Source organism: Flavobacterium algoris, assembly GCF_048158525.1.
Lineage (GTDB): Bacteria > Bacteroidota > Bacteroidia > Flavobacteriales > Flavobacteriaceae > Flavobacterium > Flavobacterium algoris.
Genome location: NZ_JBLNKT010000010.1, coordinates 57,672 through 109,434 on the forward strand (window position 1 = coordinate 57,672; position 51,763 = coordinate 109,434).

A 51,763-nucleotide genomic window follows, 5' to 3' on the forward strand; every position below is an offset into this window, starting at 1 on the left:
CTTCAATGTTGTGCTTTGTGTCGTTAATTTCCCGGCTCCTTCTTTGAGTGAACCATTCCAGACTGCAGTTGCATTTCTTTTCATATTTATAGTTTTTAGTTTACTCAAATTTAGTTCTTTTATCAAAAAATGATTTCAGAATTTTCGTTTATTAACGAAAATTTAAAATTCAATCAGAATCAATTGCTATTCTCAAATAAAATTGAAAATAAAGCACCTTTATTTACACCTTCGCTTTCTGCCAAGAGTTTTCCCTGGTATTTTTCGACAATTTTTTTACACAAATACAATCCTATTCCGGTTGAAGGCTCGTTAGCAGTTCCTAATCTGCTTCTATTGGTAAACTTTTTAAAAAGTTCTTCTTTATATTTTGGATCAAAACCTATTCCCGAATCAGAAACAACAAAAGCTAATCGCTCTTTATTCAAATGAACACTAACCTTTATTTCACTTTCAGGAAGAGAGAATTTTATAGAATTATCAATTAAATTAACTAAAACCCGAATCAATAAATCTTCATCTATTTTCACTGAAGCTTCCTCAACTTCAATAGTCGTAATCAGTTTTATTTTTTTATTTACCAGTTTTTGTGCGACTTGTTCCCCTACATGAGAAAAAACAACGCTCATCTGAAGGTTTTTAGTATCCATTACTTTTTTTGAAATCTCATCTTCATCTTTAATTAGTTTTATAAAAGTTTCAATGAAAATAAATTGCTGTTCCGTAGATTGACAAATCAAATCAGCATATTCAGGAATGAAATCTGATGGATATTCTTCTAGTATAAGTTTCGCCAATGACTGGGAGTTCCCCGCAAAACTTCTCAAATCATGTGAAAGTAAATACACTAAATCTTGCTTATCATTGATGTATTTTTCATTTTCTGCAATTGATTCCTGAATATTTGCCATTAACAAACCCGCTTCATCTTTAAAGATTGTTGGCAACTCAGATACTACTCTGGTGCTTCTGTAAGCATCCAATGCTTTTGAAGCTAATTCAATGGGGTTTATCAATTTTTTCAATACCCACAAGGTAATTCCTGTAGCCAGTAAAGTCATGATTAATGTAAAAATAACAATCGAATGAGGTGAAGCCGACTGTTTTCCATATAAAACAAAAAACAGTAATCCAATCAATGGAATGTGAATCCCTAGGAACGTAACAAAAAGAAATTTGTATGCATAACTGTTTTTAAGAAAACTGATTTTTGATAATTTTCGATACAATTCCATATAATAATCTGTTTATTGGAAATGTAAAGATATACTTAATAATGACAGTATAAAATTCGTACAATTAATTTTAAGTTAATAATGAAAATTTTAAATTCGAATAAACACCTGTCTTTAAAATCTCTGCTCTCTGACAACTATTTTTCGGAATGATTATACCAACTAAAATCCTTAATTTTGCGGACTTCAAGATGCTACTCAATAAAAATCTACAAGCACTAACAAATAAAAGAGCTTTTTTTGATGGCTTTTTTAATACCTATAAATAAATACTTCCCCAATGTTTAATAAAGCGAATTTTAAAGAATGGTTTGACCGATACAAATATGCAGAATTAGCAGCCACGAGTTCTGCGTTGCTTAGTTCCCAATTCAGCAGAATCCTTAGTGGTTTGACTACAGCATATTTAATTACGTTTGCGGAATATTTAGCATTTTATGGAATCATAATTGCAAGGTCTTATAAAAAACTGGAAAAAAAAAACCAAGAACTGGGGAAAAAAACCACTTTAAAAGAAACGCTTTTATTGGCAAAAAATTTAGTATTGGAATTTGGTTATCCTGCTATTTTGGATTTCTTCTTTATTCGTCCGTTTTGTATGTATTGGATGCCAATACTAACCGGAAATTATTTTCTAGGAATCATACTTGGAAAAATCACTGCCGATTTATGTTTCTACTTACCCACAATAATTAACTACGAATTAATTAAGCAAAAACAATAATTGTATTTCATGTCACGGACTTAAACTTGTTTGCTTTTGTGAATTGTTTTACGACTAAATTTAAAAAATACGACAATGGTTATTACAACCATAAATACAATAAAAATGGAGTGTCGGAGCAGTTCTACTTCTTTTAAAAGGTATTCCAGACTACTGTGAAATAACATCCCAACAGCAATATAGACTATTATAAAAATAATGGTCCCAATGCCGTTGATTACAAAAAAAGTTTGCCATTTCACCCGAAACATTCCCGCAAAAATAGGACTAAAAAACCGCACTTTAGGAATAAAACTTAAGAGTAATAGGGTTCGAAAATGATGCTCTATTAGCCCTTTTAAGTATTTCTCCTCCAGCTTTTCACTGATATTATTTTTAAAACGATTAATTAATTTATTTCCGGAATAGGCAAGCCAATAAAAAACAGTATCAATAATAGTAACTCCTAGAAATGCTGCTAAACCTGCAAAATAGGGATTAATCAAATGATGTTCTGCAATGTAGCCAATGGATAGCAAGATTACTTCTTCAGGAATGGGAGTTAATTGGTCCAAGAAAAGAAACCAAATAAAAATTCCTAAATAACTTATAGGACTCTGTGAAATGATAGCATTGAACATAGCATCATTTTTAGTTACTCAAATTTACTAAATAATACGCTTTTAATCAAGTAGTTAAAACCAAATCACATACCTAACATAATATAGATTAAAAAAAATAGGATTTACAATCCATTGTATGCAATAAAACTATAATTCCCCTGCCCCTGATTACTTTATTTAATTTTTATTTTTAGATATATTCATTGAACTTTGTTTGCAGCGAAAAACCCGCGATTGTGAAAGTTTTTGAACACCTTCTAATAAAGAGCGACCAGCGGAAGCTCCTTCATCGACTTAATGTTGCTGCTTGTGGAATTGCGGGTTTGTAACGGAAAGCAGGATTAGGCTCAAATAAAAAACACTTGAAATTAAAAATATTTCCCAATTTGAATTTATAAAACCATTCAAACGCTTATTTTTGCGCTATGGCAAAGAAAAATACAGACAAAGTTGTCTTTCATCAAATAAAAGTCCTTGATGCTGGTGCAAAAGGCGTTTCGGTAGCAAAGGCTCCGGATGGTAAAGTAGTTTTTATCCCGAATGTGGTTCCGGGTGATGTGGTTGATGTGCAAACTTTCAAAAAGCGCAAAGCCTATTACGAAGGAAAAGCAGTTCATTTTCATGAATATTCTGAGCATCGTGTAGAACCTATTTGTGAGCACTTTGGTGTTTGTGGCGGTTGTAAATGGCAGAATATGAAATACAGCCAACAGTTGTATTACAAGCAAAATGAAGTAAAAAATCACTTGCAACGCATCGGAAAAATAGAACTTCCGGAATTTGAACCGATACTTGGTTCGGAAAAACAGTTTTTTTATAGAAACAAAATGGAATTTTCGTTTTCTAACAGCCGTTGGTTGACCGAAAAAGAAATTGACAGCACCGAAGATTTAGGAAACCGAAATGCACTTGGTTTTCACATTCCTAAAATGTGGGATAAAATCCTGGACATCAACAAATGTCATTTGCAGGAAGATCCATCGAATGCGATTAGAAATGAAGTGAGAACTTTTGCTAACGAGCATGGTTTGACTTTCTTTAATCCAAGAGCACACGAAGGATTACTTAGAACTTTGATGTTGCGTACAGCTTCGACTGGTGAAATCATGGTTTTGATTCAGTTTTTTGAAAATGACAGAGCCAGCAGAGAATTGCTTCTTAATCATCTTTACGAGAAATTCCCGCAAATTACTTCGCTTCAATACGTGGTGAATAACAAAGCTAACGATACTTTATACGACACCGATATTAAATTATACAAAGGAAGAGATTACATTTTGGAAGAAATGGAAGGGTTGAAATTTAGTATTAATGCGAAATCTTTTTACCAAACCAATTCCGACCAAGCGTATGAATTGTATAAAATAACACGAGATTTTGCTGGTCTTACCGGTAATGAAATCGTTTATGATTTATATACCGGTACGGGAACTATTGCACAGTTTGTTTCTAAAAAAGCAAAAAAAGTAATCGGTGTGGAAAGTGTTCCTGAAGCCATTAAAGACGCAAAATTGAATGCAGAACGCAATGAAATTACGAATTGTGAGTTCTTTGTAGGAGATATGAAAGTCGTTTTTAACGATAGTTTCATTGCTCAACACGGTCATCCGGATGTGATTATAACGGATCCACCAAGAGACGGAATGCACAAAGATGTAATTGAACAAATTATGAAAATTGCTCCTGAAAAAGTGGTTTATGTAAGTTGTAATTCGGCAACTCAGGCGCGTGATTTGGCTTTGATGGATGAGAAATACAAAGTAACTCGAGTACGCCCCGTAGATATGTTTCCACAAACGCATCATGTTGAAAATGTTGTACTTTTGGAAAGACGATAATTGATTTTTGATTGCAGATTTTAATAAACTATAATCAAAAATCTTCATTAAAAAAATATGAAAAAAATAATTTTATTGGTATTCGCTATAGCGCTATCCTTCTCCAGTTGTGAGAAAGATGATATTTGCGATGCAAATACTCCTACAACACCCAGACTTGTAATCACCTTTTATGATTACGACAATCCTTCCGTTTTAAAAACCGTGACGAAGTTGAAAGTTGTTGGCGCAGGAATGACTGATGGAATTATTTTTAATACCACTGCTACAGATGACTCTAAATACCTGACCAGCGGAAGTACGATTTCGATTCCATTGAAAACAAACGAAGACACAACCAGTTATAGCTTTACCTTAAATTATGGAAATGCTAATACTGTATTCGTTAATGAAGATAATATCAAATTTGATTATACGAGAAAGGAAGTCTTTGTATCAAGAGCATGCGGTTTTAAGACCCTTTTTACTTTAAACACTTCAAATCCTTATACACATACTGACGCTACGGTTCCAGATACAAAATGGATAAAATACATCTCGGTTGAAAAAAGTAATATAGAAAACGAAAATGAAACACACATTAAAATATTTTTTTAGTTTTTGCCTCATGTTGTCTATATTTTTGGCTCAAGCCCAAGAGACTAATGCAACTCAAAAAACAAAAATGGGCGGAGTTATTCCTGAAGCTCCAAAACCTATAGTTAAAAAAAACGCCTCCGAAATAAAGAACGATACCATTGTAAAAACGGATCGTTATGGTTTTCGTGTAGGTATTGATTTATACAAATTGACGCGTGCTTTTTATGATAAAAACTACAAAGGCTTAGAATTAGTAGGCGATTATCGATTGACAAAAAAATATTTCTTGGCGGCCGAAGTTGGAAATGAAAATAAAACAACCGATGACGACCGATTGAATACCACAGCAAAAGGGACTTATCTAAAAGTAGGTTTTGATTACAATGGTTATGAAAACTGGCTGAATATGGAAAATATCATTTCGATAGGGATGCGATATGGTGTGAGTAGTTTTAACCAACAATTGAATACTTATAAAATCTACAATGCAAATCCTTATTTTGGTGAAGTACCGGCAATTACATCTGGTGCAAAATACAATGGATTAACCGCAAGCTGGATTGAAGTCGTAGCAGGAGTAAAAGCCAAAGTCTTTGACAATGTGTTTGTGGGTTTCAGTCTTCGGTTGAATACTTTAGTTTCTAATAAAAAACCAGATAATTTTGATAACCTATACATCCCGGGCTTTAACAAAACTTACAATGGTACTTTTGGAGTAGGATTAAATTACACAGTTACTTATTTAATCCCTTTTTACAAGAAAAAGACAGCTACAGTCGTTACTAAAAAAGTAGAAAAGAAATAATTCCGAATTTAGAATAAAAAAAATCGCAAAGAAAACAACAGTTCTCTTTGCGATATTTTTTTTGTAATCAATAAACAGATACTGTAAAACTTTTTAAAACTTCAATGAACTTACATTCCTTATATGGTGAGAATTTTAAACTATATAAGGAATGTAAGTTCATTTAAGAATGTTTCATTATTTTTTTAAAGTAAAAACATCCTTTTTAACCTATCCAATAACCCGAAGTCCTTTAATGAAAATCCATTTCATAAATAATTTTTCTCCGTCCTTCGTTTTCACCGCTTGAAATTTTGGTGACAAAAGTGTCCCAATTGCAAAAGCGGTTAGCGGAATCCAATAACCCGTTAAATTGGTATAATGTGCGACTATATATCTAAATAAAGTAAATAATATAGCAAAACAACCCAGTTGGAAAATAAATGCACGTACTTGTAATTTGGTCATAATAAATTGTGCGTTTTAATTTATATTTTTATCTGAATCTGATACCTGATCTCCACTTTCAGAAACTTGAAACTTCGTTCTTTTGCTTCCTTCGTACATTTCGTATTTTACCAATCGTGCTTCTAAACCAGCATTGAAAAGTTTGATTTTTCTCGAAGGTTTTAGTCCTACATATTTCAAAGCTTCTAGATTAGCTGTGATAAACCAAGCATTAGTCCCCGGGTAATTTTTCTTTAAGGTATCGCCAATGCTTTTGTAGAATTCTTCCATGTGGATATCCAATCGCTCATCATACGGCGGATTGAAAACCACGTGTAATTTCCCTTCGGATGTTTTTTCTGTATCAAAAAAGTTCTTTTCTTCGATAGAAATATACTCATCCAGATTGGCATTTTTGATATTGTCTTTGGCTTTTTGAACCGCACTCGGTGCTTTATCGTAGCCTTTTATGGTGTAATGAAACTCCCGAACGCGTTTCAATAAACTGTCTGAAATACTATCAAACAAATCATTGTCCCAGTCGTTCCATTTTTCGAAAGCAAATTCTTTTCGGTTGATGTTTGCCGGAATATTACAGGCAATCATCGCCGCTTCGGCTAAGAATGTTCCAGAACCACACATAGGATCCAAGAAATCACCTTGACCGTCCCAACCGGAAAGCAATAGAATTCCTGCAGCCAATACCTCGTTTATAGGAGCAATATTGGTAGCGGTTCTATACCCACGCTGGTTCAATGAATTCCCGGAAGTATCCAGTGCAACAGAAACCTGATCTTTATCAATGTGAATGTTGATTCTCAAATCAGGATGTACTTTATCAATGCTTGGTCGTTGTCCCGTTCGTTCCCTGAACTGATCTACGATTGCATCCTTACATTTTTGGGAAACAAATTCCGAGTGATTAAAATATTCCGAATGTACCGTTGTATCAATCACAAAAGTCTGATTGGCATTCAATAATTTAGACCAATTCATACTCGAAATGCCTTTGTATAAAGCCTGTTCATTATTTGCCTTGAAAAAATAAATAGGTTTTAGGATTTTTAAAGCCGTACGCAAAGCCAAATTTGCTTTGTACATAAACCCTTTATCTCCTTTAAAACTCACCATTCTCACGCCTTGCTCCACGTTTTGTGCGCCAAGCATTTGCAATTCTTTTGCTAATATTTCTTCAAAACCAAAAAAGGTTTTGGCAATCATTTTATAATTATTTTCCATTGTAAAATCAAGTATTCGGTGCAAAAATACACTAAATTTGCATGAATCGAATTAATTGAAAAAGAATAAATGTCTGCAGCACAAAATCCACCTACTGAAAATCAACTGAAATCGAGTGAAAACTGGTACACGTCTTGGTTTGACTCTCCGTATTATCACATTCTTTACAAAGAACGAAATTACCGAGAAGCCCAGGTTTTTATGGATAATCTTACACATTATTTAAATCTTCCTGAAAAGGCAAAAGTATTGGATTTAGCGTGTGGCAAAGGCCGCCATTCTATTTATTTAAACCAATTGGGATATGATGTTCTTGGAGCTGATTTATCTGAAAACAGCATTGCCGAAGCCACTAAAAATACGAATGAAACCCTTCATTTCAAAGTACACGACATGCGTGAACCTTTTGAAGAAAAATATGATGCCATTTTCAATTTATTTACCAGTTTTGGCTACTTCGAAAATGACGAAGACAATTTAACCACATTAAAAGCCATCAAAGAAAGCCTTTCGGAATATGGTTTTGCCGTGATTGACTTCATGAATGTCAACCACGTCCTAGAAACATTAGTTCCCGAAGAAACAAAAACAGTCGAAGAAATAGATTTTCATATCAAACGCTACCTAAAAGACGGTCATATTTATAAAGAAATTGATTTTGAAGACAAAGGTCAAACATTTCATTTTACCGAAAAAGTAAAAGCGCTTACACTAAAAGATTTTGAAGAATTAATGGAAGAAGCCGGAATTTACTTATTGGATATTTTTGGTGATTACAAATTAAAAAAATTCCACAAAACGGATAGTGAACGACTAATCATGATTTTCAAATAATTGGTCGATTCATCCTTTTTATGGTTAATCGAATAACAGATTAACAAATAAACGGTTAAGCGAATAAACAAATAAACGATTCCACAAAAAATATGAATTATCTTTTACCCTTACTTTCCGTACTTATAGGATATATCATCGCATTAGTTTTAAAACCAAAAAACAAAACCAACTTAAAGCTTTTATTAGCCTTTAGCGGCTCCTTTTTACTTTCCTTAACGGTAATGCACTTATTACCTGAAGTCTACGAAAGCGCTAACCCAAAAATTGGAATTTTCATCATGATAGGAATCTTATTCCAAATCATATTGGAATTTTTCTCCAAAGGTGCTGAACACGGTCATGTTCACGGCCATGAAACAATGACCCAAATCCCGTGGTTGTTATTCATCAGCCTTTGCATTCATGCCTTTCTGGAAGGATTTCCCGTAAGCCACCACCATGATTTAGCGGTGGGAATTGCCATTCATCATTTGCCAATTGCCATTATTTTGACCACTTTTTTTATCAATGCAAGTCTGGATAAAAAAGCAATACTTTTCTTTATGGCAACTTTTGCAATTATGACACCACTCGGAACATTTTTGTCTGATTATATGCCCATCTTAAACGTATATTATACTGAAATCACTGCTATTGTAATAGGAATCTTATTTCATATTTCATCCACCATTATTTTTGAAACCAGCGAAGGACACAAATTCAATATCGCCAAAGTTTCAATGATTATTTTTGGAATTGCCTTGGCGTATTTTATATAATTTTATAATTTGGGCGTGACCCGCTGAAAAATCGGGTCGGGCTATACACAGCAAATGTAATTCACCGAATTCCGACTAAAAATAAAAGTAAAATGAGGTAATCTTTTTATTTTTAAAGAAAAAATAAAAAGGATTTCCGCTGCTATCCCTCACGCAAAATAATAAATATACGGACAACTCACGAGTTGTCCCTTCAAAAATAACAGGAATATGACCTTCACAAAAACCACCGAACAATCCTCAAAATACGAACTTTTAGAAAAAATGTCAGTTCAGGAATTGCTTTCTAATATCAATCAGGAAGATAAAACTGTTCCGCTTGCCGTAGAAAAAGCCTTGCCACAAATAGAAAATTTAGTGACTGAAATCGTTGCCAAAATGAAATTGGGCGGACGATTATTCTACATTGGCGCAGGAACTTCAGGGCGATTGGGAATTCTGGATGCTTCAGAATGTCCACCAACATTTGGCGTTCCTTTCGATTTGGTAATCGGGATTATTGCCGGTGGTGATACCGCAATCCGTAGAGCCGTAGAAAATGCCGAAGATAACGCCACACAAGCCTGGATTGATTTGAAAACTTTCAATGTAAATGAAAATGATGTTGTGGTGGGAATTGCCGCTTCTGGAACGACGCCTTATGTTATTGGAGGATTGCAAGCTTGTAACGAAAACAATATTATCACAGCAAGTATTTCTTGCAATGCAGGAAGTCCGCTTTCGCAAACCGCAAAATTCCCAATCGAAGTGGTTGTAGGACCTGAATTTGTAACCGGAAGTTCTCGTATGAAAGCGGGAACAGCTCAAAAACTGGTACTGAATATGATTACAACAGCCACTATGATTCAACTGGGAAAAGTAAAAGGAAACAAAATGGTCGATATGCAACTGAGTAATAGCAAACTTGTAGATCGTGGCGTGAAAATGATTATGGGAGAAATTCCAGTTTCCTATGACGAAGCAGCTGAATTATTGAATAAATATGGTAGTGTGAGGAAGGCAGTTGATTTTTATCAATCTAAATAATGGTATTCATTTTTTATTTTGCTCTATCATTAATTCCTGTTTTATGGATATTTACTATCTATTTTTTAAGAAAATGGAAGCCCATCAAGGTTTTTTGCATTGCAAATATTCTTTTAGTAGCAGTATATTTCTTTTTGATTTTTTACTCTGCTTTTCACTTTTTTAAAACGGATCCCTATGGATTAAAAAACATTTTTTTATTCCTATATTCAATAATTATTCAAACAATATCAGGTTTTATTTTTTCTCTATATTATAAGTTTAAATTACAAAAAAATGGCAACTAACAAAGAACTATTATCCAAAGGAATCAAATATTTAGCAGGTGCCTTGCCATTGCTTTTTATAGGCCCTGCAGTGATTTATAATGCCTTTATGAACCAACAAAACGTATGGCATTATTTAGTTTTAGCTATAGGAATTATTGCATGTCTTGCTGCTATGTTCCTAATATATTTGGGATTAAAAACAATTATGAAAAGCTTATTTAACGACTAATGGAAAACCTAATTCACGTTCAAAAAACATTTGAAAAAATCGTTTACACCGATAAAAAAGTAAACAACAGAGAATTTGAAGATTGCGTTTTTAAAAACTGTGATTTATCAAATAGTGACTTCTCCTATAGTAGCTTCATGGATTGCGAATTCATAGATTGTAATCTGGCGATGACCAAATTATCAGGAACAAGCTTAAAAGCAATACAATTTAGAAACTGTAAATTACTGGGTATTCAATTTGAGGAATGCGACGATTTCTTGTTTAACGTCAATTTTCAAGAATGTGTCTTGGATTATTCGTCATTTGCGAATAAGAAAATGCCAAAGACAAAATTCAATTCTTGTTCGTTAAGAGAGGTAAGTTTTGTTGGAACCAATCTTACGAGTTCCGTATTTGACAACAGCAATTTGGATGGTGTTATTTTTAATAATACGCAATTGGCTGGAGCCGATTTTTCAAAAGCAACTAATTTTAAAATTGATCCCGAATTCAATCCCATGAAAAAAGCCAAATTTTCCACACAAGGAATCATTGGACTTTTGGACAAATACGATATTAAAATTGTGTAATTATGGAAACAAGTGTTGCCTATCTTGAAAGTGCGAAAAAACAGTTTTTGTATTATAAAACGCTGGGAGAAAAAGCGATGGAACAACTCGAACCGGAGCAACTTTTTGTCGCTGTAAATGAAGATACGAATAGCATTGCCACGATTGTAAAACATCTTTCCGGAAATATGCTTTCACGATGGACGAATTTTCTCACTAGTGATGGAGAAAAAGAATGGCGCAACCGCGATGAGGAGTTTGAAAATGATTTGGAATCAAAAGAAGCTGTTTTAAATGCTTGGAATAAAGGTTGGGATTGTTTATTTAATGCTTTAAACGGATTACAACCTGAACAACTTTCGCAAATAATATACATCCGAAATGAAGGTCATACGGTTGTGGAAGCCATCAACAGACAACTGGCACATTATCCATATCATGTTGGGCAAATCGTATTTTACGCTAAACAATTAAAAAATAGCAATTGGGAAAGTTTATCGATTCCTAAAAATAAATCCAATAGTTACAATGCTACTAAATTTGCACAAGAAAAAAGCATCAAGAATTTTACAGATGACGAATTAAAACGATTATCGAAATAATTAACACCTAATTGCATTGCCTCAGATTGATTAGACTTAAAAAATCAAAAATAAACTCACCAAGAAATGAAAAAAATAATACTTCTTCTCCCAATACTGTTACTAATGTCATGTTACAATGTGGAGCGCAATTGCAAGGATTTTAAAACTGGGAAATTCAAATTTGAACACGAAGTTAACGGCGTAAAAAAAACAACCGTTTTTGAGCGAAATGACAGCCTGGAAATTGAAACATTTGAAGGAAAAACGGATACAGCATCGATTCGTTGGGTCAATGATTGTGAGTATATTTTGCAGAAATTACATCCCAAAAACATGGCCGAAGAAAAGGCAATCGACATGAAAATTTTGACAACATCAAAAAATTCCTATACCTTTGAATTTGGAATGGTTGGTGTTGACACGAAACAAAAAGGGACTGTCACCAAGATTGCTGATTAATAATTTCAAATTAAAACTTACAAATCATAACTAAATAAAATGGAAGTATTTTTAAATCCCGATGCTTGGATTGCCTTATTAACATTGACTTTTTTGGAAATTGTATTAGGAATCGACAATATTATTTTCATCTCGATTGCTACTGGAAAATTGCCTGTTGAGCAACGCAAAAAAGCAACTAAAGTAGGAATGTTCCTTGCTATGTTTATGAGAATTGGGCTTTTATTTGGAATTAATTTATTGATTCAAATGAAAGAACCTTGGTTTCACATTGATTTGAGTTGGTTTTCTGCTGGAATTACAGGTCAAAGTATTATTCTGTTATTAGGAGGATTGTTCTTGATTTATAAAAGTACCAATGAGATTCGGGAGAAAGTAGATGAAAAAGGACATGAAGAAAAAGAATTAGGCAAAGCGGCTACAAAATCATTTCAAAATGTGCTTTTGCAAATCATTATGATTGATTTAGTGTTCTCTTTTGATAGTATTCTTACCGCTGTAGGTATGACAAATGGTGTTGAAGGCGCTATTTATATTATGATTACTGCCGTGGTTATTTCGGTATTAATTATGATGCAGTTTGCTGTTCCTGTTGGGAATTTTGTCAACAAACACCCGTCTATTCAAATTCTGGGATTATCCTTTTTGATTTTAATTGGAATGATGTTACTTACTGAAAGTGCGCATTTATCTAATGCTTTAATCTTTGGGAATCATGTTACACCGGTACCTAAAGGCTATTTGTATTTTGCTATAACTTTCTCTTTACTAGTTGAAGTATTGAATATGAAAATAAAGAAAAATAAGTAATCAAACTATTTTTTGATAAAGAAGCTCCATTTTGGGAGCTTTTTTTATATTCTGAAAATTTATTCCCTCCCTAAATAAGGAAACACTAAAAAGACTCCAATTTGATCTTTTTCTTTTTATTTTATTTTTTTATAATTTATCTTAGACACAAATAAGCGTCATGAAAAATACTATCTCTCATAGAGTCGCAGACTTTTTAAAAAATTTCCCTCCCTTTAACTTTTTACATCAAAAAGATATCGAAACTCTTTCTGAACAAATATCTATCATTTATAAAGAAAAGGATAGCATAGTATTTTCCGAAAATGAAGAAACACACAACTGTTTTTATGTAGTTCATAAAGGCGCCGTAACCCTTAGAAATAGCCAAGAAAACGATATTTTGGATAGGTGTGATGAAGGAGATATTTTTGGGTTGAGGCCACTTATTGCTAATGAGAACTATCAGATGGAAGCCCGAACTTATGAAGAAAGTATCCTTTATGCCGTTCCCATAAGCATATTCAAACCTTACGCACTAGAAAACAGAGCTATAGGGAATTTTTTAATAGAAAGCTTTGCCTCAAATACACGCAATCCTTATTCTAAAAGTCATAGCGGAAAACTATATGGAGAAACAATAGGAAACGAAACTTTGGACATTGATAAAAACCTATTGGACATACAGCCAGTAAAATATTCAAAAAAACTAATAACGTGTTATTCTACAACTACAGCAAAAGAGATTGCTGAAATCATGACTAAAAAAAATGTGGGTGCTATTCTCGTGATTGAGGATAAGTTCCCTATTGGTATCATTACAGATAAGGATTTAAGGAACAAAATTGTGACAGGAGAATTCCCAATCACCACAACAGCCAGATTGATAATGACAACTCCCGTCATTACTTATCCCAAAAAAATGACTATTACTCAGGCACAAATGGCGATGATGAAAAGCAACATCAGCCATTTATGTCTTACAAAAGATGGCACGGCAAATTCCAAAGCTGTTGGAATCCTATCCAAACATGATGTGATGGTGGAACTTGGCAATAATCCAGCAGTATTAATAAAAGCGGTAAAAAGAGCTAAAAAAGCCAAACAGATAAAGCCAATACGAGACAGCATAATGCAATTATTACAGGGATATTTAGACCAAAATATCCCTATGACACTGACTTCTAAAATAATTACCGAATTAAATGATGTCTGTATTAAGCAAATAATAGAAATAGCGTTAAAAAAAATGAAAACGCCTCCACCTGTAAAATTTGCATGGTTGGCATTAGGAAGTCAAGGGAGAAGTGAACAATTGCTACATACAGACCAAGACAATGCGCTAGTCTATGAGGATGTTCCAGAAGAATTAAAAGAAGCTACTAAGAACTATTTTTTAGAATTAGCCACTCATGTCAATAAAGGGCTTTTTGAAATTGGCTATGATTATTGTCCTGCAGAAATGATGGCTTCTAATCCAAAATGGTGCTTGAGCCTTGGCGAATGGGAAAGTCTGGTTTACCATTGGATTACCAACCCAGGAAAAAATGAAGTGTTACTGTCCTTTATATTTTTTGATTATAGTCTTTCTTATGGAGATAGGGACCTCGTAAATAATCTGTCTGATTTTATTTTTGAAAATATAAAAGCTAATCCTGTATTTTATATTCATTTAGTAAGCGGCGCATTGCAAAGTCCTTCTCCTACTGGCTTTTTCAGGCAACTTCTTGTAGAACAGGATGGTGCCCACAAAGATTTTTTTGATATAAAAAGACGGGCTTTAATGCCACTGACCGATGCTGCAAGAGTATTAATTCTCTTCCATTCAGTGAAATCTATTAGCAATACCCCGGAACGTTTTGAAAAATTAGCGGAATTAGAGCCTCATAACAGCGAATTGTATTTAGCCTGTTCCTATTCATACAAAGCATTATTGAAATTCAGAACAAAACAAGGTCTTTTACATCATGATTCCGGTCAGTTTATTGCCTTAGAAGCTTTGTCTAAATTAGAAAAAATAAAATTGAAGCGAACTTTCAAAACCATTAAGGAACTTCAGGAACTTATTACCATCCGATTTAACCCTTCAAACATATTATGATGACGAACTTATTAGAAAAAAGTAAAGCTGTTTTATTTAATTTTTTGGGTAAATCAGAAACATTATCCGATGAAGAACAATTAAATGATATTGATACAACTCGTTTTGTTGTTTTAGATACGGAAACCACTGGATTTGATTATACCAATGATAGAATACTTTGTATTGGGGCCATAGTCCTGCAAAATAATACAATTCCCATCCATGATAGTTTTGAAGTATTTATTCAACAGGAACATTATGATAAAGCCACAGCAAAAATTCATGGGATTTTGAAAGAATTCATCTTGGACAGACCCAATGAATTAGAAGCTTTACAACAATTTTTAGCATTTTTAGGAGACTCCATTATAATTGCGCATCATACTATATTTGATGTCACCATGATTAATAACGCATTGGATAGAAATGGATTGCCTAAATTAACAAACAAAACTTTGGATACGGCTGTACTGTATAAAAAAACGCTCTTAGGTTCTCATTTATTAGAACGTAAAGACAACTACAGTTTAGACGAACTTGCCGATAAATTTGACATTTCACAAAAAGACAGGCATACTGCAATGGGCGATGCTTATATTACAGCAATTGCTTTTTTAAAAATTCTAAATAAATTAAGAGGTAAAAAGGGACGACTTTCGTTAAAACAGTTGTTTAAATAAAAAAGACCATCATTGCTTATGATCTTTTTATTTTATTCTAAAGATAATGTTATTTGACCATCATCATCCAATTGAATATCCACATCATCAGCATCTGTTTCTCCTTTTACTTCTAATTCTTCTGGAATAACCTCCACAGGAATTTCATAAGGCAAAGATTCTAATAGATTTACTTGTTTTAACTTATCAGTTGTCAATTGGTTTCCTAAAGCTTTAAATCCTTTTAAAGCAATAAAGGATTCAATATCCACCTTCATATTTTCTTTTTGAACTCCTTTTACTTTCGCAAAAACTAATTCGGCCACAGGCCGATAATCTGTAGATACTATTTCGAGATGTGAATTAGAATGTTCCGTGATAAAACTTTCCTCTTTGTTTTCTGTTTCTACCAAGAAACGTTTGATATAATAGCGCTCTTTTTCACCATCATAATAAATCGCTGAAATTGGTTTTTTAGGAACCCATTTTTCTAAAACTACCATATCTTCATCAAAATGCGTCGATAATTCCGGTGTAATTACTTTTATTTTTCCGGATTGCGATATGATTAGAATCTTATCACTTGGTCTGAATTCGCCCAACAACTCACCTCTTCCATCAACGTTCAGTCTTTGGACAGTATCATCAAACCAAACTTTTCGTGGCAATAATGTCGAAATCCCTTTTTCTTTCAGTTCAATTTTCTTGATAGGATATTTAGTCACCAAATTCCCTTTGGAAGCGCGTCCTTTTATGGATAAACTGGCAAAATCAATATCAAATTTGAGTTTTTTCACACTTCCTACTTGACGCAATAGTATCGTAATCACCTCGGCCTCTCCATTTGGATTACAAGAGAAATACACTACTTGAGAACCCGCAGTTTCATTGGTTAAATCATATGCTTTGTCTCTAGTTACCCCCGAAACATTGAATCTTTTTATATACGAAGGACCTGATTTTCCGTCACGATAAATCATATTATAAATAGTACGCTTGTCGCTTTTGTCAAAAATAGCAATGTGAATAATATCCTTACCTACAAAAGTTTTAGCATCCACTTTGGTAATTATCATTTTTCCATCACGCAGAAAAACAATTACATCATCAATATCCGAACAATCGATAACGTATTCGTCTTTTTTCAAGCTTGTACCTACAAATCCTTCTTCCTTATTTACATATAATTTGGTATTTCTTAAAACTACTTTTGTAGCTTCAATATCATCAAAAATACGAAGCTCCGTTTGGCGTTCACGCCCTTTCCCGTATTTCTCTTTTAACTTGGTAAAGTAAGCAATTGCAAAATCTATCAGATGTTCTAAATTGTGTTTTACTTGTTCAATATCGCCTTCCAGAGATTCGATTTTGTCCTGTGCTTTATTGCTGTCAAATTTAGAAATACGCATGATTCGGATATCCAGTAAACGCAGAATATCTTCTTCGGTAACCGCCCGTTTTAAGTGTTTCGTATGAGGCTTCAAACCATCATCAACCGATCTGATTACGCCTTCTCTAGTAGTTTCTTCTTCAATGTCACGATAGATTTTATTCTCTATAAAAATACGTTCCAAAGAAAGAAAATGCCATTGTTCTTCCAATTCACTCAACTGAATTTCGAGTTCGCTTTTCAGCAATTGGACGGTTCTGTTGGTCGAAATTTTCAACATCGCTGAAACCCCGATAAACAACGGTTTGTTATCTTCAATCACACAACCCAAGGGCGCTACCGAAGTTTCACAAGCCGTGAAAGCGAACAACGCATCAATCGTTTTATCTGGTGAAACTCCTGGAAAAAGGTGAATTAATATCTCTACCTCAGCAGCGGTATTGTCCTCAATTTTCTTGATTTTGATTTTCCCTTTATCATTCGCTTTCAAAATACTGTCAATCAAAGTGGTCGTATTGGTTGAAAACGGAATTTGGGTAATCACTAAGGTATTTTTGTCAAGCTGCGCGATTTTGGCACGAACGCGAACCCGTCCGCCACGCAATCCATCATTATAATTGGACACATCGGCAATACCTTGTGTCAAGAAATCAGGATATAACGTAAATGGTTTTCCTTTTAATATTTTTATTGACGAATCAATTAGTTCATTGAAATTATGGGGTAAGACTTTCGTCGAAAGACCTACAGCGATTCCCTCTGCTCCAGAAGCCAATAATAATGGAAATTTTACAGGCAAATTATTGGGCTCCGCACGACGACCATCGTAAGAAACGCCCCAATCCGTAATCTTTGGAGAATATAAAACTTCTAAAGCAAATTTAGACAAGCGCGCTTCGATATAACGAGAAGCCGCAGCTCCATCTCCCGTTAGGATATTTCCCCAGTTACCTTGGCAATCAATCAATAATTCTTTCTGACCAATTTGCACCATTGCATCACCAATACTCTGATCTCCGTGTGGGTGATACTGCATCGTGTGCCCTACTACATTGGCTACTTTATTATACCGACCGTCGTCTAACTCTTTTAAAGAATGCATAATACGGCGCTGCACGGGTTTAAAACCATCTTCAATCGCAGGAACTGCACGCTCCAGAATTACATACGATGCATAATCCAAAAACCATTCCTTGTACATTCCTGTGACTTTGGTAATGGTATCATTTTCATCCTCTTGATTATCGTAAAAATGCTGCCCTTCAAAAGATTTTTTATCTACATTAATAATTTCATCCGAATCATTTTCTTCTTGACTTTCTTCAGTAGAATGATCTTCCGAATTATTTTCTTCGTTTGCTGGAATTATGTTATCGTCTTCTTCGTCTTTCATTTATTTATCCTATAATAATATTGGAATAATTTCTTTAATTTATACTACTCCTTTTCCAAAACATCCAATTCAACCTTCAAATTCTTGATGATAAATTCCTGTCGGTCTGGTGTATTTTTCCCCATATAGAAGGATAGTAATTGCTCAATCGAAGTGTTTTTATCCATCATAACTGGGTCAAGTCGAATGGTTTCTCCAATAAAATTTTTGAACTCATCTGGAGAGATTTCCCCCAATCCCTTAAATCGTGTAATTTCTGGTTTTGGTTTTAATTTTTCCATTGCCTCTTTCCGCTCTTCTTCCGAATAACAATAAATGGTTTCTTTCTTGTTTCGGATTCTAAAAAGTGGTGTTTGTAAAATATATAAATGCCCTTCTTTTATTAATTCAGGAAAAAATTGCAAGAAAAAAGAAATTAACAACAACCGAATGTGCATTCCATCAACATCGGCATCCGTTGCAATTACGATGTTGTTGTATCGCAATTTTTCTAAACCATCTTCAATATCTAATGCCGCCTGCAATAAATTGAATTCTTCATTTTCATAAACAATTTTCTTGCTCATCCCATAGGAATTCAAGGGCTTTCCTCGTAAACTAAAAACTGCTTGTGTATTTACATCACGCGATTTGGTAATTGATCCGGAAGCGGAATCTCCCTCGGTTATAAAAAGCGTACTCTCCAAACTTTTAGGGTTCTTGGTATCGGTAAGATGGGCGCGACAATCCCTTAGTTTCTTGTTGTGAAGATTTGCTTTTTTGGCGCGATCAGTGGCTAATTTTCGAATCCCTGATAATTCTTTTCGCTCTCTTTCGGCTTGAAGAATTTTACGCAATAATGCATCTGCAGTTGCTGTGTTTTTGTGCAAATAATTATCTAATTTCGTTTTCACAAAATCATTTATAAAAGTACGAACTGATGGCATTCCTGGCTCAGAACCCATATCAGTCGACCCCAATTTAGTTTTGGTTTGCGACTCAAAAACAGGCTCCATAACCTTAATACTTACCGCACTTACAATAGATTTACGCACATCCGAAGCTTCGAAACTTTTATTATAAAACTCTTTAATGGTTTTTACAATCGCTTCCCGATACGCCGCTAAATGTGTTCCTCCTTGTGTCGTATTTTGTCCATTCACGAAAGAATGGTATTCTTCACTGTATTGTGTTTTACTATGCGTCAAAGCAATCTCGATATCCTCTCCTTTCAGATGGATAATTGGATATTCCAAATCATCGGCATGAATGGTTTCTTCTAATAAATCTTTCAGACCATTTTCTGAAAAATATTTTTCACCATTGAATAAAATGGTCAAGCCATTGTTTAAGTAGCAATAGTTTTTAAGCATTTTGATTACATATTCATATCTGAATTTGTAATTTTTAAAAATTGCTTCGTCTGGAATAAAACTAACCTTAGTTCCTTTTCGTTTGGTTGTATCTATAATATCTTCTTCAAGAACTAGATTTCCTGCGGAAAATTCAGCTGCTTTTTGTTTTTCGTCTCGAACGGATTCTACACGGAAATAATTTGACAAAGCATTAACAGCTTTTGTCCCTACTCCATTTAAACCAACGGATTTCTTAAATGCCAAAGAATCGTATTTTCCACCTGTATTCATTTTAGAAACTACATCAATCACTTTTCCTAATGGAATTCCACGACCATAATCCCTTACAGTAACCGTTTTATCTTTAATAGTCACCTCAATTGTCTTACCAGCCCCCATGACGAATTCATCGATACAGTTATCGAGTACTTCTTTTAGAAGAATATAAATACCATCATCTGGAGAGGAACCATCTCCCAATTTCCCGATATACATTCCGGGACGCATGCGAATATGTTCTTTCCAGTCGAGCGACCGAATATTATCTTCGGTATATTGATTTTGATCGGACATTGTAAATTTTGTGGATTTTGTGCTAATGTAGTGTAATTCGATAAAATTTAAAACAGGAAGCCGTCAAAGTTATTAAGAATGATATTGACAAAAAAAAGATTACAGATTTTAGAATATGCATATCGTTAAGGTTATCAAAATTTAAAAATTCTTAATAATTTCTTTCAACTGTTTATCCAATTCAGGATTAGAAATTTTACCGTTTTCGACATCAAAATTAGCATCAAAACTTGGTAACGAAAAAGTCGCTTTTATAACTGCACCATAACGAGGAAAAGCATTTTTTGCAATTTCTAATACAGACGACCCACCTCTACCGCCTGGCGAAGTTGCCATAAGCAACATTGGTTTTTCCTGAAAAACTTTTCCATTAATTCTGGAACACCAATCAAACACATTCTTGAAAGCAACAGAATAATTTCCATTATTTTCTGCAAGCGAAACTACTAAAATATCAGCTGAGGCAATTTTAGCCAAAAACGCTTTGGCAAGTTCATGCTGACCTATCTCTACTTCTATATCAACACTAAACAAAGGCATTTGAAAATCGTTTAAATCCAACACCTCTATTTCGGCATTTTCAAAAAGATTTGCAGCATAAGTTGCTAATTTTTTATTGATGGAGTTTTTACTGGGGCTTCCGCCAAAAGCTATGATTTTCATGATGATTAGTTTTTTTTTAAAAGTAATAAAAATTTGAAATACAACATGCAAGAATTCACCATTGATTACTTAAATATACCTTTTTTACCGCTAAACCCGTACCCCAGATTGCAATGGAAAGTATTTTTCAAGTCAATCTTGCAGTGAAAAACTGGATTAGGTCCATAAAAAAACTGTCCAATTGCTTGAACAGTTTTTCTATTTTCTTTATTCTATTTTCTTTACTCTAAAAAACTACACATTAAATCTAAAATGCATAACGTCACCATCTTTTACGACATATTCTTTTCCTTCTACTTTGAATTTTCCAGCTTCTTTACATTTAGCTTCTGAACCGTAATGAACATAGTCCTCATAAGCAATAACTTCGGCACGGATGAATCCTTTTTCGAAATCAGTATGAATAACTCCTGCCGCTTGTGGCGCAGTTGCTCCAATATTGATAGTCCAAGCACGAACTTCTTTAACTCCTGCCGTAAAATAAGTTTGTTGTTTCAATAATTTGTAAGCTGCACGAATCAATACAGATGCTCCTGGTTCTTGCAGACCCATGTCTTCTAAGAAAACCTGACGTTCTTCATAGCTTTCCAATTCGGTAATATCAGCTTCTGCACCAACTGAAAGTACGATAACTTCAGCATCTTCATCCTTAACCAATTCACGAACTTGATCTACATATTTATTCCCGTTAACTGCCGAATTCTCATCAACATTACAAACATACAATACTGGTTTTGCTGTAATCAATTGAAAACCTTCCATCAAAACTTCTTCGTCATTGTTCTGTGGAGTTATTGTTCTAACAGATTTCGCTTGAAGTAATGTTTCTCTAATTCTGTTTAACAATACCTCTTCTACTATTGCTTCCTTGTTTCCGGTCTTAGCAGCACGTTTTACTTTTTCTAAACGTTTCTCAACATTCTCCAAATCTTTCAACTGCAACTCAATATCAATCGTTTCTTTATCACGAATTGGGTTTACATTTCCATCAACGTGAACAATGTTATCGTTATCAAAACAACGTAAAACGTGAATAATCGCATTACATTCTCTAATATTTCCTAGAAACTGATTTCCTAAACCCTCTCCTTTACTCGCTCCTTTTACCAATCCTGCAATATCTACGATATCTACGGTTGCCATTTGTACACGTTCTGGTTTTACTAATTCTTCCAATTTTTCTATTCTAGAATCCGGAACATTTACAACACCTATATTTGGTTCAATAGTGCAAAAAGGAAAGTTAGCACTTTGCGCTTTTGCATTGGATAAACAATTGAATAATGTTGATTTTCCAACATTCGGTAATCCTACAATTCCTGCTTTCATATGTAGATAATATTTGTTTTTAATGAAAATATGGCACCGCCATTCTTCATGCTATTTTTGTTTACAGATAACAGTATCCTGCTAAAAGTTTTATAATTCACTTTAAAAGTTTGCAAATATAAGATTTAATAAATGTTTGATGGCATAATCAATACAATTATGTATTGTATTCTAGTTTTTTACTTTTTTATCAATTCAATACTATTCTTTAAAACAATTTATTGAAATAAGAATTTTATTTATTATTATTAAAATTTCTATAAATGTTTGTAAAACTTCAAACTAAATATTAATATTTTGTTAAAAAAAATTTATATTGCAACCGATTTCAAACCAAACAAAAACCAAAACCAACAATTTATGAAAAAATTTGCATTATTATTATTCTTGCTAAACGTCACGATTCTTTTTGCACAAAAAGAAATCTCTGGTGTTGTGAAAGACAATGCCGGAGCTGTATTACCAGGCGTTAACATTATCGAAAAAGGAACTAACAACGGTGTCTCAACTGATATCGACGGAGTTTACAAAATCAAAGTTAAAGATGGGGCTACTTTAGTTTTTAGCTATGTAGGATACAATAAAGTAGAAAAAGTAGGTACAAATTCTATAATGAATATAGTACTAGCTGAAGAAGGAGGACAAAACCTTGAAGAGGTGGTAGTGACAGGAACAAGAACTGCTCCTAGAAGTAACACCACAACTGCACTACCTATTGATGTAATAACGTCAAAAGACTTAGCATCTACAGGACAAGCTTCTTTTGATAAAGCATTACAGTACAAAATTCCATCTTTTAATACTGTTCAAACTCCTGTTAATGACGCAACTTCATTACTTGACCCTTATGAAATTAGAAATTTAGGACCCAGTAGAACACTTATACTTATTAATGGTAAGCGTAAAAACATGAGTTCATTACTTTACACTCAAACTTCTCCGGGACGAGGTGAAACAGGTGCTGACATATCAGCAATACCTCAAGACGCTATCGAAAGAGTAGAAATACTTCGTGATGGTGCATCTGCCCAATATGGATCTGATGCTATTGCTGGAGTAATGAACATTATCTTGAAAAAAAATACTAATGGTGGTTCTGCAACAGTTAGAACAGGTATTACTGGAAAAGGTGACGGAGAAATGATAGGCATCAGTATTAACAATGGTTCTACAGTAAGAGACAAAGGTTTTGTGAATTACACTGTAGATTTTTCTAAAGTTAAATTAGCCAACAGACCCGGTATACTAAACGCACAAGATGAATCTGATTATTGGGGTGTTCCATTGGCTACAACACAAGCGTTTCTTGCTGTAAAACCTGATGGTGGAAATGTTAATGGTTCTCCAGAGACAGCAGCAGCTAAATTTGAAGTTAACGGAGGAAGTGATTTAAGTGAAAATTCAAAAATTTATTACAATGCTGCTTACGTTTATAAAAAAGTAAATTCATTTGCAAATTATAGAGCTCCATATTGGAGAACAGCTGCCGATATGCCTTATCTTGCTAGCTTATATGGAAATGGTACAGCTGCTTCTTATTTAGGGTATGTTCCAACCTTTATCGGAGACTTGAATGATTACAATGCTACATTAGGTTACAAAAATGTGACTAATGGCTGGAATACTGATGCGAGTGTTACTATTGGTGGTAACAAACAAATTTATACTGTTACAAATTCTCAAAACAGATCGAAGGATTCTAATGGTAATTTTATTTATGCTGTTAATCCAAACATTTATACTGGACAAACTACATTCCGTCCAGGTGGAACATCATTCAATCATCTTGTTGGAAATATCGATGTTTCGAAAGTTTTATCTGACAAGATAAGTATTGGTTTTGGAACTGAATTTCGAACTGAAAATTTCGAAGTTATTGGTGGCGACAAACAATCTTATGATGGTCTTGGTGCTGACTCTTTTCAAGGGAATGATCCATCAAACTCGGGAAAATTCAATCGTTACAACTTAGGCGCTTATTTAGATATTGCTGTTGATTTGACCAAAGATTTCTTAGTAAATGGTACCGTTCGTCATGAAGATTATAGCGATTTTGGTGCTGCAAATGTTTGGAAATTAAGTTCTAGATACAAATTTTTTGATGATAAATTCACATTAAGAGGTTCTATTTCTACAGGATTTAGAGCTCCTTCATTACACCAAATTTATACCGAAAAATCACAATCAACCTTTTCAGGAGGCGCAATTGCAGTGACGGGAATTATAAGCAATGTTTCGACAGCAGCGCGAACTCTTGGAGTTCCTAAACTTACTGCTGAAAAATCAGATAATGTAACCTTAGGATTTGGAATCAAACCTATAAAAAATTTCAATTTTACTTTAGATTATTATAACATTAAGGTAAAAGACAGAATTGTATTAGGAAACCTGATTAATGGTCAAGCATACTTTGTAAATGCAATTGATTCTAGAACTGCCGGACTTGACTTTGTTGCTGGATACAGAAATATCATGTTAGGTTCTGGAAAATTAGCCCTTAATTTATCAGGAAACTACACCCTTGTTAACGAAAGAGTGGGAGCTGTAAAAAATCCTGCAAGTGTAACAGCACTTCCTGGAAATCAAACTGTTTTCAATGCTACACAAGATGCGTTAATGTTTACTTCCAGACCAAAATTCAAATATATTTTTGGAGGAGATTATGAAATTGGTAAATTTAATTTCTCGCTAAACAATACCGTTTTTGGACCAACAAAATTCAAAAATGCTGATTATTCTGATCCAGGATTATCTACTGAATTTTCAACAAAAATGGTTACTGATTTAGGTATTAATTTTAATGCCACAAAAAAATTGTCATTGGCTTTAAACGTTAATAATATATTTAATGTAATCCCAAAATACAAAATAACATCTGATGGTTCTGCATCTGCAAATGCAATTGTAAATAATCCTGCATTACTTCATGCTCAAGATATGAATATAACTTTTGATGGTCGTTATAATACAATGACTTACGATGGCTTTCACTTTAGTCAATTAGGAACTATGTTCAATTTATCTTTGAACTATAAATTCTAATTTGATTCTTGAATAATTTAAAAGGGCTGTCGAAAGATAGCCCTTTTTTTATTTAGTTTATTTTTCATAAATTTAGTGCTTTATTACAACTATCATGACAAATCTTTATGACGGAAAAATGGCTGCAATTTTTGATGCAATGTACCAAACCTTCATTGATTATGATGAGGAATATCAGTTTTACAATAGCATAATCCATGAAAATAATTGTAAAACTATTCTCGAAATAGGCAGTGGTACGGGTAATCTTGCTAAAAGATTTCAAGAAAACAATCAGGATTATATTGGTTTGGATTATAGCCAAAGTATGATTGCAATAGCAAAAAAAAGAAATAAAAATTGCACCTTCATCCATGGAGACATGAGACAATTTGAACTTGAAAAGCCCGTTGATTCGATACTAATTACGGGGCGTTCTACTAGTTATTTGACTACAAATGAAGACATAAATAGCACTTTTGAATCCATTTACAAAAATTTAACAGAAGAAGGAATTCTCATTTTTGATTTTATAGACGCTAATCGGTTTATTCCTTTTACTACAGAAAATCAAGTTATAATTCACAAAGCGGAATATGATGGAATACTGTATTATAGAAACAGTAATTGGAAAACAACTTCCTCAGAAAATTTTATGCTGGAGTGGACTGCACAATATTACACTTTAAAAAATGATGAAAAAGAAATAATTGCAGACGATTTTTCTACATTACGTGTATTTACCTTAAATGAAATACAATTGTTTTTATATTTAAATGATTTTGAAATCATCAAAACAATTGACAGAAAAACGTATGCTTATGATACTTATGTAATTGTAGCAAGAAAAAAATAACACAAAAAAATCCTGAGATACTAACTCAGGATTTTTTTGTTATTATTGGATTTACACACTATTCATTATGCAAAAATGCTTGTCTATTTAGTAACGTTTCTTCAGTCTCAACATGATTATCATCTGGTATACAACAATCTACAGGACATACTGCAGCACATTGTGGTTCATCATGAAATCCTTTACATTCTGTACATTTTCCAGGTACTATATAGTAGATTTCGTCAGAAATTGGAGTTTGTGCTTCATCTGAATCTACTTCAGTACCATCAGGCAAAATTACTTTCCCTTTAAGTTTAGTTCCATCTTTATATCTCCAATCATCGGCTCCTTCATATATTGCAGTATTTGGGCACTCTGGTTCACAAGCACCACAATTGATACATTCATCTGTTATTATAATTGCCATCTTTATCTTTTTATTAGTTAAAAGCTATGCCTTTTGAGATAAAACAACTTAAGATTTTTTCTCTTTTGACTTATAACTTATTATAGCTTATTTTTGTGCAAAATTACAATCAAAACTATTCATATACAAGTTACTTATGTTACAAAACGAAAAAAAACGAAGTTTTATCGAATTAGGAAAGTTTTTAAGTCAATTTTCCGAAAATAACACTTCTAAGAACCCAACTGTTTTACATAACGATCTATTTTTTGATGATTTTATCAATTTAATAAAATTATCACAATCCCATAATGGATGGTACACACCTGAACAAGTTTATTTTTCTATTCAATCTTGGGCAGAAGCACTAACTGAAGAAAATTTAAATCAATGGCTCTCTGCTTATGATACTCAAATAAACGAACCTAAAAACATTGCCTTAATTCTTGCCGGAAATATTCCGCTGGTTGGTTTTCATGATTTCTTGTCGGTTTTAATCACAGGACATAATGTATTAGTAAAAATATCCTCAAATGACCAACATTTATTGCCTTTTTTAGCTAAATACATCATAGCCGTTGACCCTGAACTGACTAATAAAACAACTTTTGTTGAGGGCAAATTAGAAAATTTTGATGCCGTCATAGCAACAGGAAGTAATAATACCGCTCGTTATTTTGAATATTATTTTAAAGACAAACCTTCCGTAATACGAAAAAGCAGGAATTCAATTGCTGTTTTGAATGGAAAAGAAACCAAAGAACAATTAAGTGCTTTAGGTGAAGATATATTCCGATATTTTGGTTTAGGATGTCGCAATGTCTCTAAAATTTTTGTCCCAAAAGGGTATATTTTCGATGGCTTTTTTGAAGCTATATTTGAGTATCAAGATGTTATTCATTATGAAAAATATGCTAACAATTATGATTACAACAAAGCCGTTTTCCTGATGAGTAATTTTAAATTATTGGATAATGGATTCTTGACCATAAAAGAAGATAAAAGTCATGCCTCCCCTATTTCTAGTGTGTTTTATGAATTTTACGATGACATCACTGATTTACAAATACGATTACAATCTGAAAGTGAGCAAATTCAGTGTATTGTAAGTGATAACATCATAGAAAACAGTATTGATTTTGGGCAAACCCAAAAACCTAAATTATGGAATTACGCAGATAACGTCGATACTATTTCGTTTTTGTTAACAATATAGTCTAAAAATGTTTAATTTTTTCGAATTATTTAACGCTTTTTAAACTCCTATTACCGAAATTTGCACTTTAATTTTTTGGACTTAAACTACACCATGAAAAAACACAACTACAGCGCAGGACCTTGTATTTTACCACAAGAAGTTTTTGAAAAATCAGCACAAGCTATTTTAAATTTCAACAATTCTGGTTTATCCATTTTAGAAATTTCGCACAGAAGCAAAGACTTCGTTGCCGTTATGGATGAAGCAAGAGCTCTTGTTATTGAACTTTTAGGCCTTGAAGGCAAAGGATATCAAGCTTTATTTCTTGCTGGCGGAGCTAGTTTAGAATTTATTATGGCTCCTTATAACTTGATGAAAGAAGGTGGGAAATCTGCTTATCTTGATTCAGGAACTTGGGCAACAGCCGCTATAAAAGAAGCAAAACTTTTTGGAGATACCGTTGTTGTCGCTTCATCAAAAGAACAAAATTACAATCATATTCCAAAAGGATACACTGTACCTTCAGATGCTGATTATTTCCATTGTACGAGTAACAACACTATTTTTGGTACACAAATGAAGGAATTCCCATCACTTGACATGCCAATTGTTTGTGATATGAGTTCTGATATATTTTCAAGAGAATTGGATTTTTCAAAATTTGATTTGATTTATGCAGGAGCTCAAAAAAATATGGGCCCGGCAGGAACTACTTTGGTTGTTGTTAAAGAGGAAATTTTAGGCAAAAATGGTAGAATAATCCCAAGTATGTTGGATTATGCTAAACATATCAAAGCAGAAAGTATGTACAATACGCCACCTGTTTTCCCAGTTTACGCATCTTTATTGACTTTACAATGGTTAAAAAACCTTGGAGGTGTTGCTGCAATTGAGAAATTAAATAATGCTAAAGCTGCATTACTTTATGGAGAAATTGACAGAAACCCATTATTCAAAGGAGCTGCAGCTGTTGAAGATCGTTCTAACATGAATGCTACTTTCTTATTGAATGACGAAGCTCATGCTGAAACATTTGATGCTATGTGGAAAGCCGCAGGAATATCTGGATTACCAGGACACCGTTCAGTAGGTGGTTACAGAGCTTCTATGTACAATGCTTTACCAATTGAAAGCGTTCAAGTATTGGTGGATGTAATGAAAGAATTGGAAAAAAATATTTAATGATTTAATAATTGAAAGATTTAATAATTATAAAAATCAATTAGTAAATCTTTCAATTAAAATTACACTTTAAAATTAAAAAATCCTGATTGAATCTTTAAATCATTTAATTTTTCAATCTTTAAATATAAAACATAAATGAAAGTATTAGCCAATGACGGAATTTCTAAAAGTGGAATTCTAGCTTTAGAAAAAGGTGGATTTGAAGTTATAACTACAAAAGTAGCGCAAGAGCAAGTGGCTAACTTTGTAAATGAAAACAATGTAAGCGTTGTTTTGGTGCGTAGTGCTACCAAAGTTCGTAAAGATATTATTGACTCTTGCCCAGGATTAAAAATCATTGGTCGTGGTGGTGTAGGAATGGATAATATTGATGTGGACTATGCTAAAAGCAAAGGAATTCACGTAATCAATACTCCAGCTTCTTCATCAGAATCAGTTGCAGAATTGGTTTTTGCACATTTATTCTCTGGTGTTCGTTTTTTACATGATTCGAACAGAAATATGCCTCTTGAAGGAGATTCAAACTTTGAAGGTTTGAAAAAAGCATATGCAAACGGTGTTGAATTAAGAGGAAAAACGCTTGGTGTTGTAGGAATTGGACGTATTGGTCAAGCTACTGCTAAAATGGCATTAGGTTTAGGCATGAAAGTGATTGCTGCTGATATGTTTATCCCACAAGTTGACGTTAAAGTGGAGTTTTTTGACGGGCAATCTATCACAACAACTATCGTTTCTCAATCATTGGAATCTTTATTCAAAGAAGCTGATTTCATAACATTACACGTTCCTGCTCAAGATGGTTACATCATCGGTGAGAAAGAATTGGCTATTATGAAAGACGGTGTAGGTATTGTAAACTGCGCGCGTGGTGGTGTTATTGATGAAGTTGCCTTAGTAAAAGCATTAGACAGTGGAAAAGTATTATTCGCTGGATTGGATGTTTTTGAAAACGAACCAACTCCTGAAATGACTATTTTGATGAACCATAAAATCTCAATGACTCCTCATATTGGAGCTGCAACAGGAGAAGCACAAGATAGAATTGGTACTGAATTAGCTTCACAAATTATTAGTATATTAGGCTAGTATTTTTGTATTAAATAGTAAAAAGGGATTCATTAACAGTGTTTAATGAATCCCTTTTTTTATTAAATTTGATTTCTAATCTAAATCAAATGACATGTTTGAACAATTAACACAATTAGCACAACAGTTTGGAGTCGAATCCGTTGTTAAAAATAATGCTATTCCAAACGAGCATAATGAAGCTGTAATGACTGAAGCCAGTAGTTCTATTATTTCCGGATTACAAAAAATAGTCTCAGAAGGAGGAGCGGACCAGCTTGCTGGTTTATTTCAAGGAAAAAATGCACAAGACAGTTCGAATCCTGTGGTTCAAAAATTAACCGAGCAACTAACCAGTAGTTTAGGAGAAAAATTTGGTATTAATAATGAAACTGCCTCTGGTGTAGCGGAAAGCTTAATCCCTCAAATATTGGGTTCTTTAGTCAATAAGGCCAAAGATCCAAATGATTCCAGTTTTCAAATTTCTGATATTATTGGAGCTATTTCCGGTAATAGTCGTCAAGATGCTGGGATTATGGAGGCTATTTCAAAATACGGAGGTCAATTTGGTTTAGACCAAAATGCAGATGGTAAAGTAGATATAAGCGATGCTATGTCAGCAGTTACCAAAAAAAGTGGCGGGCTTGGAAGCATACTCGGCAAACTCTTTGGAAAATAATAGAAATATAAAATATTTATATAAAATCATTTACTCTAGTAGATGATTTTTTTTGTTAAAACACTAATAATTAACCTTTTATTTTTGTAACTTTAATATTCATTTTTTTATCATGAAAAACAGTATTTATATATTAGCAATTATTTTAGTTTCTCTTTTTAGTTGTAAAACTTCTAAACCAGCTTTTTCGAAAACTGATAAAACAATTCCAACTCAAAGTGATACAGTTAGAATTGCCAATGATGAACTGCAATACGAAGTAATTATAATTGACCCCGGTTTTAGCACTTGGCTTAATTCAAGAGCATATCCTAGAGGCTATCATTCCCAAAGCTACTTAGAAAACAAAAATCAATTGTACGTTAGCGAATGGAACAGCCGCGTTTTGCAACCACAACGATATGACCGTAATCTTTATGGAATGTCAATTAGTTACGATTCAAATATTAATTATGGGTATGAGGTGAATTATCTAATTTATAATTATATGATTTATTTTCAAAATACCTACAAACAAAAACTCTTTGGTTATGTTCCCTCAAGATAATGTTACTATATTTGTAATCATTATAAATAAAAATGAGTAATTTAAAAAAACGTTGGGGAATTGAAACCAATTTCCAACTCACAATTATATTTATTGTTTTTGCAATTACGGGTTCCGCTTCAGCTTGGTTATCAAAACCATTTTGCTTTTGGCTAGGAATTACAAAATCAGACTTAGGCTATTGGTTCACTCCTGTCCGATTATTATTGATCTTCCCATTATACCAAGTACTTTTAGTTTTAATAGGATTTATTTTTGGGCAATTCAAATTCTTTTGGGCATTCGAAAAGAAAATGCTAAAACGAATAGGATTAGGATTTCTTTATAAAGAATAAAAAACGCCTCAATTATGAAGCATTTTTGTTTTTTATCCAGTAATTATAAATCCATGTCAAGGTAAATGTGGGAATAACATCTGAAAACGGTAAAATTTCTTCTAAGAAAGCAACTATTCCGCCTACTTTACCTACAGTTCCTTTATACATTGTTGTCATTAAATATCCTGCAATGGGTGCCCAAACCACATCAGAGAATTCTCCAACGAAAGGAACGGTAAACGATAACATCCCAATTCCGTCAAATAATAAACCCAGAAAAAAATTTCTGCTTTTATTATCAGTTTCGCCAACTTGTATTTTTTCCATCATTATATTTTAGAATTGTTTATTACAAAATATACAAATCTAATGCCAATTAATTTTTGAGTTTGTCTTTAAAGATTTTCTTTAATTTTTCGACTTTTGGCGTAATTACATAACTACAATACCCTTGCAATTTATTTTGATTGTAATAATTGTTATGATAATCCTCTGCTTCATAAAATACTGTAGCTGGTGAAACTACGGTAACAATTTTTTCACCAAACGTATTTTCTCTCGTCATCAAAGCAATATACGCTTCGGCTAAATCTTTCTGATTTTCATTATTATAGAATATTTCGCTGCGGTATTGTGTACCAATATCATTTCCTTGACGGTTCAAAGTAGTGGGATCATGCGTTGCAAAAAATATTTCCAACAATTCGCCAAAACTTATTTTATTGGAATCAAAAGTAATTTGAATCGCTTCTGCGTGACCGGTATCGCCATTGCAAATGTCCTTATAGGTAGGATTAATTGTATCTCCGCCAATATATCCCGAAACCACTTTTTTCACGCCATTCAATTCTAAAAAAACTGCTTCTGTACACCAAAAACAACCGCCGGCAAAAGTGGCAACTTCCATTCCTTGTTCCATTTCCATTTATTAGTTTATTTCGTTTACAAAAAAATTTAATTTTGGTTTATTATAACCAATAATCTAAAACCAAATTTAATCTAATAATCGGAAGTGATTAATCCGTATTAACTAAAGTTTATAATTTGTGAAGGGAAAATATAGTGTGAACCATTTAATAATCATTAAAATCTTTGTTTCTTTGTAAAAATAGTTTCAAAATGATACAAGTCAAAAATCTACATAAATATTACGATCAACTACATGTGTTGAAAGGAGTTGATTTACATATTCAAAAAGGAGAGATTGTCTCGATTGTGGGTGCTTCAGGTGCCGGGAAAACCACTCTTTTGCAAATTCTTGGAACCTTAGACAAACCTAGCGTTGGAAATGGGATCGAATTGCGTATTAATGACGAAGATATTCTGACTATGAACGACAAAAATTTGTCCAAATTTAGAAATCTAAATTTAGGTTTTATATTCCAATTTCATCAATTATTACCTGAATTTACAGCCTTGGAAAATGTTTGCATTCCCGCTTTTATTGCCAATAAATCCAAAGTGGAAACAGAAATAGAAGCCGAAAAACTCTTAACCTACCTTGGTCTTTCCCACCGTATGAACCACAAACCCAATGAACTTTCCGGCGGAGAACAACAACGAGTGGCAGTTGCGAGAGCCTTAATTAACAAACCCGCAATCATTTTTGCCGATGAACCTTCGGGAAATCTTGACACAGCATCTGCTGAAAATCTGCACCAATTATTTTTTAAATTGCGTGATGAATTGGGACAAACATTCGTCATTGTAACCCACAATGAAGAGCTTGCGAATATGGCCGATAGAAAATTAGTAATGGTAGATGGATTGATTAGTAATTAAAAAAATGAATCATTCCGAATTAAAATCCTTCCTAGACGAAAAAGTCATACAATACAATACACTCGAATTCATAGAAAGTGATCCAGTCCAAATTCCGCATTTATTTTCGCAAAAAGAAGATATAGAAATCGCTGGTTTTCTAAGTGCTACAATTGCTTGGGGAAATCGTAAAATGATTATCAAAAATTCCCATAAAATGATGGATTTAATGGGGAATGCTCCTTATGATTTTGTTATGTCTCATTCCGAAAATGATTTGGAACGACTAGAAGCTTTTGTGCATAGAACTTTTAACGGACAGGATTTTACCAGTTTTATAAGAAGCCTAAAAAACATTTATCAAAACCATAATGGCTTAGAATCCGTATATGCTAAAAACCAAGAATTAGCAACTATGCAAAAAAGCATCTCGGAATTCAAAAAGACATTCTTCGAAATTCCACATCAGTATAGAACCCAAAAACACATTTCAGATCCGTTGAATAATTCGGCAGCAAAACGAATCAACATGTTTCTACGCTGGATGGTGCGTCAAGACAACAAAGGAGTTGATTTAGGAATCTGGAAAAGTATCTCTCCCGCTTCTTTATCGTGTCCTCTGGATGTACATTCCGGGAATGTAGCACGAAAATTAGGATTGCTTACCCGAAAACAAAACGATGGAAAAGCATTAGCCGAATTGGATTTAAGACTTCGGGAATTCGATGCAAATGATCCCGTGAAATATGACTTCGCATTATTTGGATTGGGTGTTTTTGAGGGGTTTTAATTTTTACTCCAAAATTTTAACTAGTCGAAAATCGATTATCTCAGTTTACTTGAAACATTACAGAAATTGACTGAAACACTATTTTAATTTTCACAATACCCATTTTGTAAACAATAAAAGTATATTAACCCGCTTTTACCTGTACATTATTACGGTATTTATCTTATCTTTAATCACTTAAATGCACTTTATCGGTTTTTTATGTGTTTTATCGGTTTTTTTAAATGAAATCACGTTATATTTGATCAATAAAATTACTAATAAATTAGAGTTAAGAAAAACATAAAATTTAGAATTAAAAAGGTAAAACCAAATAAAAAATTCAAATTTTAAGTAAGTCGAATCTAATTTAGAAGAAAGCAAAGAATGATAATTATTGAAGCTATTAAAAAATGGTTCTATGATATTTTAAATCTGAATTACTAACCTAATTCAAACCAATAAACAAATGAATACCACAAAAAAAATTGTTTTGGCCGAAGATAATTCGGTCCTCTCATTACTACTGAAATTTAGATTAGAAAAAGAAGGTTATAAACTTCTTATAGCTGTTGACGGAAAGCAAGCAATAGAATTAATAGAAGAGCACAGTCCTGAATTAATTTTAACCGATATTATGATGCCTTTTGTCAGCGGATTAGAAGTAATCAGTCATGTAAGAAACAAATTGAATGCGCAAACTCCAATTGTCGTTTTTTCCTCAGCTGGACAGGAAGAAATCGTGCTTAAAGCATTTGACTTGGGAGCAACTGATTTTATGAGTAAGCCTTTTAGTCCACATGAATTAGTAATCAGGGTAAAACGATTGCTGATTTAATATTTCGAATGAATAACTTAAAGAATCTGGTTATGAAAGGGGAATTTTACATTTTAGAATTTTTAAAACATTCTTCACCAATAATCCAATTGGCATGGAGCTTTAGCTGCATTTTTTTTATAATTATTGCGATGCTGATAATGTACCTAAAATATTTAAGAAACCATTTAAGGGAGAATGAAAAGATTAAGGCTAAATATCAAGAGGATTATGAATCTTATCTTGTTACCTATCTATATTCTGGAAATGAAGATGGAAGCTTTAGTCCTGAACAACAATTAATTATCAACGAATTAAAAAAAAGTGTAGCTGATCCTTTTAAAAGAAAAATTATTATTTCAACATTATTAAAATTAAGAAATGAGATTTCTGGTGAAATAGCGGAATCTATTGATAAACTCTTTATTAAATTGGGTCTTTTACGTTACTCATTAGCCAAACTAAGAAATGAAAAATGGGATATTATCGCTATCGGAATTAGAGAGCTTACACAATTTAAAATAAAGGGAGTTCATAAAATAATAATTAATAACATCAACCATCCTAAAAGAGAAGTTCGCAAAGAAATGCAATTATACCTGGTCCATTTATATGCTTTCAAGGGGCTTGAATTTTTGAATGTTTTAGAAACGTCTCTATCTGAATGGGATCAGATCCAGTTGTTGGAAATCCTTCAACTTAAGAATGACCCACAAATTGCAGACATTAAGCCATGGCTCAAATCTTCAAATGATTCTGTAGTTATTTTTACTTTAAAACTCGCTAAAGTCTACAATCAATTTGAAGCAAAAGGTGAGCTTATTAAACTGTTAAATCATAAAAGTGAAGACGTAAGAGTTAATGCAATTTCTGCATTAAGCCATTTGAATATCGTTGAAGCTAAAAACATTTTGAAAAACAATTTTAATGAGCGCAGTCATGAAGAACAAATCGCTTTTCTAAAAATGATGGAAAATGTGTATGAGAATAATGATAAGCCTTTTTTACTGGAACATATACATCACAAAAGTTTTGAAATTAAGTTGTTGATAATGGAGATATTGAAGCATATTAATTTTGAAGAATATACTTTATATGAGATTGAATTAAAAAAAATGCTAACAGCCTAAAACCAATTGACTATGGGTACAAGTACTTTACAAATTATAATGTCAATCATTCCTTATTTATTTTTTATTTTTTCTGCAATTGCAATTGGATCTTATATCATATTAGCAATAATTTCAGCTATTGAAACAATTGAATATGTAAAGAAAAATAGCTTTGTTAATTACAAGGAAATATTATCTTCGACTTTCTCTCCTTCAATTTCAATTATAGCACCTGCATATAATGAAAGTTTAAACATTGTTGAAAATGTACGTTCCTTATTATCGAGTCACTATGTAAATTATGATGTTATCATTGTAAATGATGGAAGTAAAGATGATAGTTTAAACAAACTTATTGACGCCTACGACTTAGTTCAAATAAGCTATCATATCAATGAACAGATTAAAACAAAACCACTAAGAAAAGGCATTTATAAATCTATAAATCCTGCATTTGACAAATTAACGGTAATTGACAAAGAAAACGGAGGAAAAGCTGATGCTTTAAATATGGGACTGAATATAAGTAAAAATAAATATGTTGCTTGTATCGATGTGGATTGTTTGTTATTGGAAGATGCACTTCAAAAAATGATTAAACCATTTCTGGAAACAACCGATGCCAAAGTAATTGCAGCCGGTGGAGTAATCAGAATAGCCAATTCATGCACCGTTAAGGATGGTAAATTACTCGATATAAACTTTCCTAAAACATGGCTGGAACAAGGTCAAATTTTAGAATATTTGAGAGCCTTTTTATTAGGAAGAATGGCATGGAGCAGACTAAACGGTTTGTTAGTAATTTCAGGTGCGTTTGGTTTATTTGATAAAAAAATAGCCATTAAAGTGGGCGGTTACGATACAAATACCGTAGGGGAAGATATGGAAATTATTGTGCGAATGAGAAGATACATGGAAGAGGAGAAGCAAAAATATAAAGTAGCCTATATTCCTGACCCATTATGCTGGACAGAAGCTCCAGACAATTATAAAACATTTATTTCTCAAAGAAATAGATGGACTCGTGGAACTATCGAAACACTTAAAAAGCACCGTAAAATAGGGTTCAATCCAAAATATAAATCCTTGGGACTTATCAGCTATCCGTATTGGTTTTTTTTCGAAAGAATGGCTCCAATTATAGAAGTAGCCGGTATAGTTTATTTTGGAATTCTTATTGCACTCCATCATGTTAGATGGGATTATTCATTGGTTTTTATTATTTTCGCCTATTTATTTTCGGTCTTGTTTTCAATAGTTGCAATAATTACAGAAGAACTTACCTATCACCAATATAAAAAGAAAAGAATAGGTTTCAACCTGTTAAAGATTGCTTTTTTAGAACCTTTTGTTAATCATCCAGTCATTTTGTATGCAGCAATTAGTGGAAATATAGATTACTATTTTAACAAAAAAAAGAAATGGGGAACTATGACACGAAAAGGAATGACCAAAGCCTAATACTATAAAACAACCAAATGAAAAAAAAATTCTCTTACTATAACAGTTTAGAATATATTTACGCCACAATTTCACTCATAATTATTTTTTGTCTATTAAGCTTAATCGAATTATTCAAAAATTTTGATATACAGTTATTTACCTATAAATTATTAAATGATTTTTTTACGGGATTACTAATCGGATTATTATTTTTTCCCCTGTATTTAGTATTAAAATACATTAAAAATCCTTTAGGAATACTTGTTATTAAAGTGCTTTTCTCAATTATCACAATCCTCCAACTTGGACTGATAGGATACAGCCTTACCACTCATATCAATCTTGGAGCAGATCTTTTAGGATATTCTTTAAGTGACATGTACACAACTGTAACTGCCTCTTTATCGATATCATTTCTGATGCTTTTACCGTTCATGATAGTACCAATTGTTTATCTGGGATTGATTTGGTTATTCAATTCATTTGGACATAAAATCAATACCAAAATTTTACTTATAGTTATATTTGTCTTTGGGAGTTTAACTTTTGTAATTGCCAATACAAAGAAAAATGCTTCTCAAAACAAATTAAATTTCTTGTTGAGTGATATTATAAGAGCTAAAAATGATAAAGCTTTGGCTTCTGAAGGCAATCTGACTTTCAAGAAAGAATTTCCTCTGGAAAAAGCATCAGAAAGCACAAAAGATGTATTGGCTCCATTTTTCAATATTAAAAAAGAAAAACCAAATATCGTTTTTATTATTATGGAAGGACTTGGGAGCGATTTTACTAATAATGGTGAATACAAAGGGTTTACCCCTTACTTAGACTCATTGGCTACAAAATCACTTTATTGGGAAAATTTCGTGAGTAATGCCGGACGAACATTTGGCGCACTGCCTTCTTTAATTGGTTCGTTGCCGTTTGGAGAAAATGGGTTTATGGAATTAAATCCAATTCCTAAACACAATTCATTAATCAGCATTCTAAAATCAAACGGTTATACTACCGCTTATTATTCTGGAGATGAATCAACATTTGATAGAAAAAGTAATTTCCTAGAATATAATGGTATCGATAAAATCATTGATATCAATAAATTTGGTCCCGGTTATGTTAAGACAAAGGAAAATTCAGGCGGATTTTCCTGGGGTTATCCTGATGCTGAAATATACCGCAAAACATTATCTGAATTAAAAGATAAAAAAGAACCTCGATTGGATATCATAATGACACTTACCAATCACGAACCTTTTGATTTCCCTTCTAAAAAAGTGTACTTAGAAAAGGTTGAACGTATTTTAAATACGAAATCTTATTTTGAAAAAAACAAGATGAGTGAATATAAAGATATATTTGCCTGTCTTCTTTATACCGATAATTCGATCCAAAGCTTTATGAAAGCCTATTCTAAAAGACCTGATTATGAAAATACTATTTTTATAATCACGGGAGATCACAGGTTAATTCCGGTTCCACAAAAAGATAATTTATCTCGTTTTCATGTTCCTCTTTACATTTACAGCCCCATGCTGAAGAAGACAGCAAAATTCAAATCTATTTCATCACACTGTGATGTAACACCAAGTTTAATTTCCTTTTTAACGAATAATTACACATTCAATAAGTTGGAAAAAACGACTTGGATAGGTCAAGGTTTGGACACCGTTAGAGAATTTAGAAATATCCATAACATCCCGTTAATGAGGTATAAAGGCAGCATCAATGATTATATTTATAAGGACTATTTTTATTCTGATGGAAGCCTGTTTAAAATTGACGAAAATTTCAATATTAGTGAGACGGACAATGACATGATGGAAACCATAACCGGTTCTTTCAACGATTATAAAAAATTGAATGTTTACTTAACCACCAAAAATAAAATTACGAATACCGCTACCAGCTTTAAAAAACCTACTTATGCATTTACATCTGAGCAACTTTCGTTAATAAAAAAATTAACAAAAGGATTAAATCCTGATCAGATTTTCTTTCTGGCCAGAGATTTAGCATTCAAAAAAGAACGTGAAAGAGCGAGACTATTATGTAATTACATCTTGAATGAACTTCCTAATTATGGTGACGTAAGAACTTTGAAAGGCAGAACATTAGCCTGGGATGGTGATTATAAAAATGCGGAAATAGAATTACTGGAAGTCATAAACAGGACTCCCTTTTATGGTGATTCTTATTTAGCAATAATGGATGTCTATTGGTGGTCAAACCAGAATAAAAAAGCAATTGAAATTGGTAAAAAAGGATTAGCAAATCAAATTAACGATGCCGAATTAAGTTATAAATTGGCACAAGCCTATGAAAGGATGAAAAACAAAAATCAGGCAAATAAAACTATTGACAGCCTTTTAAAAATCCATCCTGAGAATAACAATTACGTAACTTTTAAAAAATCCTTAAAGAAATGATTTCAAAAATAGTCATAAAACTCATTTGTATTTTAACATTTTTACTTGCTTTTGAAATGTCAGGTCAAGAAAAGAAATACAATGGAGATCCAGATACTTCCTTTGAGATAGCACGTAATCTAGCTTTTAATAAACAACGCAAACAAGCGCAGGATACGTTGCTTTCTATTCTGACTAAATATCCAGATTATCACGAAATCCGTTCTTTTTTGGCAACAACGTATTCTTGGGATGAAGAATATAAAAAAGCACGAAAAGAGTTTGCTTATGTTTTAGAGAGAGATACTAAAAATAAGAGTAATTGGATAGCAGCAATAAAAAATGAGTCTTGGGCTAATATGCCATTTGCTGCTTTAGAAATGACAAATGAAGCTTTAAAAAACTTTCCTGACGATGCTGAAATATTGTATTTAAAGGCAAGTGCTCAAGAAAGCACTAACAACCCAATAGAAGCATTAAATACAGTTCAATTTATATTGAATAAAAATCCAGATGATAAAAAAGCTATCGATTATAAAGTAAGTTTAAATAAAATACTGAGTCAAAATTCTATTGGAATTAATTCAACTGTTGATTTATACTCGGATGTATTTGATCCAATGCAATATCATACTCTTAAATATGGCCGCCAAACAAAATACGGAAGTATAATAGCAAAAGTAAATTTCAATAGAAGATTCAAGGAAAATGGGTTACAGTATGAAGTCGATTTATACCCAAAAATTTCAAAAGGATTTTACGCCTATGTTAATGTTGGTTTGTCCAATTCTTTTCTCTTTCCAGATGTTAGATTTGGTGCAGAACTGTACAAATCTTTACCTAAAAGTTTTGAAGTTTCCTTAGGATTCCGAACTTTAAAATACAGTACAACCACTACAATATATACTGGCTCTGTAGGTTGGTATTATGGAAACAGCTATTGGTCGTTTCGCCCTTATATAACACCTGGCGGTGCTGGAACTAGTAGTTCTGGAACCCTTACATACCGAAAATACAGAAGTGATGCAGATAATTATTTAGGTGTTGCTTTAGGAATTGGGTTTTCACCTGAAACAAATCAATTTAATTTTAGTGGAAACGAAGCTTCAATCCTAAATTTAAAGTCCCAAAAATTTAATGTCGGATATTACTTCACCACGTCAAATAAACAAAATGCTTGGGGAACGCAATTTGCAATAACTCACCAAGAAATAATATTTGACCCGGGCAACTACTTTTGGATCTATTCACTTAATTTATCGTGGGAAATAAGATTCAAATAGAGGGTAGATTATTGAAGTTTAGTATCAAAACTTAACATTCCTTTCAAAAAGACTATCTTTGCACAAAATTTAAGCAAATGAGTACTTTCGAACAATTCAATCTCCCTAAATCTGTACAAAAAGCAATAGATGATTTAGGATTTACTTCTCCAACTCCCATCCAGGAAAAAACTTTTTCTGTGATAATGTCTGGAAGAGATATGATGGGAATTGCACAAACCGGTACTGGTAAAACATTTGCATACCTATTGCCTTTATTAAAATTATATAAATTTACTCCGGGACATACCCCAAAAATAGTAATTCTGGTTCCTACACGTGAGCTTGTAGTACAAGTAGTGGAAGAAGTAGAAAAACTGACAAAATACATGTCAGTTCGTACCGTTGGTATTTTTGGAGGGGTCAACATTAATACTCAAAAAACAACCGTTTATCAGGGTTGTGACATACTAGTGGGAACTCCAGGAAGAATCATGGATTTAACGCTAGATAATGTAATCCGTTTTGAAGAAATGCAAAAACTAGTTATCGATGAGTTTGACGAAATGCTTAATTTAGGTTTCCGCACCCAATTGACAGCTATTTTGGCTATGATGCCAAAAAAACGTCAAAACATACTTTTTTCGGCAACTATGACGGATGAAGTAGATGCAATTTTGAATGACTATTTTGATTATCCAGAAGAAGTTACGCTTTCGGCATCAGGAACACCATTGGAAAACATCAAACAAATTACGTATCAAGTTCCTAACTTTAATACTAAAATAAACCTTCTAAAATATTTATTGCAAAACAACGAAGACATGAGTCGTGTTTTGGTTTTTGTCAATAACAAGAAGATTTCAGATATGGTTCATGAACGAATCGAAGAAGATTTTGAAGGACAGTTTGGGGTAATTCACTCGAATAAATCTCAAAATTATCGTTTGAGCACGATGGCTTCTTTCCAAGAAGGAAAATTACGTGGTTTAATTACCACCGATATTATGGCAAGAGGTTTGGATATTTCCAATATCACCCATGTTATCAACTTTGAAATGCCCGAAATGCCTGAATTGTATATGCACAGAATTGGTAGAACCGGTCGTGCCGATGCTACCGGAACCGCAATAAGTCTTATCGCACCTCGTGAAGAAGAATCTAAAGTCGAGATTGAAGTGCTGATGAACATGGAATTAGCAATCGAAGCTTTCCCAGAAACAGTTGAAGTTTCATCAAAATTAATCGAACCTGAAAAAGACAGACAACCGATTAAGTTTATGATGAAAAAACAGAAGCTTGACGGAGATGGCGCTTTTCAAGAGAAAAGTAAAAAGAATAAGAAAGTCAATTTGGGTGGACCAGGTGTAACCAAGAAAAAAACGCATGGCTCTGTGAATAGAAATATGCTAAAAACCAGAGATAAAAAGAGAAAAGACAAGAACAAATAGTGATCAGTGTTCAGTTTCTAAATCCTGATTATTTTTCGACCATCAGGGACAAAAAGATAAAGATAAAAACAAGAATAAATAGTAAAAAAGGGTTGAAAAATGGAAATCATTTTTCAACCCTTTTTTTGTTAGTTTTATTGAATTTTCAAGTTTAATTCTTTGTAAAAACCAAACAAACCGGAGAACATAAAGCGATTCTTTTTCCTGTATAAGTGAGCGCTCCTGTAGTTACGTTTCTTTTAAAAATCACAACATCATTTGTGTATTGATGTGCTACCAAAAGAAATTTTCCAGTTGGATCAATCGCGAAATTCCTGGGTCCTTTTCCCAAAGTGCTTATTTGTCCTTTTGACAGTAATTTTCCGTTTTTTAGAATTTTAAAGATCGAAATAGTATTCGCTTCTCCTCTATTTGTTGCGTATAAAAATTTTTCGTCAGGCGAGATATGAATATCTGCAGAACTGATAGTTCCTTTGAAGTCTTTTGCTAAAATGGTAGTCTCTTCTATTTTTTTTAATATTCCGTTTGAATAACTAAAAACAGTCAATGCTCCATCTAATTCTTGTAATAAATAAACAAATTTTCCGTCATTACTAAAGGTTAAATGTCTTGGCCCACTCCCTGATTTTACTGAAATACTATCTTTAATTTTCAAAATTTCATTCGCAGCGTTTGGATTGTATTGGTACGAATACACTTTATCAGTCCCTAAATCATTAGACAATATAAACTTTCTATCCGGAGAAAAATGAACCATGTGCACGTGAGGACCTTCTTGTCTTTGTACATTAATTCCTTTTCCAAAATGTTGTACTACCTGTTTTGCTTCAGAAATACTTCCATCACTATTTTTACCAAAAACTGAAATATTCCCACCAGAATAATTGGCAACAATTACATTTTTGTCATCATTAATAATATAACAAGGATCAGCTCCTTTGGAACTTCGCTTATTGATTAAGCTCAATTTTCCACTTGAAGCATTGTAACCAAAAGAACTTACCGTACTTTCGGGGCCATTTTCATTTACAGAATAAACATAATTATTATTTTTGGAAACGGCCAAATAACTTGGGTTTACAACATTATCAGTAGTGTTTTTAAGATTAAAACCTCCTGTATTCGTATCAAAATCATAGGTGTAAATCCCTTTACTTTCACAGCTGTTGGTATAAGTTCCAATAAGCAAATTGAATTTATTTTTTTGTGCTTGCACGCTTGTTAAAATGAAAATTAAAAGAAGAACAACATACGAATTTTTCATGTTTTTAAATTTTATTGAAAAGCTAAAATACATAAATATTTTAGAATCAATGCCAATTGTTTGTTGCTTTGAAAAATTATAACAACATCATCCAAAACTGTCAACAAATTTGTATTTTTGATTCATAAAATTCAATGAACTCCATTGAAAATAAAATCCAGTGAAGTAAACTTGAAATAAAAATGCATTTTAAACATCCCGAAATTTTATACTTTCTATTCTTATTGATTGTACCAATTTTGGTTCATTTATTTCAATTACGACGTTTCAAAAAAGAATATTTTACTAATGTTCGTTTCTTAAAAGCACTTTCAATACAAACCAGAAAAAGCTCCAAAATCAAAAAATGGTTGCTCCTCACCTGTCGTTTATTATTACTTGCTTGTATTATTGTAGCATTTGCGCAGCCTTTTTTCAATTCAAAAGACAGCAAAAACGCCACTAATGAATTGTATATTATTTTGGATAATTCTTTTAGTATGCAAGCCAAAGGAAAAAAAGGGGAATTACTAAAACGAGCCGTTCAGGAACTACTGGAAGACACTCCTGAAAATGTAAATTTTTCTTTGCTAACCAATTCTGATAATTATTGGAATACTGATATAAAGTCAGTTCGAAGTTCTTTACAAAACCTAAAATACAGCGCTGCGCCTTTTCAGCTTACTACTATAATGGCAAAAATAAAAGCGCATAAATCAGCTTTTAAAAAAAATATTGTTATCATTACGGATGCAGTAGGACTTGATGATAAACAATTAAAAAATAGTGACAAAGAAAATGCACCTCAATTCATAATTCCAAAAGCGGAACAAAAAAATAACGTTTCTATTGACAGTGTTTTTATCAATAAAACACAAGATAATTTTTATGAAATCAGTGTCCAACTATGCAGTTATGGTGAAGAATTCAATCCAATTCCTATCTCTTTATATAATGGCAACAGCCTTATTGCGAAGACGATAGTAACTTTAGACTCAAAGAAAAAAAGCATCAATTTTACAATTCCAAAACAAGCTTTTCATGGTTATGTTTCTATTGTTGACAATGGTTTGAGTTATGACAACACTTTATTTTTTAGCATTTCAAAAACAAAGAAAACGAATGTAATCAGCATTGGTGAACCAGAAAAAAGCAACTTTCTTTCCCGAATTTATACCAATGAAGAATTCAATTTTAATAATTATACTTTAGGATCACTAGATTATAACAAACTGGAAGAGCAAAATACGATTGTTTTAAATGAACTGGATGAAATTCCACAAGCGCTTCAAACCACTTTAGAATCTTTTGTGGAAAAAGGCGGGAATTTAATTGTGATTCCTTCGGCAGTGGCTTCGGTTGCTAATTTGAATTCATTTTTGATGACCTTTGGAAATATCAAATTCAACTCATTAGAAAACAAAGAAAAGCTGATTACTAAAATCAATTTTAATCATCCTATATTCAATACTGTTTTCGAAAATAGAGTCACTAATTTTCAATATCCAAAAACAAAAAGTTCTTTTGCTTTATCCAGTTCAAGTCCAGCCGCTTTATCCTATGAAGACCAAAGTATTTTCCTGACTTCATTAACAAATTCTGTTGCTTCAGTTTCAGTTTTCTCAGCACCAATTAATACGCTAAATTCAAATTTCCAACAATCACCATTAATTGTACCAGTTTTTTATAAAATGGCGATGAACAATCAAAACAATGGCATAAGTGCCTTGATAATAGGAAATAATAATCCACATCTGACAGACATTTCTTTAAATAAAGACGATATTTTAACTGTTAAAGGCTCAGACGAACAATTTATTCCTATCCAACAAATTCTGAATAATAAAGTGCAACTGATTTTCAATGATTATCCAGATCTAGCAGGAAATTATAGTATTTACAATAAAAAAGAGTGGTTAGAAAACATCAGTTTTAATTACAATAGAACCGAAAGTAATTTGGCTGCAACCAATGAAAATATCCTTTCTAATTATAAAACAACGGAATCCATAACATCATTTTTTGACACTTTACAAACTGACAGAACTGATAATCAAATTTGGAAATGGTTTGTTATCTTTGCACTGTTATTTCTATTAACCGAAATGGCAATTATACGGTTCGTGAAGTAAAGCCGAATTTCAAATAATTAAACAATCATTATGAATATAATCATCAGAGAAGCAAAAATTATCGATTCGAAAAGTCCTTTTCATAACAAGACAGTAGATATTTTAATTGTTGATGGTTTTATAAAAAAAATCGGTAAATCGCTTCCAAATTTAGAAAAAGCAGATGAAGTAAAACTCGATAATTTACATGTATCACAAGGCTGGTTTGACAGTAGCGTTTCCCTTGGAGAACCTGGTTATGAAGATAGAGAAACCATTTCAAACGGACTTGATGTCGCTGCCAGAAGTGGCTTTACCGCAATTGCATTACAACCCAACTCCTTCCCTATTATTGACAATCAATCTCAAGTGAATTTTGTGGTAAACAAAGCTCTTGGATTTGCTACACAACTTTTCCCGATTGGCGCTTTGACAAAACAAAGTGAAGGAAAAGATATGGCTGAATTGTATGATATGAAAAAAGCGGGTGCAATTGCTTTTGGGGATTATAATAAAAGTCTTGACAATGCCAATTTGCTAAAAATAGCCTTACAATATGTTCAGGATTTTGATGGATTAGTCATTGCATTTACTCAAGATTGCAACATAAAAGGAAACGGAGTGGCCAATGAAGGTATTGTTTCTACCCGATTAGGTTTGAAAGGAATTCCAAATCTTGCCGAAGAATTACAAATCGCAAGAAATTTATTTCTGTTAGAATATACCGGAGGAAAATTACATATTCCGACCATTTCGACTAAAAAATCAGTTCAATTAATCAAAGAGGCGAAAGCAAATGGATTAAATGTAACGTGTAGTGTTGCAGTGCATAATTTGATTTTAACAGATGAAAAATTAGAAGAATTCGATACACGATATAAAGTTTCTCCACCATTAAGAACAGAAACCGATAGAAAAGCGTTGTTGAAAGGAATAAAAGACGGAACGATTGATATGATTACTTCCGACCATAATCCAATTGACATTGAACATAAAAAAATGGAGTTTGACACCGCCAAAAATGGCACAATCGGCTTAGAAAGTGCGTTTGGTGCTTTGATGACAGTACTACCTTTAGAAACCGTAATAGAGAAATTAACATCAGGAAAATCAACTTTTGGCATCGATATACAAACCATTAATGAAGGCTCAAAAGCTAACATTACGCTATTCAACCCAGAACCAAAAAGCATTTTTACAAAATCATCCATTTTATCAAAATCGAAAAATTCTGCTTTTCTTGGAACGGAAATAAAAGGAAAAGTTTACGGGATTGTGAATCAAGGAAAAATAATTTTAGCCTAAATAAAAAAATCTCGCAAAGACCCAAAGTGAGAAAAAATAAAAAACATGAATAACACTATCGAAGCAGGAAAAACTGCTGCAATTACAAGTTATATCTTAGGAATTGGTGTATTTATAGCGATGTCAATGAATTCCGAAGACAAAAATACTTTTGCTTCATTCCACATCCGTCAGGGATTAGGACTCACTTTAACCTTTATATCATTAGGATTAATTGTCAATAATTTTGACAGCTTAATGATTTCTGCTCCTATGTGGATTTTTGTATTTGTTTTATGGTCCTATGGTATTACCAGTGCTATAAAAGGCGAAACAAAACCGGTTCCTTTATTAGGTACTTATTTCCAAAAATGGCTTAAAAACATATCATAATAAAATGAATTTATCTTTAGAATATAAAATACGAGAACCTAAAATAAAATTAGACAAAAACCCGCTTTTACTTTTATTACATGGCTACGGAAGCAACGAGGAAGACTTATTTTCGTTTGCAACTGAACTTCCTGAAGAATATTATATTATTTCAGCAAGAGCTCCATATAACATGCAATATGGTGCTTATGCATGGTACGCCATCAATTTTGATGCTGACCAAAATAAATTTTCAGATCATGAACAGGCAAAAGTTTCTAGGGATTTAATCGCTCAATTTATTGACGAATTAATTCAAACCTATCCAATAGATGCTAAAAATGTGACTTTGGTTGGCTTCAGCCAAGGCTCCATTTTAAGTTATGCAATCGCATTGTCGCATCCTGATAAAGTGCAAAGGGTAGTTGCATTGAGCGGTTATGTTAGCGAAGGTATATTAAAAGAAAATTATCTACGAAATGATTTTACAAAACTTAAAATATTCCATTCACATGGGACTGCAGACCAAGTAATACCAGTAGAATGGGCACGAAAAACAAAACCATTTCTTGAAAAATTAGGCATCCATTCCACCTACAAAGAATATCCTGTAGGTCATGGCGTAGCTCCACAAAATTTTTATGATTTCAAAAATTGGTTAGAAAAGAACTAACCTTATTTTCCTGTATATTTAATTTCATTTGCTTTTTTCAAAGTATACCCTTTCCAAGGAATCAATTGCCAATCATCCTTAACCCATGGTTGGCCTTCGTTTTTACGGACTAAAATGATTGACTTTTTTTCTTTATCTAAAAACAATTCGGCTTTGTTTCCATTATTGGTTTCAAAAACTACAAACGCAGCTGTAGTTGCAACCTTGTCTCCTTGCTCGTAATGATCTAATCGTGTTCCGATTTCAAAAATTCGAACACATTCATTTCTTAATACTGACCAAGTATATCCAGCAGATGCTTTGCAGCCATGCTCATCGACGTCATCACCAACTATTGGCGTTATTACGGTTTTAGTAGATTCCGTATTGGGACTCACTTGTTTTGCACAAGAAAAAGCTAGAATAACATTTAATAATAATAATAATAATAATAGCTTTTTCATAATTATTTCTGATATAAAAGCGATTGATTTACTTCAAAAGAAATACTATCATCTGGATTGACAAAGTATTTCAATAATACTTCTCCCCAAATTTCACCATCACTAAAATCAGCAATAATCCATCGGTGATTTAGAATTTTAACTTTATTGATAATAAATTTATTAGCACCTATTTTATCCTGACCTACGTAAGGATTTCCATTAGGATTTGAATTATAGTCCAATAATTTTTCTGTAACAACAGGAATCAATTTTTCATATTGAATTATCTTTCCTGAATTTGAAGATTCAAAATAATTTTGGGCATTTTCATTTTTTTCTAAAGAAAAATAATTGGCATCCACTAATTTATCTTTAACTGAATTCAGGCTGTCTTTCAACTTTGTAGTTACTTTTTTATATCTATCCTGTTCAAAAGTTACTTCCTTACTCAAGAACATATAAGTATAAATATTCATAAGTATAGCAAGAATAAGAGCGTAAAGAAATAATGATTTTTTCATTTTTAAGATTAATTAAATTGTAATTTGTAGATTATCATAAGCCAGGAAAACATTTTTTGGAAGTCTTTTTTGTACTTCTTCATGAAAACCAAGAATGTGACTAATATGGGTAATATAGGCTTTTTCAGGTTGAACCAAAGTTATAAAATCTAATGCTTCCTGTAAATTGAAATGCGCAATATGAGATTCTTCGCGCAAAGCGTTTATCACCAATACTTTTAGATTTTTTAGCTTTACTATTTCGCTTTCTTCAATTGTTTTCACATCAGTCAAATAGGCAAAATCATCTATTCTATACCCAAAAACCTGAAGCCCCGCATGCATCACATCTATAGGAATCGCTGTTTTATTACCAATGGAAAAAGGTTGATTATTGACAACCTCAACAGTTTTTACAGAAGGTGCGCCAGGATATCTATTTACGGTTTCAAAAACATAATCGAAGCGTCTTTTTAGATTATCAATTACCCTTTGATGGGCATAAATTGGAATCTCACCTTGTTTAAAATTGAAGGGACGAATATCATCCAAACCAGCAGTATGATCTGAATGTTCATGAGTAAATAGGATTCCGTCTACTTTTTGGCAATTTGAAGAAAGCATTTGCTGTCTAAAATCAGGTCCGCAATCGATTACGTATGAATGATTCTCCCATGAAACCCAAACTGAAACCCGAAGCCTTTTATCCTTAAAATCAGTGCTTTTACATACGGGATGATTACTTCCAATGATTGGAATTCCTTGTGATGTACCAGTGCCTAAAAAATATACCTTCAACTCTATTATTTTTTTTTACAAAAATAGGGTTAATTATCTTTCATTAGAAACCTATTTAACTAACTTTGTAACATATTAGCCATATTTAAAATAAAATGGGTACTGAAATAAAACTAAAAGGTGACAAAGTCATCGAGCAAATTCCTTCCATAAAAGACAAAGCACTCCGTATTAATTTAAATGAAAATATTTACGGAACCTTCGCAGAAATTGGTGCTGGGCAAGAAACTGTAAGACATTTTTTTAGATCGGGAGGCTCTTCTGGTACTATAGCAAAAGCGATGTCAGCCTATGACAAAGATTTTAGTGATGCTGTGTACGGTATAGAAGGTGATGGACGTTATGTAACGGAAAGTCGACTTAAAAAAATGCTGACTTTTGAGGGGCAATTAATCGAAGAAAGGTTAAGTAGAGAAAAACATCCTAATAAAATGTTTTTTAGTTATGCCAATACTGTAGCTACGATAGACTTTGCCAAGCAATTTAAAGGCCACGGCTGGGTAGGTATTCGATATCAAATTGAACCAGACGAAGCTTACAACGAAATAATCCTTCACATTCGTTTCAAAGAAACCGATGCGAGATTACAACAAGAAACCCTTGGTATTCTTGGCGTAAACTTAATCTATGGTGCTTATTATAAATACAATGATCCCAAACGTTTATTGCGCTATTTATACGACCATTTAGATAAAGATCAGCTGGAAATAGATACCATTAATTTTTCTGGTCCCCGTTTTGCTGATGTAGATAATCGTTTGATGAGTTTACAATTAGTAAAAAATGGAATGACTGATGCGGTTATGTTTGATCCTGAAGGCAAAAACATACTTCCTGCTGCTATACTTTACAAAAAAAATATACTCGCTTTAAGGGGAAGTTTCCGTCCTGTTACAAAAGTTAACATGGACATGTATGAGAAATCATTAAAAATGTTCCTTGAAGAAAATAAAGTTGAAAAAGAAAATACACTTGTAATCTTTGAAATCACTTTGTCCAACTTACGTTCAGATGGTGAAATTGATGAAAGAGATTTCATGGACAGAGCTGAATTGCTTTGTTCACTGGGACAAACGGTAATGATTTCTAATTTTCAAGAATATTATAAAGTAGTTGAATATTTTGCCAATTACACTAAAGCCAGAATGGGATTAGCCATGGGTGTAAACAACTTGGTTGATATATTTGATGAGAAATACTACCGTCATTTAAGCGGTGGAATTCTGGAAGCTTTCGGAAAATTATTTTATCGCGATATGAAAGTATTCTTGTATCCAATGATAGGGGAAAACGGCGAAGTAATTACATCCGATACTTTGAAAGTACATCCAAGAATGAAAGAATTATATAAATTCTTTAAATTTAATGGTAAAGTGGTTGACATTAATGACTATGATCCTGAAAATCTTGAAGTTTTCTCTCGTGAAGTTCTAAAAATGATCAGTCATGGAAAAGCAGGATGGGAAAACATGCTTCCTTCTGGTATTGCGGAAATTATTAAAGAGCACCATCTTTTTGGGTATGACCCAATTAAAGTTTTGAATGAAAGTAGCAACTAATATTCATGTCACAGATTTCAAATTGAAATCTTGTCTAGTCCTGAAAAAACGATACAGGATTAATAAAAAATAAAAGTACAATTTTTAAACAGTAGTAAGCTCCGGTTTACTACTGTTTTTTGTTTTATAGGTTCTCATTTTAATTATA

General features: G+C 32.8%; 51 protein-coding genes (1 of these 51 running past the window's edge). 35 read left to right on the forward strand and 16 right to left on the reverse strand.

The genetic code is table 11. The annotated features are described in order from the left end of the window. Together ACM55I_RS07555 and ACM55I_RS07560 are read right to left on the reverse strand one after the other, a co-directional pair. Positions 1-84, reverse strand: partial view of an OsmC family peroxiredoxin gene (locus ACM55I_RS07555; protein WP_416846166.1) — the 5' end (the start) only. 327 nt of this gene lie to the left of the window's left edge; only the first 84 of its 411 coding nucleotides appear in the window; the start codon lies at positions 82-84; its stop codon lies off the left edge, out of view. Between the two features lie 95 nt (positions 85-179). Continuing rightward, on the reverse strand, positions 180-1,235 hold the full coding sequence (locus ACM55I_RS07560; protein WP_416846167.1) for a sensor histidine kinase: 1,056 nt from the start codon (positions 1,233-1,235) through the stop codon (positions 180-182). Positions 1,236-1,515: 280 nt separating this feature from the next. On the opposite strand from ACM55I_RS07560, the gene ACM55I_RS07565 reads away from it, so the two are divergent. After that, entirely contained in the window at positions 1,516-1,959 is a 444-nt protein-coding gene (locus ACM55I_RS07565; protein ID WP_416846168.1) for a hypothetical protein, read from the forward strand. 20 nt (positions 1,960-1,979) lie between these two features. On the opposite strand, the gene ACM55I_RS07570 is transcribed toward ACM55I_RS07565, so the two are convergent. After that, positions 1,980-2,579 carry a DedA family protein gene (locus ACM55I_RS07570; RefSeq protein ID WP_416846169.1) on the reverse strand — a complete coding sequence of 200 codons (600 nt, stop codon included), beginning with the start codon at positions 2,577-2,579 and terminating at the stop codon, positions 1,980-1,982. Between the two features lie 407 nt (positions 2,580-2,986). On the opposite strand from ACM55I_RS07570, the gene rlmD reads away from it, so the two are divergent. Genes rlmD through ACM55I_RS07585 form a run of 3 tightly spaced genes read left to right on the forward strand, consistent with a single transcriptional unit; the run spans position 2,987 to position 5,783 of the window. After that, positions 2,987-4,399, forward strand: coding sequence for a 23S rRNA (uracil(1939)-C(5))-methyltransferase RlmD (gene rlmD / locus ACM55I_RS07575; RefSeq protein WP_416846170.1), 1,413 nt, complete (start codon positions 2,987-2,989; stop codon positions 4,397-4,399). Positions 4,400-4,456: 57 nt separating this feature from the next. After that, the gene (locus tag ACM55I_RS07580) at positions 4,457-4,996 is read left to right on the forward strand and encodes a DUF6452 family protein (protein ID WP_416846171.1); all 540 of its coding nucleotides are present in this window, start codon (positions 4,457-4,459) and stop codon (positions 4,994-4,996) included. Next, positions 4,968-5,783: a DUF6048 family protein gene (locus ACM55I_RS07585; protein ID WP_416846172.1), complete on the forward strand. Its 816-nt coding sequence runs from the start codon at positions 4,968-4,970 to the stop codon at positions 5,781-5,783. Before ACM55I_RS07580 ends, ACM55I_RS07585 begins: the two co-directional genes overlap by 29 nt. Before the next feature lie 210 nt (positions 5,784-5,993). Here the strand turns inward: ACM55I_RS07585 and ACM55I_RS07590 are convergent, their stop codons facing one another. Next, positions 5,994-6,230 carry a hypothetical protein gene (locus ACM55I_RS07590; protein ID WP_416846173.1) on the reverse strand — a complete coding sequence of 79 codons (237 nt, stop codon included), beginning with the start codon at positions 6,228-6,230 and terminating at the stop codon, positions 5,994-5,996. 15 nt (positions 6,231-6,245) lie between these two features. Beyond that, positions 6,246-7,448: a THUMP domain-containing class I SAM-dependent RNA methyltransferase gene (locus ACM55I_RS07595; protein ID WP_416846174.1), complete on the reverse strand. Its 1,203-nt coding sequence runs from the start codon at positions 7,446-7,448 to the stop codon at positions 6,246-6,248. 69 nt (positions 7,449-7,517) lie between these two features. Between ACM55I_RS07595 and ACM55I_RS07600 the strand changes: the two genes are divergently transcribed. The 10 genes from ACM55I_RS07600 (at position 7,518) to ACM55I_RS07645 (ending at position 15,713) form a co-directional block, all read left to right on the forward strand. Further along, the gene (locus ACM55I_RS07600; RefSeq protein ID WP_416846175.1) at positions 7,518-8,282 is read left to right on the forward strand and encodes a class I SAM-dependent methyltransferase; all 765 of its coding nucleotides are present in this window, start codon (positions 7,518-7,520) and stop codon (positions 8,280-8,282) included. Positions 8,283-8,374: 92 nt separating this feature from the next. Next, positions 8,375-9,043: a ZIP family metal transporter gene (locus tag ACM55I_RS07605; protein ID WP_416846176.1), complete on the forward strand. Its 669-nt coding sequence runs from the start codon at positions 8,375-8,377 to the stop codon at positions 9,041-9,043. A gap of 210 nt (positions 9,044-9,253) precedes the next feature. Next, positions 9,254-10,069: an N-acetylmuramic acid 6-phosphate etherase gene (murQ, locus tag ACM55I_RS07610; RefSeq protein WP_416846177.1), complete on the forward strand. Its 816-nt coding sequence runs from the start codon at positions 9,254-9,256 to the stop codon at positions 10,067-10,069. Positions 10,070-10,345: 276 nt separating this feature from the next. Further along, positions 10,346-10,567, forward strand: a complete 222-nt coding sequence (locus ACM55I_RS07615) for a DUF6095 family protein (RefSeq protein ID WP_416846178.1) — start codon at positions 10,346-10,348, stop codon at positions 10,565-10,567. Continuing rightward, positions 10,567-11,139: a pentapeptide repeat-containing protein gene (locus ACM55I_RS07620; protein WP_416846179.1), complete on the forward strand. Its 573-nt coding sequence runs from the start codon at positions 10,567-10,569 to the stop codon at positions 11,137-11,139. The genes ACM55I_RS07615 and ACM55I_RS07620 overlap by 1 nt, the downstream gene beginning before the upstream one ends. Positions 11,140-11,141: 2 nt before the next feature. Beyond that, positions 11,142-11,720, forward strand: a complete 579-nt coding sequence (locus ACM55I_RS07625; RefSeq protein ID WP_416846180.1) for a DUF1572 family protein — start codon at positions 11,142-11,144, stop codon at positions 11,718-11,720. A 66-nt stretch (positions 11,721-11,786) separates the two neighbouring features. Next, complete coding sequence (locus ACM55I_RS07630) at positions 11,787-12,161, forward strand: DNA topoisomerase IV (protein WP_416835733.1); 375 nt, start codon at positions 11,787-11,789, stop codon at positions 12,159-12,161. 39 nt (positions 12,162-12,200) lie between these two features. Next, positions 12,201-12,971: a TerC family protein gene (locus tag ACM55I_RS07635; protein ID WP_416846181.1), complete on the forward strand. Its 771-nt coding sequence runs from the start codon at positions 12,201-12,203 to the stop codon at positions 12,969-12,971. A gap of 160 nt (positions 12,972-13,131) precedes the next feature. Next, the gene (locus ACM55I_RS07640; protein ID WP_416846182.1) at positions 13,132-15,051 is read left to right on the forward strand and encodes a DUF294 nucleotidyltransferase-like domain-containing protein; all 1,920 of its coding nucleotides are present in this window, start codon (positions 13,132-13,134) and stop codon (positions 15,049-15,051) included. Beyond that, positions 15,051-15,713, forward strand: a complete 663-nt coding sequence (locus ACM55I_RS07645) for a 3'-5' exonuclease (protein WP_416846183.1) — start codon at positions 15,051-15,053, stop codon at positions 15,711-15,713. Before ACM55I_RS07640 ends, ACM55I_RS07645 begins: the two co-directional genes overlap by 1 nt. 32 nt (positions 15,714-15,745) lie before the next feature. Here ACM55I_RS07645 and ACM55I_RS07650 read toward each other — a convergent pair whose 3' ends face one another. The 4 genes from ACM55I_RS07650 to ychF all read right to left on the reverse strand — a co-directional run bounded on the left by ACM55I_RS07650 (position 15,746) and on the right by ychF (position 22,374). Then, complete coding sequence (locus ACM55I_RS07650) at positions 15,746-18,475, reverse strand: DNA gyrase/topoisomerase IV subunit A (RefSeq protein WP_416846184.1); 2,730 nt, start codon at positions 18,473-18,475, stop codon at positions 15,746-15,748. A 44-nt stretch (positions 18,476-18,519) separates the two neighbouring features. Then, positions 18,520-20,382, reverse strand: coding sequence for a DNA topoisomerase IV subunit B (locus tag ACM55I_RS07655; protein WP_416846185.1), 1,863 nt, complete (start codon positions 20,380-20,382; stop codon positions 18,520-18,522). 141 nt (positions 20,383-20,523) lie between these two features. Next, a complete protein-coding gene (locus tag ACM55I_RS07660) occupies positions 20,524-21,045 on the reverse strand; it encodes an NADPH-dependent FMN reductase (protein WP_416846186.1) in 522 nt (173 codons plus the stop codon). A gap of 234 nt (positions 21,046-21,279) precedes the next feature. After that, entirely contained in the window at positions 21,280-22,374 is a 1,095-nt protein-coding gene (gene ychF / locus ACM55I_RS07665) for a redox-regulated ATPase YchF (RefSeq protein WP_416846187.1), read from the reverse strand. A gap of 360 nt (positions 22,375-22,734) precedes the next feature. Here ychF and ACM55I_RS07670 point away from each other — a divergent pair, with 360 nt between their 5' ends. Both ACM55I_RS07670 and ACM55I_RS07675 read left to right on the forward strand, forming a co-directional pair. After that, the gene (locus ACM55I_RS07670; protein WP_416846188.1) at positions 22,735-25,416 is read left to right on the forward strand and encodes a TonB-dependent receptor; all 2,682 of its coding nucleotides are present in this window, start codon (positions 22,735-22,737) and stop codon (positions 25,414-25,416) included. Positions 25,417-25,510: 94 nt separating this feature from the next. Further along, positions 25,511-26,251 carry a class I SAM-dependent DNA methyltransferase gene (locus ACM55I_RS07675; protein ID WP_416846189.1) on the forward strand — a complete coding sequence of 247 codons (741 nt, stop codon included), beginning with the start codon at positions 25,511-25,513 and terminating at the stop codon, positions 26,249-26,251. 58 nt (positions 26,252-26,309) lie between these two features. Here ACM55I_RS07675 and ACM55I_RS07680 read toward each other — a convergent pair whose 3' ends face one another. Next, positions 26,310-26,660 (reverse strand): 4Fe-4S dicluster domain-containing protein, encoded by a 351-nt coding sequence (locus ACM55I_RS07680; RefSeq protein ID WP_314895539.1) that lies wholly within the window; start codon positions 26,658-26,660, stop codon positions 26,310-26,312. Between the two features lie 136 nt (positions 26,661-26,796). Here ACM55I_RS07680 and ACM55I_RS07685 point away from each other — a divergent pair, with 136 nt between their 5' ends. The 6 genes from ACM55I_RS07685 (at position 26,797) to ACM55I_RS07710 (ending at position 31,648) form a co-directional block, all read left to right on the forward strand. Continuing rightward, a complete protein-coding gene (locus ACM55I_RS07685) occupies positions 26,797-27,855 on the forward strand; it encodes an acyl-CoA reductase (protein ID WP_416846190.1) in 1,059 nt (352 codons plus the stop codon). A 93-nt stretch (positions 27,856-27,948) separates the two neighbouring features. Further along, the gene (gene serC, locus ACM55I_RS07690; protein WP_416846191.1) at positions 27,949-29,019 is read left to right on the forward strand and encodes a 3-phosphoserine/phosphohydroxythreonine transaminase; all 1,071 of its coding nucleotides are present in this window, start codon (positions 27,949-27,951) and stop codon (positions 29,017-29,019) included. 138 nt (positions 29,020-29,157) lie between these two features. Further along, complete coding sequence (locus ACM55I_RS07695; protein WP_416846192.1) at positions 29,158-30,108, forward strand: D-2-hydroxyacid dehydrogenase; 951 nt, start codon at positions 29,158-29,160, stop codon at positions 30,106-30,108. Positions 30,109-30,202: 94 nt separating this feature from the next. Next, the gene (locus ACM55I_RS07700) at positions 30,203-30,766 is read left to right on the forward strand and encodes a DUF937 domain-containing protein (protein WP_416846193.1); all 564 of its coding nucleotides are present in this window, start codon (positions 30,203-30,205) and stop codon (positions 30,764-30,766) included. Positions 30,767-30,878: 112 nt separating this feature from the next. Continuing rightward, on the forward strand, positions 30,879-31,313 hold the full coding sequence (locus tag ACM55I_RS07705) for a DUF6146 family protein (protein WP_416846194.1): 435 nt from the start codon (positions 30,879-30,881) through the stop codon (positions 31,311-31,313). Between the two features lie 32 nt (positions 31,314-31,345). Beyond that, a complete protein-coding gene (locus ACM55I_RS07710) occupies positions 31,346-31,648 on the forward strand; it encodes a DUF6787 family protein (RefSeq protein WP_416846195.1) in 303 nt (100 codons plus the stop codon). A 12-nt stretch (positions 31,649-31,660) separates the two neighbouring features. On the opposite strand, the gene ACM55I_RS07715 is transcribed toward ACM55I_RS07710, so the two are convergent. Continuing rightward, positions 31,661-31,957, reverse strand: a complete 297-nt coding sequence (locus ACM55I_RS07715) for a hypothetical protein (RefSeq protein ID WP_416846196.1) — start codon at positions 31,955-31,957, stop codon at positions 31,661-31,663. 49 nt (positions 31,958-32,006) lie between these two features. Continuing rightward, positions 32,007-32,555: a peptide-methionine (S)-S-oxide reductase MsrA gene (gene msrA / locus ACM55I_RS07720; RefSeq protein ID WP_416846197.1), complete on the reverse strand. Its 549-nt coding sequence runs from the start codon at positions 32,553-32,555 to the stop codon at positions 32,007-32,009. 194 nt (positions 32,556-32,749) lie between these two features. Here msrA and ACM55I_RS07725 point away from each other — a divergent pair, with 194 nt between their 5' ends. The 8 genes from ACM55I_RS07725 (at position 32,750) to ACM55I_RS07760 (ending at position 42,650) form a co-directional block, all read left to right on the forward strand. Next, positions 32,750-33,412 (forward strand): ABC transporter ATP-binding protein, encoded by a 663-nt coding sequence (locus ACM55I_RS07725; protein ID WP_416846198.1) that lies wholly within the window; start codon positions 32,750-32,752, stop codon positions 33,410-33,412. A 4-nt stretch (positions 33,413-33,416) separates the two neighbouring features. After that, entirely contained in the window at positions 33,417-34,181 is a 765-nt protein-coding gene (locus ACM55I_RS07730) for a TIGR02757 family protein (protein WP_416846199.1), read from the forward strand. A gap of 448 nt (positions 34,182-34,629) precedes the next feature. Beyond that, positions 34,630-34,998, forward strand: coding sequence for a response regulator transcription factor (locus ACM55I_RS07735; protein WP_416846200.1), 369 nt, complete (start codon positions 34,630-34,632; stop codon positions 34,996-34,998). Positions 34,999-35,030: 32 nt separating this feature from the next. Further along, on the forward strand, positions 35,031-36,107 hold the full coding sequence (locus ACM55I_RS07740) for a HEAT repeat domain-containing protein (protein ID WP_416846201.1): 1,077 nt from the start codon (positions 35,031-35,033) through the stop codon (positions 36,105-36,107). A 12-nt stretch (positions 36,108-36,119) separates the two neighbouring features. Next, on the forward strand, positions 36,120-37,550 hold the full coding sequence (locus ACM55I_RS07745) for a glycosyltransferase family 2 protein (RefSeq protein ID WP_416846202.1): 1,431 nt from the start codon (positions 36,120-36,122) through the stop codon (positions 37,548-37,550). 254 nt (positions 37,551-37,804) lie between these two features. Beyond that, complete coding sequence (locus tag ACM55I_RS07750) at positions 37,805-39,958, forward strand: sulfatase-like hydrolase/transferase (RefSeq protein ID WP_416846203.1); 2,154 nt, start codon at positions 37,805-37,807, stop codon at positions 39,956-39,958. Further along, positions 39,955-41,220: a YaiO family outer membrane beta-barrel protein gene (locus tag ACM55I_RS07755; RefSeq protein ID WP_416846204.1), complete on the forward strand. Its 1,266-nt coding sequence runs from the start codon at positions 39,955-39,957 to the stop codon at positions 41,218-41,220. Before ACM55I_RS07750 ends, ACM55I_RS07755 begins: the two co-directional genes overlap by 4 nt. A 77-nt stretch (positions 41,221-41,297) precedes the next feature. After that, a complete protein-coding gene (locus ACM55I_RS07760) occupies positions 41,298-42,650 on the forward strand; it encodes a DEAD/DEAH box helicase (RefSeq protein ID WP_416846205.1) in 1,353 nt (450 codons plus the stop codon). A 151-nt stretch (positions 42,651-42,801) separates the two neighbouring features. Here ACM55I_RS07760 and ACM55I_RS07765 read toward each other — a convergent pair whose 3' ends face one another. Continuing rightward, on the reverse strand, positions 42,802-43,914 hold the full coding sequence (locus ACM55I_RS07765) for a lactonase family protein (RefSeq protein WP_416846206.1): 1,113 nt from the start codon (positions 43,912-43,914) through the stop codon (positions 42,802-42,804). 182 nt (positions 43,915-44,096) lie between these two features. Here ACM55I_RS07765 and ACM55I_RS07770 point away from each other — a divergent pair, with 182 nt between their 5' ends. Genes ACM55I_RS07770 through ACM55I_RS07785 form a run of 4 tightly spaced genes read left to right on the forward strand, consistent with a single transcriptional unit; the run spans position 44,097 to position 48,333 of the window. Then, positions 44,097-46,025, forward strand: coding sequence for a vWA domain-containing protein (locus ACM55I_RS07770; RefSeq protein WP_416846207.1), 1,929 nt, complete (start codon positions 44,097-44,099; stop codon positions 46,023-46,025). Between the two features lie 30 nt (positions 46,026-46,055). Beyond that, positions 46,056-47,309: a dihydroorotase gene (locus tag ACM55I_RS07775; RefSeq protein WP_416846208.1), complete on the forward strand. Its 1,254-nt coding sequence runs from the start codon at positions 46,056-46,058 to the stop codon at positions 47,307-47,309. A 45-nt stretch (positions 47,310-47,354) separates the two neighbouring features. Next, entirely contained in the window at positions 47,355-47,681 is a 327-nt protein-coding gene (locus tag ACM55I_RS07780) for a hypothetical protein (RefSeq protein WP_416835761.1), read from the forward strand. Positions 47,682-47,685: 4 nt separating this feature from the next. Beyond that, positions 47,686-48,333, forward strand: a complete 648-nt coding sequence (locus ACM55I_RS07785) for an alpha/beta hydrolase (RefSeq protein WP_416846209.1) — start codon at positions 47,686-47,688, stop codon at positions 48,331-48,333. 2 nt (positions 48,334-48,335) lie between these two features. Here the strand turns inward: ACM55I_RS07785 and ACM55I_RS07790 are convergent, their stop codons facing one another. From ACM55I_RS07790 to ACM55I_RS07800, 3 genes are read right to left on the reverse strand one after another with little or no spacing between them, the layout of a single operon-like run. Further along, entirely contained in the window at positions 48,336-48,776 is a 441-nt protein-coding gene (locus ACM55I_RS07790; RefSeq protein WP_416846210.1) for a hypothetical protein, read from the reverse strand. A gap of 2 nt (positions 48,777-48,778) precedes the next feature. Then, the gene (locus ACM55I_RS07795; RefSeq protein WP_416835763.1) at positions 48,779-49,279 is read right to left on the reverse strand and encodes a hypothetical protein; all 501 of its coding nucleotides are present in this window, start codon (positions 49,277-49,279) and stop codon (positions 48,779-48,781) included. A 12-nt stretch (positions 49,280-49,291) separates the two neighbouring features. Beyond that, complete coding sequence (locus ACM55I_RS07800; RefSeq protein ID WP_416846211.1) at positions 49,292-50,056, reverse strand: MBL fold metallo-hydrolase; 765 nt, start codon at positions 50,054-50,056, stop codon at positions 49,292-49,294. 95 nt (positions 50,057-50,151) lie between these two features. Between ACM55I_RS07800 and ACM55I_RS07805 the strand changes: the two genes are divergently transcribed. After that, entirely contained in the window at positions 50,152-51,615 is a 1,464-nt protein-coding gene (locus tag ACM55I_RS07805; protein ID WP_416846212.1) for a TonB-dependent receptor, read from the forward strand. The last annotated feature ends 148 nt before the right edge of the window (positions 51,616-51,763 follow it).

Bases quoted from the DNA above. Each gene is read 5' to 3' on its own strand.
- ACM55I_RS07560 (WP_416846167.1), bottom strand. From the start codon at position 1,235: ATGGAATTGTATCGAAAATTATCAAAAATCAGTTTTCTTAAAAACAGT.
- ACM55I_RS07565 (WP_416846168.1), top strand. From the start codon at position 1,516: ATGTTTAATAAAGCGAATTTTAAAGAATGGTTTGACCGATACAAATAT.
- ACM55I_RS07570 (WP_416846169.1), bottom strand. From the start codon at position 2,579: ATGTTCAATGCTATCATTTCACAGAGTCCTATAAGTTATTTAGGAATT.
- rlmD (WP_416846170.1), top strand. From the start codon at position 2,987: ATGGCAAAGAAAAATACAGACAAAGTTGTCTTTCATCAAATAAAAGTC.
- ACM55I_RS07580 (WP_416846171.1), top strand. From the start codon at position 4,457: ATGAAAAAAATAATTTTATTGGTATTCGCTATAGCGCTATCCTTCTCC.
- ACM55I_RS07585 (WP_416846172.1), top strand. From the start codon at position 4,968: ATGAAACACACATTAAAATATTTTTTTAGTTTTTGCCTCATGTTGTCT.
- ACM55I_RS07590 (WP_416846173.1), bottom strand. From the start codon at position 6,230: ATGACCAAATTACAAGTACGTGCATTTATTTTCCAACTGGGTTGTTTT.
- ACM55I_RS07595 (WP_416846174.1), bottom strand. From the start codon at position 7,448: ATGGAAAATAATTATAAAATGATTGCCAAAACCTTTTTTGGTTTTGAA.
- ACM55I_RS07600 (WP_416846175.1), top strand. From the start codon at position 7,518: ATGTCTGCAGCACAAAATCCACCTACTGAAAATCAACTGAAATCGAGT.
- ACM55I_RS07605 (WP_416846176.1), top strand. From the start codon at position 8,375: ATGAATTATCTTTTACCCTTACTTTCCGTACTTATAGGATATATCATC.
- murQ (WP_416846177.1), top strand. From the start codon at position 9,254: ATGACCTTCACAAAAACCACCGAACAATCCTCAAAATACGAACTTTTA.
- ACM55I_RS07615 (WP_416846178.1), top strand. From the start codon at position 10,346: ATGGCAACTAACAAAGAACTATTATCCAAAGGAATCAAATATTTAGCA.
- ACM55I_RS07620 (WP_416846179.1), top strand. From the start codon at position 10,567: ATGGAAAACCTAATTCACGTTCAAAAAACATTTGAAAAAATCGTTTAC.
- ACM55I_RS07625 (WP_416846180.1), top strand. From the start codon at position 11,142: ATGGAAACAAGTGTTGCCTATCTTGAAAGTGCGAAAAAACAGTTTTTG.
- ACM55I_RS07630 (WP_416835733.1), top strand. From the start codon at position 11,787: ATGAAAAAAATAATACTTCTTCTCCCAATACTGTTACTAATGTCATGT.
- ACM55I_RS07635 (WP_416846181.1), top strand. From the start codon at position 12,201: ATGGAAGTATTTTTAAATCCCGATGCTTGGATTGCCTTATTAACATTG.
- ACM55I_RS07640 (WP_416846182.1), top strand. From the start codon at position 13,132: ATGAAAAATACTATCTCTCATAGAGTCGCAGACTTTTTAAAAAATTTC.
- ACM55I_RS07645 (WP_416846183.1), top strand. From the start codon at position 15,051: ATGACGAACTTATTAGAAAAAAGTAAAGCTGTTTTATTTAATTTTTTG.
- ACM55I_RS07650 (WP_416846184.1), bottom strand. From the start codon at position 18,475: ATGAAAGACGAAGAAGACGATAACATAATTCCAGCAAACGAAGAAAAT.
- ACM55I_RS07655 (WP_416846185.1), bottom strand. From the start codon at position 20,382: ATGTCCGATCAAAATCAATATACCGAAGATAATATTCGGTCGCTCGAC.
- ACM55I_RS07660 (WP_416846186.1), bottom strand. From the start codon at position 21,045: ATGAAAATCATAGCTTTTGGCGGAAGCCCCAGTAAAAACTCCATCAAT.
- ychF (WP_416846187.1), bottom strand. From the start codon at position 22,374: ATGAAAGCAGGAATTGTAGGATTACCGAATGTTGGAAAATCAACATTA.
- ACM55I_RS07670 (WP_416846188.1), top strand. From the start codon at position 22,735: ATGAAAAAATTTGCATTATTATTATTCTTGCTAAACGTCACGATTCTT.
- ACM55I_RS07675 (WP_416846189.1), top strand. From the start codon at position 25,511: ATGACAAATCTTTATGACGGAAAAATGGCTGCAATTTTTGATGCAATG.
- ACM55I_RS07680 (WP_314895539.1), bottom strand. From the start codon at position 26,660: ATGGCAATTATAATAACAGATGAATGTATCAATTGTGGTGCTTGTGAA.
- ACM55I_RS07685 (WP_416846190.1), top strand. From the start codon at position 26,797: ATGTTACAAAACGAAAAAAAACGAAGTTTTATCGAATTAGGAAAGTTT.
- serC (WP_416846191.1), top strand. From the start codon at position 27,949: ATGAAAAAACACAACTACAGCGCAGGACCTTGTATTTTACCACAAGAA.
- ACM55I_RS07695 (WP_416846192.1), top strand. From the start codon at position 29,158: ATGAAAGTATTAGCCAATGACGGAATTTCTAAAAGTGGAATTCTAGCT.
- ACM55I_RS07700 (WP_416846193.1), top strand. From the start codon at position 30,203: ATGTTTGAACAATTAACACAATTAGCACAACAGTTTGGAGTCGAATCC.
- ACM55I_RS07705 (WP_416846194.1), top strand. From the start codon at position 30,879: ATGAAAAACAGTATTTATATATTAGCAATTATTTTAGTTTCTCTTTTT.
- ACM55I_RS07710 (WP_416846195.1), top strand. From the start codon at position 31,346: ATGAGTAATTTAAAAAAACGTTGGGGAATTGAAACCAATTTCCAACTC.
- ACM55I_RS07715 (WP_416846196.1), bottom strand. From the start codon at position 31,957: ATGGAAAAAATACAAGTTGGCGAAACTGATAATAAAAGCAGAAATTTT.
- msrA (WP_416846197.1), bottom strand. From the start codon at position 32,555: ATGGAAATGGAACAAGGAATGGAAGTTGCCACTTTTGCCGGCGGTTGT.
- ACM55I_RS07725 (WP_416846198.1), top strand. From the start codon at position 32,750: ATGATACAAGTCAAAAATCTACATAAATATTACGATCAACTACATGTG.
- ACM55I_RS07730 (WP_416846199.1), top strand. From the start codon at position 33,417: ATGAATCATTCCGAATTAAAATCCTTCCTAGACGAAAAAGTCATACAA.
- ACM55I_RS07735 (WP_416846200.1), top strand. From the start codon at position 34,630: ATGAATACCACAAAAAAAATTGTTTTGGCCGAAGATAATTCGGTCCTC.
- ACM55I_RS07740 (WP_416846201.1), top strand. From the start codon at position 35,031: ATGAAAGGGGAATTTTACATTTTAGAATTTTTAAAACATTCTTCACCA.
- ACM55I_RS07745 (WP_416846202.1), top strand. From the start codon at position 36,120: ATGGGTACAAGTACTTTACAAATTATAATGTCAATCATTCCTTATTTA.
- ACM55I_RS07755 (WP_416846204.1), top strand. From the start codon at position 39,955: ATGATTTCAAAAATAGTCATAAAACTCATTTGTATTTTAACATTTTTA.
- ACM55I_RS07760 (WP_416846205.1), top strand. From the start codon at position 41,298: ATGAGTACTTTCGAACAATTCAATCTCCCTAAATCTGTACAAAAAGCA.
- ACM55I_RS07765 (WP_416846206.1), bottom strand. From the start codon at position 43,914: ATGAAAAATTCGTATGTTGTTCTTCTTTTAATTTTCATTTTAACAAGC.
- ACM55I_RS07770 (WP_416846207.1), top strand. From the start codon at position 44,097: ATGCATTTTAAACATCCCGAAATTTTATACTTTCTATTCTTATTGATT.
- ACM55I_RS07775 (WP_416846208.1), top strand. From the start codon at position 46,056: ATGAATATAATCATCAGAGAAGCAAAAATTATCGATTCGAAAAGTCCT.
- ACM55I_RS07780 (WP_416835761.1), top strand. From the start codon at position 47,355: ATGAATAACACTATCGAAGCAGGAAAAACTGCTGCAATTACAAGTTAT.
- ACM55I_RS07785 (WP_416846209.1), top strand. From the start codon at position 47,686: ATGAATTTATCTTTAGAATATAAAATACGAGAACCTAAAATAAAATTA.
- ACM55I_RS07790 (WP_416846210.1), bottom strand. From the start codon at position 48,776: ATGAAAAAGCTATTATTATTATTATTATTATTAAATGTTATTCTAGCT.
- ACM55I_RS07795 (WP_416835763.1), bottom strand. From the start codon at position 49,279: ATGAAAAAATCATTATTTCTTTACGCTCTTATTCTTGCTATACTTATG.
- ACM55I_RS07805 (WP_416846212.1), top strand. From the start codon at position 50,152: ATGGGTACTGAAATAAAACTAAAAGGTGACAAAGTCATCGAGCAAATT.